The following is a 57671-nucleotide window of genomic DNA, read 5'->3' as shown; positions in this document are numbered from 1 at the left end:
GCCCTCGATCGGCATGGCGTTGTAGATGGAGGCGCGCATGCCGCCCACAGAGCGGTGCCCCTTGAGGTTGGTGAGCCCTGCGGCCTGGGCGCCGGCCAGGAAGTCGGCGTCGCGGGCGGGGTCGGCCAGGGTGAAGGGCACGTTCATCCAGGACCGCGAGCGCTCCTGAACGGGGTTGGCGTAGAAGTCGGAGGAGTCGATGTAGCCGTAGAGGAGCTCGGCCTTGGCGCGGTTGCGCTCGGCCATCGCCTTCAGGCCGCCGCCGTCCTCGATCCAGTGGCCGATGAGCCCCAGCAGGTAGATGGCGAAGGTGGGGGGCGTGTTGAGCATGGAGTCGGCGTCGGCCATCTTCTGGTAGTCCAGGACGGTGGGGGTCACCGGGCGGGCCCGCCCCAGCAGGTCCTCGCGCACGATGACGACGGCCAGGCCCGAGGGGCCCATGTTCTTCTGAGCCCCGGCGTAGATGAGGCCGTAGCGGGAGACGTCGATGGGCCGGGAGAGGATCGTGGAGGAGAAGTCGGCTACCAGCGGGACCTCGCCGGCCTCGGGCACGTAGTCGAACTCGACGCCGCCGATGGTCTCGTTGGGCGTGTAGTGCAGGTAGCGGGCCGCCTCGGGCACCGTGAAAGAGCCGGGCTCGGGAGTGGTCGTGTAGGAGGAGGCGGCCTCGTCGGCGGGCACGACGACGTCGAGCTCGTAAGCGCCGGCGTGCTTGATGGCCTTGGCGGACCACTGGCCGGTGTTGAGGTAGGCGACCGTGTCGCCGGGGGCGGTCAGGTTGAGGGGGATGCCGGCGAACTGGGCGCTGGCCCCGCCCTGGAGGAAGAGCACGCGGTAGTTGTCGGGGACGGACAGGAGGCGGCGCAGGGTGGCCTCGGCGTCGGCCGCGCAGGCCACGAAGTCCGCTCCGCGGTGGGAGACCTCCAGGACGGACATTCCCGATCCGCCCCAGCTGGTGAGCTCGGAGGCGGCCTGTTCGAGGACGGGCAGGGGGAGCTGGGCAGGACCGGCGGAGAAATTGAAAACGCGCACGGAGTCATCATGGCCGCTTATGCGCGCGGCGGCAATGTCGTCCCGCATGGCGTCACCCGCCGACGTCGGAACGCAGCCGGACCGCTGCCGGAACGCAGCCGGAATGCGGCCAGAACGCGGCACAACACGAAATTCTCATGTCCTCCAAAAGTACGGGTGGCACAGGCCCTTCACCCCGTCAACCGAGCACGTTGTCAGCGATAGCACAGGTGGACCGCTCAACTGGCCGGTAGGGTTTACCCACGCCCAAGTCCCTACCTGACAAGTTTTTATGATCGATTCACAGCACGACGAGACCACTTCTGCAGCAGCTTCCGGCTCCACGTCGGCGGCCGCGCAGCAATCGCACGGCCCAGGTTCCGATCGCACTCCCTCCCTGGGACACCAGGTGCTCGACCGGCTCCGCAGGGGGCGCAAGCCGCGCTTGGGCGCCATCCTCATGGCGCTCGTCGCCGTGGTGTCCCTGGCCACCGGGTTCCGGGCCTGCAACTGCAACCGGGCCTGGATCGAGGTCTCCGCGGCGGCCACGCCGGAGGCCAACCCGCTCAAGGGGATGATGCCCTTCGCGCCGGCGGACGCCTCCCACTCGCCGGCGCTGCAGGAGAACGCCCCGCCCCACACGATGGAGTGGCTGACGCTGCCGGTCAGTGACGTCGTCGCCGGGCCCGGCTCGTACTCGTGGGACAGGCTCGATGCGCACCTCAACGCCATCGCCTCGCGCGGACACCAGGCGGTGCTGCGCTTCTACGTCGACTACCCCGGGCGCCCCAGCGGCATCCCGACCTACCTGCTGAGCTCCCACGCGGTGCCGACCCACGACTACACGTTCAACGGCAACGCGCCGGGCCAGTCGCTGGCGCCGGACTACAACGACCCCGAGATGATGTCGATGCTCACCGGCTTCATCTCGGCCCTGGGCCAGCAGTACGACGGCGACCCGCGCCTGGCCTTCATCACCCACGGCCTGGTGGGCTTCTGGGGCGAGGGGCACACCTACCCGATGAACGGCAAGGTCTCCGGCGAGAACCCCTCCGGCGAGAACTGGATGCCGTCGGCAGCGAACCAGAACACCCTCGTTGACACCTGGGGCAGCGCCTTCCAGGTGACGCCGACGCTGGCACGCTACCCGTCCGCGGAGACGGTCAAGCACGGGGTCGGCTACCACGACGACTCCTTCGGCTACGCCACGATGGACACCGCCGACTGGCACTTCCTGCCGAAGCTCAAGCAGGCCAAGGCAGACCAGGCCTGGCAGCAGCACCCCATCGGCGGCGAGATCTACCCGGGCATCCAGGAGTGCTCCGTGCGCAACCCGGGCAGCTGCATGGCCTCGGGCTCCAACGGAGGAACGGTGGACATCAACGCCTCCATCAAGGCCACGCACGCGAGCTGGCTGGTGGACAACTGGGCCTTCACCACGACCCTCAACGGCTCCGAGCGCGAGCGGACCGTGCAGGCCTCCGCCGAGACCGGCTACGACCTGGCGGTGGCGCGCTGGCGGATGCGCAACGGCAAGGTCGAGGTGCAGATCGCCAACAACGGGGTGGCGCCCTTCTACTACAACTGGAACGTGGAGGCGGTGGCCATCAACACCTCCAACGGCATGGAGGTCGGACGCACCACGCTCAGCGGCGACCTGCGCAAGGTCGCGGTCGGCAAGACCCAGACCTTCTCCGGGCAGCTCCCGGCAGACCCGGCCGGACAGAACACGATCCTGGTGCGCGTGGTCAACCCACTGGACTCGGGCCAGCCGCTGCGCTTCTCCAGCGCCGGCCAGGACCAGACGCTTCCCGGCTACCTCACCCTGGGCCGCACCCCCACCAAGTAGGCGGGGCCCGACGGCGGAGTCCTGGCGGGCGCCCGGACCGCCCGGAGCCGGCCGGTCCGGCTCCGAGAAGCCACCCGTGGGCCGTCATTCCCGGTCGTCCTCCGCCCATCCTCTGTACTGTGACCCCATGCATGAGGATCGGATGGTGGGCAGCCTCCTGGGGCTGGCGGTGGGCGACGCCCTGGGTACCACCGTGGAGTTCCAGCCGCGCGGCTCCTTCCCGCCCGTCACCGACATGGTGGGCGGCGGGGTATTCGGTCTGGCGCCAGGGCAGTGGACGGACGACACGTCCATGGCGCTGTGCATCGCAGCGAGCCTGGTGGAGACCGGAACCTACGATCCGGGCGACCAGCTGGGCCGGTTCGTCCGTTGGTACCGCGACGGGTACCTCAGCAGCACGGGCCGGTGCTTCGACATCGGCAACCAGACCCTGACCGCCCTGAGGGAGTTCGAGGCCACCGGCGAGCCCTACCGTGAGACGGCCGGTGGGATGAGCGCGGGCAACGGTTCGCTGATGCGCCTGGCACCGGTCGCGATGGCCTTCTGCGACGACCTCGAGGCAGCGGGACGGTTCTGCGCCGACAGCTCACGCACCACCCATCCGGCCGTCGAGTGCGTCGAGGCGTGCGGGGCCTACGGACGCCTGATCGCAGCCGCCATCCAGGGGGCGTCTCACGCAGAGCTGTACGCGGTGGCCGTGGGCCTGGCCGAGCAGGTGACCAGCCCCGCGCTGGCGTCAATCCTGGGCGGCTCCTACCGGGTTAAGGAGCGCGAGGAGATCTCGTCGTCGGGCTACGTCCTGCACAGTCTGGAGGCGGCGCTGTGGGCTTTGGCCAGGACCGATACCTTCCTCGACGGGGCGCTGCTGGCCGTGAACCTGGGCGACGACGCCGACACCGTCGGGGCCATCTATGGGCAGCTGGCGGGGGCGCTCTACGGGCGCAGCGCAATCCCGGAGGGCTGGCGGACACGCCTCCACGACGCCAGGATGATCGAGGACCTGGCGGCGGGGATCGCGGAGCGGGTCGGAACCTTCGAGGTCGCGGCCGGCTGAGGAGCAGGGCGTTCACGGCAGCCTGGCGGGGCGTCAGTGTCCACAAGGCTGACATTAACGCCACTCCGGTACCACAATCCAAGAAAGAACCGCGGAATTCCAACGATTTCCGCTGGGCGCCTCGACGGCGGGACCGCTAATGTCAGCACCGTGGACACTGAGCTGCCGACGGGCTCGACTCCGCGAGGTCTGCCGAGGTCCTGGCGGCCGGGCCGGGCGCCCTCACCCCAGGGGCCGGCCCCGCTTTCCCCAGCCTGACCTCTGACCGGCCGTCTCTGGTTCCCGCCTGGTTCCCGCCTGGTTCCCGCGCAGCCTCCCGGCGGTGGCTCGACGTCGGCGCTATCCCGCCCCGCCTCCAGCCGGCCCACTCCACGAGGGTGGGGATCTACTGACCGACGGTTGTGCGTACTGCACGAACCCCCGACCCCCGCGGAGTAGCCCCAACCCTCTTCCAGTAGCACCCGCCCCTCATGCAGTAGGCGCCCTGGCTTGGGGGCCGGATCCGGCAGGGGTTAGTTAAGCTACACGGGTGGAATTTAACGTGTAGTGCACATCAGTCTGGGCTAGGAAACAAGACTCGTGAGTACTCCATGAGGGGCGTAATTTCGAGCAGTACACACAACTCTTGGGCAATACACCCCGCCCTCGTGGAGTAAACTCACCCTTCACTCGAAAAGACCGCGGTTCATAACGTATCGCGCGAGTTAGCGGGCAACTCTTAGGAAGACCCTACACCCGCAACAACAACATCACCAACCATCTCTTTAGTTGGCGTTGCAGCAAGATCACTCACCTGTCAACACAAGACAACTTTCTCCGAACGCACCGACTGAACCCACACACAACGCCATAAGAGTTCTGCTTCTAGTGCCATCTTTTTCATCTAGCGGGCATCAGCGTAGTATTTGTTCACCCCTACCATCCCAAAAGGAAGTCATCATGAGTAGACCGAAGACGAAGAAGATCACCCTAGATATTCGCAGGAAGAGCGAGGCCCGCAAACTAACCAAACTGTTGGCCGAGGGCTGGGTGATCGTATCGGAGCACAAGCGTGGCCTGTTTTCTTGGAAGCCTGGTTTCGTGGACTACGTCCTAACAAAACAAGACTGACACCTGCACAGGGGAGGCCTCACCACGGCGGCGGGGCCTCCCTATTCTCTCAACCTCCGCGGGGTCGGCCACCCGATCCTCACCAGCCCTCGGGGCACCCCACGCCGCCCCCGAGTACTCGGCTCACTATTCGAGTCCCTGGTGATTCAGAGTCTTCAGGTCTACGCAGAGGTCCTCAGCGCCCGGGTCTTCCACCTGCGCACCAAAGGCGGGCTCCAGGAGATCGACATCATCCTCGAAGGAGCCGACCGTCGGGTCGTCGCCTTCGAGATCAAGGCGAGGGCCACCCCCAAGCCGGAGGACACCAAGCACCTGCGCTGGCTGCGCAAGAAGATCGGGCCGAGGCTCGCGGACGCAGTCCTGGTGACCACCGGCCGTCTGGCCTACCGGGACGAGGACGGGATCGCCGTCGTACCCGCCGCCCTGCTGGGACCGTAGGACCTCGGCCGGCTCCCGGCCCCGACGTCGCCCCAGCCCCGCCTCACAGAGGGTAGGCCGATGCTTTGCCCTCGATGGCCTCGGTGAGGTCGATCTCGCGCTCGCCCAGGCTGAAGCGGTAGCGGCCCAGGATCTCCAGGGGCTCGTCCTCGGCGGCCAGGAAGGCGCGCACGGCCTCCTTCTCCTCCTCGTCGAGCCAGGTCATCTGGTCCGACAGGCACCGGTAGCGGCTGGCCTCGGCCACGTCGCGCAGCCACTGCATCTGGGTGTCGTCCAGGAGGTTGCGGCGGTGGCGGAAGAAGACGACGTCGGGGTCGACCCCGATGACCCGCCCCAGCCAGAGCCGGTTGATGCCGGCGTGCAGGGCGTTGTAGGCCTTGGCGTCGGATAAGTCGTCGGAGGCGTAGTTCTCCCACATGGGGGCCACGTCCGGCCCCACCCGCACCGCGTCGAGCAGCCCGATGGAGGGCATGATGAGCGCCCCGGAGCCCAGCAGGAAGGTCTCCTCCCCGGCGGTGTCGCGCACGAGCCGCAGCCCAGTGCGGTAGGCCTCCTCCCGGTCGATCTGGCGGTGCCGGTAGCCGGGGATGGCGGCGGCGTTGATGAAGTCGAGCTTGAGGTAGCTGAAGCCCCACCGGTGGACGATCTTGGCGATGAGCTTGCGCACGTAGGTCTGGGCGGTGGGGTGGGTCGTGTCCAGCGCGTAGTAGTCGCCGCCCCAGTTGGAGCCGGCCACGGCCAGTCCGCCGTCGGCGTTGTGGACGAACATCTCCGGGTAGTCGCGCACGGCCCGTGAGCCGGGCAGGGCGATGAAGGGCGCCACCCACAGGCCCGGCTGCATGCCGGCCTCCCGAATCCGGGTCGCGGCGGCCTCCATGCCGTCGCCGAAGCTCTCGCCGGCCTCCCAGTCGCCGACCGCGACCTCCCAGCCGTCGTCAATCTGAAGCGTCTTGAAGCCCAGCTCGGCGACCTGCGGGATCTCCCGCTCGAGGGCCTCCTGCGAGATGCCCTCGTAGTAGGAGTACCAGGAGCACCACACGCTCTGCGGCTCGATCGCCCGGCCCCCCAGGCTCTCGCCGAGCTCGCGTGCGTAGCGGGCCATGACGGCGGTGGCCGGGCCGGGCAGGATCACCCAGCGCGCCGGGTCGCCGGACTCGGTGAAGGCCTCCAGGACCGCGGTGTCGGCGCGCAGCCGCGGCGTGCGCCCGTCCAGGCAGCCCACGAGCAGCGCCCCGGCGGAGTCCTCCAGGACCGCCATCCAGGCCGAGTGGTGGCGGGCCGGGTCGTCCCAGGGGGCGTCGTCGGCGGTCCGACGGCGCTGCTCATCGGCGATACGCATGGGCGCCTCGCTCAGGCGGCGCCAGCCCGACGGCGACCAGGAGTTCTGGCCGGTGCGGTAGAACTCGCCGTCGCGCATGTCGTGCAGGAGGGTCAGGTGGGAGGCCTCGACATAGACCGCGCCGGTGGCGCCGCCGGCCCCGTGCTGGGTGGTCACCGTGCCGTCGCAGGCCAGGGCGATGCTCCGCCCGGTCAGGGTAATGTGGTGAATCATGCGCTCTCCTCGGCTCCGGCCTGTCCTGCCCGCGGCTCGGGTCCCCCGCGAGGCACCGGCACCGCCCGGCTCGCACTGTACGTGCTACCGACCGTACAGACCGACATTTTCTTCAAAGATGACGCGGAGCCGCGTCGTTTATGAAGATTCGGTCGGTGTGTGAGGATTGTGCTGCCCACGGTGGAAGTAGGCCGCCAGCTCCACGTCGAGCTCGGGCACGTCGAAGGGCACGGAGCCCGAGCGCAGGGACCGGGTGGCCAGCACGCCGGCCGCGACGGCGTCGCGCGCACTGACCGGGGAGACCTCGGTGGCCCCGCCGCCGCGCACGAAGCGCAGGAACTCGTCGATGGCGAGCTGGTCGGCGCTGTCGTGCCCGGTGCCCTCCTCGGCGATGACATACTCCTGGGTGGCGCGCTCGGAGTAGTGCTCGGTGCGCTCAGTCCACACCTTGACGACGTCGCCGGCCCCGTCACCGAGGTTCTCGGCCCGGCCGCGGGTACCGATGACCGTGTAGCTGCGCCAGTAGTCGGGGGTGAAGTGGCACTGCTGGTAGGAGGTCATGACCCCGTTGCGCATGGTCATCATGAGCATGGAGTGGTCCTCGACGTCGATGACGGGGTTGAGCCCGTCCACCTCGTCGGCGGGCCAGTGCTCAAGGCTGAACCAGTCCTGCATGACAGTGCCGGCGCTCGTCCCCGCCGGGCGCCGCTCGGCCTCCCCGTAGACCATGAGTCCGCCCATGCCGACGACGCGGGCGGGCGCGGAGTGAGCCAGCCAGCTCATGACGTCGATATCGTGGGCGGCCTTCTGCAGCAGCAGGCCGGTGACGTGGCGGCGCTCGGCGTGCCAGTCGCGGAAGTAGTAGTCGCCGCCGTTGCCCACGAAGTGGCGGCACCAGATGGCCTTGACCTCACCGATCCGCCCGGAGTCGATGATCGACTTCAGCAGCCGCACCACCTCCATGTGGCGCATGTTGTGGCCCACGTAGAGGCGGGTGCCGGTGCGCCGGGCGGTCTCAAGGATGCGGTCGGCGGCCTCGATGGTGATGGCCAGGGGCTTCTCCAGGTAGACCGGGATGCCGGCCTCGAGGAAGAAACAGGCCAGCTCCTCGTGCGTGTCGTCGGGGGTAGTCAGGACGACGGCGTCGATCCCGAACCCCAGCAGGTCGCGGTGGTCGGCCACGACCGCCACGCCCTCGGGCAGGAGCCGCCGAGCGCGCTCGACGGCGTCGGGGGCGGTGTCGGCCGCGACCACGAGCCGGGCCGGGACCGGCGAGGAGTCCGCGAGCGCGGCCAGGTAGCAGCGGGCCCCGATGCCGACGACACCGACCCGCAGCTCCCTTGAGGCTTCAAGCACTCTGTCTCCCTCAGCTCTTCTGGCGGGCCGCCCACCAGGAGCGCAGTGCCTGGCGGGCCAGGTCCTCGCCGATGGGCCCCTTCTCCATGCGCAGGTCCATGAGGAAACGGTAGGCCTCGCCGACGACCGGCCCGGGGGCCACGCCGAGCTCGGCCATGATCTGGCCGCCGTCGAGGTCGGGGCGGATGGCGGCCAGCTCCTCGGCGGCGCGCAGGGCCTCGATGCGCTCCTCGAGGTCGTCGTAGGCGCGGTCCAGCATGGCGGCCTTGCGGCGGTTGCGGGTGGTGACGTCGGCCCGGGTGAGCCGGTGGAGGCGCTCCAGCAGGGGACCGGCGTCGGTGGCGTAACGGCGCACGGCCGAGTCCGACCAGGCGGCGTCGACGTAGCCGTGGAAGCGCAGGTGGAGCTCGACCAGCCGGGAGACGTCCTTGATGGTCTGCTTGTCGAAGCGCAGGGCCCGCAGCCGCTTGGCCGTCATCCGGGCGCCGACGTGGTCGTGGCCGTGGAAGGTGACGGTGCCGTCGGGCAGGAAGCGGCGGGTGGCGGGCTTGCCGATGTCGTGGAGGATGGCGGCCAGGCGCAGCACCAGGTCGGGGCCGGGGACGGGCCCGTCGGGCCCGGTCTCCAGGTCGATGGCCTGGTCCAGGACGGTCAGGGTGTGCTCGTAGACGTCCTTGTGGCGCTTGTGCTCGTCGACGGTCTCGCGCAGGGCGCTCAGCTCGGGCAGGACGACGTCGGCCACGCCGGTGTGGACCATGAGCTCCAGTCCGCGCCGGGGCCAGGGGCTGATGAGCAGGCGCTCGAGCTCGGCGCGCACGCGCTCGGCGGAGACGATCTCCAGGCGGGGGGCCATCTCCTCCATGGCGGTCATGACGTCCATCTCGACGTCGAAGCCGAGCTGGGCGGCGAAGCGGGCGGCCCGCATGATGCGCAGGGGGTCGTCGTCGAAGGACTGCTCGGCGCTGACGGGGGTGCGCAGGATGCCGGCGCTCAGGTCGGCCAGGCCGCCGCAGGGGTCGACGAGCTCGAGGTCGGGCAGGCGCAGCGCCATGGCGTTGACGGTGAAGTCGCGGCGGGTGAGGTCCCCGGTGAGGGTGTCACCGTAGGTCACCTGGGGCTTGCGCGAGCCGACCTCGTAGGCCTCGGTGCGGTAGGTGGTGACCTCCACGATGGTGGAGCCCTTGCGCGCGCCGATGGTGCCGAAGGCCCGGCCCACGTCCCAGGTGGTCTCGCCCCAGGCGGCCAAGATCTTCTCGGTCTGCTCGGGGCGGGCCGAGGTGGTCAGGTCCAGGTCGTGGGGGGCGACGCCGAGGAAGGCGTCCCGCACCGGCCCGCCGACCAGGGCGATCTCGTGCCCGGCGCGTACGAAGGCGTGGCCCAGGGCCGCCAGGGCGGGGGGCAGGCCCTCGAGTGCCTGACGGGCCTTAGGCGTCAGGCCCCGGTTCTCGGCGGCTTCCGGGGAGTCGGCGGGGTCAGCGGGAGCGGGGTGCGCAGTCATCGGCCCAAGCCTGCCATGAACCCTCACCGGTGCGCCGTCGTCCTCGGCCTCCGCCACCCTGTGGTGAGGACCATCCCGCACCGCGGCCACGGCCGCCACCGACCGCCGTCGCCCCCTCACGTCCGTCCGCGGATGGCGCAGTTGTGTGCGACGACGTACTCGGCCAGCGGCGCCCGGCGGCCCGGACGCCCTAGAGTGTCCCCATGCCCTCTCCACGCACTCGCACGCCCCGCGCCGGAAACCCGGCCCACCGGGCGAGTGCACGCGCCCTGCCCATCGTCAACGAGACCAGTGCCGGCGGCCTGGTCGTCGACGTCCAGAACGGGCAGGCCTTCACCGCGGTCATCGCCCGGCGCAACCGGGGCGGGCGCCTGGAGTGGTGCCTGCCCAAGGGGCACCTGGAGGGCGCCGAGACCCCCGAGCAGGCCGCGGTCCGCGAGATCATGGAGGAGACCGGGATCACCGGTCGGGTTCTTCGCCACCTGGCGACCATCGACTACTGGTTCGCCGGCCACGAGCACCGCGTCCACAAGGTGGTGCACCACTTCCTGCTGGAGGCGGTCAGCGGCACGCTGACCACGGAGAATGACCCGGACCATGAGGCCGAGGACGTCGAGTGGGTCGCCCTCGATGACGTCTCCCACCGCCTGGCCTACCCCAACGAGCGCCGTATCGTGGCCGCGGCCTGGGACATCCTGGTGGGGGATGGATGACGGGCACCGCCGCCTCTGTGTACGCGAAGGTGGTCACCACGCTGGGCTCCCGGCTGCGGAGCAGGGCGATGGTGACCATTGCCGCCCTACTGGGAGTGGCCGGCCTGGTGCTGTGGCCGGTGGCCGCCCTGCCCGTGGCCGAGGCGGACCAGGGCTCCGGCACACTCCCGCTCGCGCAGTCCGCCGGGCTCTCCGCTGAGATTGCCCCGGCCGCCCCGGCAGCTTTGGCGAAGCCGTCCGCGACGTCGGCCTCGACGACGGCCACCCCATCCGCCCCGGCGGAGAAGGACAAGACCACCAACCAGGTGACCGTGAGCATCGACGCCATGGCCCCCGAGGTGCTCCACAGCGACCAGGACCTCAACCTGACCGGCACCATCACCAACGGAACCGCTCAGACCATCACCGGGGCGGACCTGGTGACGCGGGTGCAGCGATCCACGGAGGCCACGAGTCGGGGCCTGAGCAAGTGGCTGACCGGGACCGACGAGTCAGGACTGTCCGACCCCTTCACAGTCCCACTGGGTCACGACCTCCAGCCGGGGGGCGTCTCCCAGTTCTCCATCACCATTCCCGCCGACGAGCTGCCGCTGGACAGCACTGACCAGTGGGGGCCGCGCGGCGTCTCCGTCGCCCTGGCGACCCAGGACGTCTCCCTGGCCCAGGACCGCAGCATCCTCGTGTGGGACAGCGGCACCTCCGTCGCGCCGGTGCGCATGACCGTCTTCCTGCCGGTGACCGCCTCCGCTCAGGAGATGGCGGTGCTGTCCGCCCCGCATACCCAGGAGCGCACGGAGGCCCTCAGTCGCATCCACAACCGGGTCCAGGGCCTGGTGAGCATGGCCGGCGACGGCGTCGTGGTCGCCGTCGACCCGGCACTGATCGAGGCCCTCGGTGTCACCACGGCCAGCCTCGAGCAGGCCGCCCGCAACAGCAGCTCCCAGCCCTCCACGCCGGACGCCTCCCCTCAGGCGCCCCAGAGCGCCGACTCCTCCGCATCGTCGGCCCCGACCGCGCCGTCGACGCCGGCCCCCTCGGCGAGCGCCGCCCCGTCCCCGCAGGCGGGGGGCACCGCGACGTCGCCGTCGGACAAGAAGACGTCTCAAGTCTCCAACGAGGTCATCCAGCTCTCCGCGGCTCTCGCGCGGGCCATCCACACCGACAGCCTCGTGGCTCTGCCGTGGGGCGACTCCGACACCGCGGCCCTGGCGCACCTGCAGCAGACGAGCCTCATCGAGACCGCCGCACGGCGCACCCAGGAGTCGGCCATCGTCAAGGTGGGGGCCCCGACGTCGGTGTCCTGGTTGGCCTCCAGCGTCGCGGACGCCACCACCGTCAATGCGCTGGCGCAGCCGGATTCGACCATCATCGCCTCACCGGAGTCCTTGTCGCCGTCCGACGACCTCACCTACACCCCCTCCGGTCTGGGCGCCTCCGGGGACCACGCGGTCCTGATCCCGGAGCAGTCCCTGTCGGGGGCGCTCACCGGTGAGGACGCCAAACCCACTGCCTCCGATCAGGGCACCCCGACCACCCAGAGCGCCCAGGCCACCGCGCTCGACACCCGCCAGCTGCTGCGCAGCGACAGTGCCATCCTGGCCCGCCAGGCCCCGGCGCTGGAGCGGGACATCGTTGTGGCGATGCCCCGCCGGGCCGCCTCCGCCGTGCAGTCATCGGTCGTGCGCGAGCGGGTGGCCGCCCTGCGCTCAGTCCCCTGGACCCAGTCCCAGCCTCTGTCCACCCTCCAGGAGCACGCCCAACAGGAGGTCTCGGCCGTGGCCGAGGGCACCTCGCGGATCGATCGCTCCGAGATGCCGGACACGGTGATCGACGTCAACGAGCTGCCCGCCGACACCCTCGCCGCCGCCGATCGTACCGCCACAACCCTGCAGTCGATCTCCTCAGTGCTTTCCGAGCCGGCCGCCCTCCTGGGCGACTACACCAGCCTGGAGACGGTGGTCTCCTCAGCGTCCTGGCGCTCCGACCCCAAGACCCGCAATGCCCAGATCCCCAATGCCGAGGCGGCCGGCGCCGGCGTCACCTCCTCGCTGGCCGCGGTGCCGTCGTCGACCATCAACGTCATCAGCTCCGAGGCCCAGCTGCCGGTGCGCATCACCTCCTCCCTGAACCAGGACGTGACGGTTCAGGTCTACCTGGTCTCGAACAACAAGCGACTCCGGGTCCCGCGCACCACCACCGTGCGGGTCCCGGCCCACCAACAGGCCAAGGTCACAGTGCCGATCCAGGCCGTCGGCTCCGGCGACGTCGCCCTGACGGTGCAGGTGCTCGCCGCCGACGGCACCACCGTGGGCACCCCCACCACCGTCAACATGCGCGTACGCGCCGACTGGGAGGGACGCGGCACCGGAGTCATCGTCGGGGTCCTGGTCGCCATCGTGGTGACCGGTACGGTGAGGACAGTACGACGAGGCCGCCGCACCGCAGTGGCCCCGGCTGCACAGGAGACGGCATGAGCATCATCAAGCGTGTACGGATCGGGCGATCCTCCTCCCAGGGGCGCAGCCAGGCCTCCCTGGCGCGCTCCTCGGCCATCATGGCCTCGGGGACCCTGGTCTCCCGCATTCTGGGCATGGTGCGCAACGCCCTGATCGTCATGGCGCTGGGCGCCACCGGGTCGGGGGCCGCCGACGCCTTCAACACGGCCAACAACCTGCCCACCTACCTGTACAACATGATGATCGGCGGGATCCTCAACGCGATCCTGGTGCCGCAGATCGTTCAGGCGCTGCGACGGCGCAACGGCGAGGAGGTCGTCAACCGCCTCCTGACCGCCGCGGCCACGCTCATGCTGGCGGTCACGTGCATCGCGACCGCGGCCGCGCCCCTCATCTTCACCCTCAACGCCAACTCCTTGGCCCAGGGGCAGTGGCGAGCGCTGTCCTTCGCCTTCGCGTTCTGGTTCATGCCGCAGGTCTTCTTCTACGGCCTGTACGCCCTGTGGGGGCAGGTGCTCAACGCCCGCTCGAGCTTCGGGCCCTACATGTGGTCGCCGGTGCTCAACAACATCATCTCGATCGCCTCGATCCTGTTCTACCTCCATATCTACGGCCGCTACACCGCCGGTGAAGGCGCAGAGGTCTGGGGCTGGGGCCGGATCACCCTCATCGGGGCGACGACGACCCTGGGCATCGCGGTCCAGGCGCTGATCCTCTACATCCCCCTGGTGCGCTCCGGGTTCCGGCCGCGCATCATCTTCGGGGTGCGGGGCCTGGGGCTGGGCAAGACCGTCAAGGTGGCCCTGTGGGCGCTGGCCGGGGTGGGCGTGGCCAGTCTGAGCAACTGGATCACCTCCAACCTGGGCTCCTACGCGGTGACGGCCTCCGAGCAGCCCGAGTACGCGAACGTCATCGTGCCCTCCACGACCATGTGGCTCAACGCCTACCTGGTGTACATGCTGCCCCAGTCCCTCGTGGTCACCTCCATCATCACGGCCCTGTTCACCCGGATGAGTGAGAAGGCCGCGGCCGGGGACGCGGCCGGCGTGCGCGAGGACCTCTCTCTGGGACTGCGCTCGGCGGGCGTCTTCACGGTGCTGGCCACCGCCGGCATCTGCGTCCTGGCCGTCCCGGCCCTGCAGCTCTTCACCCCCTCGATCTCCCTGCCCGAAGCCCAGGCCAGCGCCCCCATGCTCATCGCTCTGGCACTGGGCATCGTCCCGCAGGGGATCTGGTTCGGGACCCAGCGGGTGATGCTGGCCTACTCCGATACCAAGCGGCTGCTGCTGGCCGACGTCGTCGTCGGCGTCATCCCCGTGATCCTGTGCGTCCTGGCCTACTTCGTCGCCCCGGCCAACCACTGGATGACCTGGGCGGGCGCGGCCAACACGATCAGCCAGATCGGGGGCTGCGTGGTGGTCATCCCCATGATGCGCTCCCACCTGCCCAGCCTCGACGGCCGCAAGATCGTCACCACCCACCTGCGTCTCATCATGGCGGTGGCGCCCGCGGTCGTCGTCGGGATCCTGCTCAACACGATGCTCGGTGACATCGACACCGACTCCTCCCTGGCCAACATGACCGCGGCCCTCGGACACATCGCCGTCGTCGCCACCGTCATGTCGCTCATCTACCTGCTGATGGGGCGCATTGTCCGGATCGAGGAGATCACGGTCGCCTTCCGGCCCTTCTCGCGGATCCTGTCCACGCTCGGCCGGCGTCTGCCCGGCGCCCCCGGGCGAGCGGTCCTGGCGGCGGCGGCCTGGTTGTCGCCGGCGCAGCCACAGACCCAGGCGACCGCTCAGATGGCCGCCGTCCAGACGCCTGCGCCCCCGCCGCCACCGGCTCAGGCGGCCTCAGGCCCCTCCGGTCTTTCAACGGGGACGACGGCGCATGGTGCTGTTGGCTACACCTCCGGGGGTGCTCAAGCGATTCCGCCCGCACCACCGCCACCGGCTCAGGCCCAGACCCGCTCCTGGGGACAGCCGGGTCAAATGGGGTCCCAGCCCGCGGCCGGCCACCCCTCGCAGGCCGCGGCGGGCCACCCTCACCACGGGCAGCCCGTCCAGCGTCTCGCACCGCCGCCACCGGCACCCTCGCAGGCCGCGGCCGCGCCGCCGCCCCCGAGCGCCGATGCCGCAGCCGGCTCCTCCCACCACTGGCCCACCCCGGGGCACCTCCCAGCCAACGCACCCGGGAGTATCCCGCCGTCGCTGCCGGCCAGCATTCCCCCGTCGCGGGGGGCCACAGGGCGCTCCGCCACCCACCCGTCACACAGCTCTGCCCACACCGGCCACATCACCCCGGTCTGGAGCCCGCGGACAGTTACGATGGGGTCAACTGGTTCAGATGGACAACCATCTCAAGGAAGGAGACGCATGTCGGAGGCGACGCCGATCGGCAGTGGTCGCTACGGGCTCCTGGGAACGCTGTCCACCACCCTGCCGCGCATTGTCAGGCACCGTGGCGTCGACACGATCCTGGATCGAGACGTCACGATCCTGGTTCTCACCGACGCGACGCTTCATCGCGACAACGTCCTGGAGTCGGCCAGCAGGGCGGTCCTGGTCGAGGACCAGCGTCTCCAGCAGGTCTATGACGTCGAGCGCGCCGAACCCTCCGTCATCGTCACCGAGCCGCTGACCGGAAGGACCTTCTCCTCCTTGGTCTCCCGGGGCATGCCCCCGGCGCAGGCGCGCGCCATCATCGGTGAGACCGCACAGGCGCTGGACGCCGGTGCTCGCCGGGGACTGCACCACCTCAACCTGTCGCCGGAGTCCATCCGCGTTCTTCCCGACGGTACGGTGAAGGTCAGTGGCCTGGGCATTGAGGCCGCCGCCCTCGATCTGGAGAGCCGGGTCGCCGGCCATGACCCATCGGCCGCGGACCGTGCCGACGCCCGCTCCCTGGTGGAGATCCTCTACTACGGCCTGACCGGCCGGTGGCCGGGCAAGCGGCCGGGTATTCCCTCCGCACCTCGACTGGGCGGTGTCCCGGTCAAGCCCTCCACGCTCGTGCCGGGAATCGACCCGGTCCTGGACGAGCTGTGCGAACGCACCTGGAGCAGCCAGCCCCCCATCTCCGCCGCTGAGGTGGCGCGCTCACTGGGCACCTGGGACCAGGTGGCCGGCTACCACGAGTCCGGACCGGCGCAGCGCCCCTCGTCCCAGCACCCCTCATCGAGCGGCGGCGGCGCCACTGGTGGCGGTGCCGCAGGTGCCTCGGCCGCCGTCAGTGCCGCGGGAGCCGGTGTCGCCAACGTGGCGCGCGGAGTCCTGGACCGGCTGCGGCGCAGCGGTGCGGGCAAGAGCACCACGGTCAGCGCACCGCCGGGGCAGACGGCACCCGCACCGGTTCAGCCGGAGCCGGCACCGTCCGTCGTGCCCACCGCCTCCGACACACCGACCGAGCAGACTGCCGTCGTCGAGGCGGCCTCGGCTGCCGCAGCACCGGCCCCGCAGGCTCCTGATCCGCAGCAGCCGGAGTCGGCGGCTGCGCAGGAGCAGTCCACCGACGACGTCTACGTCCAGGTCACCGGGCCGACGAACCCGATCCCGAACGTCCTGTCGACCGCCTCCGAGACCGTTCCCGGGCCCGCGCCGGTCCCGGCCGAGCCCTTCACCGGCAGCTTCCCGGCCTTCGATGACGACGAGGACGAGGAAGTCGACCCCGAGGCCGCTCGCCGCGAGCAGCGCACGACCAGCTCGGTCCTGGTCACCTTCTTCCTCATGGTCATTGTCTTGCTCGTGGTGGCCAGCTACATCGTGTACCAGACGATCGGCATCCCCTTCGCGGACAAGGACCGCGCGGCCGCTGACACCGTCCCCTCGGCCAGTGCCCAGGAGAACGGCGGCGGGGGCGGACAGCAGCCCGCGCCCCAGCCGGCTGAGGCCAAGCCCGAGATCGCCGGTGTCAACGTGGTCAACAACCTGAGCACGCAACAGGCCAACAACCAGCAGTACCTGGCTGACGGGGACACGAGCCACGCCTGGTTCTCCCACAACAGCAGCAGTCAAGAGCTGCTCCAGCCGATCGACATCGAGATCAAGCTCAAGAGCCGCGCCAAGGTCTCTGAGATCGACTTGCAGGGAACCAACGAGGGCGGACATCTTGAGATCCGCGCCACGGACCTCAGCAACGCAGGCGGCGGTACGGTCCTCGCCGAGGGCGCCTTCACCTCGGGAAGCACCACCCTCAAGGTCGACAACCCCCAGGAGGTCGACACCATCGTTATCAGGGTGACCCAGCTGCCCAAGAACAGCGATCCGACCGAGTTCCCCTACAAGGCAACAGTGACTGAGGTCACAATCAAATAGGACCTTCCCTGGGAACAGGCCGTACTGGTGACCAGTTACCTCAGGTAGCCGCACACTGCGGCCCCCTATCCGCTCGTCAGGAGAGTCATGATTCACGACGTCGTCATCGTCGGCTCCGGTCCCGCCGGCTACACAGCCGCCATCTACGCGGCCCGCGCCCAGCTCAATCCGGTCATCCTGGCCGGTTCGGTGACTGCCGGCGGTGCCCTGATGAACACCACCGAGGTGGAGAACTACCCCGGCTTCGTCGAGGGCATCATGGGCCCTGAGCTCATGACCCAGATGCAGGAGCAGGCCGAGCGCTTCGGTGCCGACATCCGCTACGAGGACGTCACCGCCCTCGAGCTGGAGGGCGACGTCAAGCGCATCACCACCTCTGACGGCGTCTACGAGGCCCGCACCGTCATCATCTCCACCGGCTCGGAGTACCGGCACCTGGGCATCGACGGGGAGGAGCGCCTCTCCGGCCACGGCGTGTCCTACTGCGCCACCTGCGACGGGTTCTTCTTCAAGGACCAGGACATTGTCGTCGTCGGTGGCGGCGACTCGGCCATGGAGGAGGCCACCTTCCTGACCCGCTTCGCCCGCTCCGTGACGGTGGTCCACCGCCGCGACGAACTGCGCGCCTCGGCCGTCATGGCCAAGCGCGCCCAGGAGGACCCGAAGATCTCCTTCGCCTGGAACTCGCGAGTCGTCGAGCTCGACGGCGAGGACTCGCTGACCGGCGTCACCCTGGAGGACACCGTCACCGGGGACCGCCGCCGGCTCGAGGCCACGGGTCTGTTCGTCGCCATTGGACAGGTTCCACGCAGCGAGCTCGTCGCCGACGTCCTCGATCTCGACGAGGCCGGCTACATCAAGGTCGAGGCGCCTTCTCAGCGCACCCGCATCCCCGGGGTCTTCGCCTGCGGTGACGTCGCCGACCCCACCTACCAGCAGGCGATCACGGCGGCCGGTTCCGGCTGCCGCGCGGCCCTGGACGCCGAGCACTACCTGACCACTCTGCAGGCCTAAGGGCCGGCTGCCTCCACTCAGCACAGGGTGGGGTCGGCTCCGCCGACGTCGCATCGCCGGCCCCGTCCCATCCTGACTCACCCACCCACAACGTTCGAGGAGAACAATCATGTCCGAGGCTCTCGCCGTCACCGACGCCACCTTCGAGGAGGAGGTCCTCAAGTCCGAGGTGCCCGTCGTCATCGACTTCTGGGCCCAGTGGTGCGGCCCCTGCCGCCAGATGGCGCCGATCGTGGACGAGGTCGCCGCTGACTTCGGTGACAAGGTCAAGTTCGTCAAGGTCGATGTGGACGCCAACCCGGCCACGGCCCGCTCCTACGGCGTGCGTTCCATCCCGACCTTCGCGGTGGTGCGCGACGGCGAGGTCTTCCACCAGTTCGCCGGCTCGCGCCCCAAGGCCTCCTTCAAGGCCGAGGTGGAGAAGGTCCTGGCCTGAGCCCGAAGCCTCCGCCCTGTCTTCTGACTCTCACGCATCGGTCCCGCCGTGCTGCCCCTCACGGGCGTCTCGGCGGGGCCGATGTCCTGCCCCAACGGTTGTCTGATGTCTGGTTCCGTCGTCAAGCGGGCCGTCACCTCAGCTGGCAGATCATCGGACAGCTCATCTGACACCGCACCTGTCACCCACCGTCACAGCCCCGTAGAATCGCACCGGATTCGCACGCGGCACCAGGTCATGCGACACGGCAAGAAGGCGGCACATGCAGCACACCCAGTACATCTCCACCCGTGGCCAGATGGCGGCAGCGGGGTTCACGGACGTTCTTGTGGCGGGCCTGGCGCCCGACGGTGGCCTGGCGGTTCCCAGCCAACTGCCAGCCCTGAGCCCCGAGCAGATCGAGGCCTGGAGGCCCTTGGGCTACGCCGACCTGGCCACGGAAGTCATCGGCCTGTTCGCCACCGACATCCCCCGGGAGGACCTGGCCGAGCTGACCCAGGCCGCCTATGGCCCGCAGCGATTCCCACAGCCAATCGTCCCTGTCACCGAGCTTGACGAGGTCGCCGACGGCCTGACCCTCGTGGGCCTGTCCGAGGGACCGACAATGGCCTTCAAGGACCTGGCCATGCAGTTCCTGGGGCAGGCGATTCCCTATGTGCTGGCCAAGCACGGACAGGTGCTCAACATTCTGGGCGCCACCTCCGGCGACACCGGTTCGGCGGCCGAGCACGCCTTCAGGGGGCAGGAGGGCGTCAGCGTCTTCATGCTCTCGCCGGCCGGCCGTATGAGTCCGGTGCAGCGCGCCCAGATGTACACCCTCCAGGACGCCAACATCCACAACATCGCGGTGCGCGGTGTCTTCGACGACTGCCAGGCGCTGGTCAAGGCGCTGAGCAACGACGCGGAGTTCAAGGCCGCTCATCACCTGGGCGCCGTCAACTCCATCAACATCGGCCGGATCGCCGCGCAGGCCGTCTACTACGTGTGGTCCTGGCTGCGGGTCACCGACGCGGTGGAGGAGGGGCGCCGCGCCGGCTACCAGATTGATGTGTGCGTGCCCTCGGGCAACTTCGGCAATATCTACGCCGGCTTCCTGGCCCGGTCCATGGGGGTGCCGATCCGTCGCCTCATGCTGGCCACCAATGAGAACAACGTGCTCGAGGAGTTCTTCACCACCGGCATCTACCGGCCCCGTTCCGCGGAGGACACCCTGGCCACCTCCAGCCCGTCGATGGACATCTCCAAGGCCTCCAACCTGGAACGCTTCATCTGGGCGCTGCTGGGCCCCGAGATCTTCGTGCAGCGCTGGGCGGAACTGGAGACCACCGGCACACTCGACCTGCGCGATCAGCTCCCACGCCTGCACGAGGAGTTCGGCTTCGTGGCCGGCACGTCCTCACACGCTGACCGACTGGAGGCCATCCGCACCGTCAAGGAGCGTTCCGGCCGGCTCATCGACCCGCACACGGCCGACGGCGTCACGGTCGCTCTGCGCATCATGGAGACCGGTTTCCCCACGCTCGTCATGGAGACCGCCAAGGCCGCGAAGTTCCCGCAGACGGTGGCCGAGGCGCTCGGGAGCGAGCCGGAGACCCCCGACGTCGTCGCCGATCTGCTTGCCCGGCCCCAGAAGGTCGAGACGATCGACAACGAGGAGGCTCCTCTGCGCGCCCTCATCGAGGAGCGGGCCCTGACCCGCTGACCGAGGTCGGCCCGTAGGGCTACTGACACTCACCGCGCCGCGCATCGCACCCACGATGCGCGGCGCGTCCTTGTCCGGCGCGCGCGCCGTCCCAGCGATGAGGTGAGGAGCGTGTTTCACGTGAAACACCGCGGAATACTCCTGCCCCCGCCGACTGCTGAGCGCGGCTGGGTCCGTGGCAGACTTAGGGCCACGGACGCATCCGTGGCGACCAAGGAAGGACCGCAGGTGAGTGAGAGCAGTAACCAGGTGAAGGGCAACCGACTCGACCCGTGGCTGGACAGCTACGCGGCACGAGCCCACGGACTGCGTGCCTCGGAGACGCGGTCCCTGTTCGCCGTCGCCTCCCGACCCGAGGTCGTCTCCCTGGCCGGCGGCATGCCCAACCTCAAGGACCTCCCGCTGGAGCGTCTGGCCGAGGCCACTGCACGGATGATCCGCGAAGACGGCGGCCGGGCGCTGCAGTACGGGAACGGGCAGGGACTGCCGCGGCTGCGAGAGCAGATCACCGAGGTCATGGCCCTGGAGGGGATCAGGGCCGATCCCGAGGACGTCATCGTCACCACCGGCTCTCAGCAGGCCGTCGACATCATCACCGAGCTCTTCGTCGACCCCGGCGACGTCGTGCTGACCGAGGCGCCCACCTACGTCGGCTCACTGTCGATCTTCGCGACCTACCAGGCCGATGTGCAGCAGGTGCCCATTGATGCCGGGGGCGTCGTCCCGGAGGCGCTGGAGGAGACGATCGTCCGCCTCGAACGCGAAGGACGCCGTATCAAGTTCTTCTACTGCCTCCCCAACTTCCATAACCCCGCCGGAGTGACCCTCGCCGAGGAGCGCCGTGGACAGGTCGTTGAGATCTGCCGACGCCACCACATCCTCATCGTGGAGGACAATCCCTACGGTCTTCTGGGCTTCGAGGGGCAGACCTACACCGCGCTCAAGACCCTCGCGCCCGACGACGTCGTTTACCTGGGTTCCTTCTCCAAGATCTTCGCCCCGGGTTACCGAGTGGGCTGGGCGGTGGCCCCGCCGGCCGTGCGGGAGAAGATGAAGCTGGCCTCCGAGGCGGCGATCCTGTGCCCGTCGTCAGTGGGTCAGTTCTCGATCTCCATGTACCTGGAGCAGTTCGACTGGAAGCAGCAGATTGTGGACTTCCGGGCCATGTACCAGGAGCGGCGCGACGCCATGGTCTCGGCGCTGGAGGAGTTCCTGCCCATGTGCCACTGGAACGTGCCCGACGGCGGCTTCTACGTGTGGGTACGGCTTCCCGAGGGACTCGACGCCAAGGACATGCTGCCGCGCGCGGTCACGAGCCTGGTCGCCTACGTCTCCGGGACGGCCTTCTACGCCGGCGGCAGGGCAGGGCAGGACCACCTGCGACTGTCGTTCTGCTACCCCGAGCCCACCGAGATCCGTGAAGGGGTGCGCCGGCTCTCCGGCGTCGTGACCCGTGATCTCGAGCTGCTGAGCCTGTTCGGGCCCACCCACAGTCCCCATCCGTCCGAGGGCGTCCACGCGCCCGCACCCGACCAGATCTGAGGTTGACGATGAACCAGTCTCCACTCCGTATCGCTGTCCTCGCCGGCGGATTGAGCCATGAGCGCGACATCTCCCTGCGCTCGGGGCATCGCGTCGCCCAGGTACTCAAGCACCTCGGGCACACCGTCCTCGTCCTGGACATCGACGCACGCACCATTGGATCGCTCAAGACCTTCGGGCCCGACGTCGTGTGGCCCTTGGTTCACGGCGGCCCCGGGGAGGACGGGGGGCTTCAGAATGTGCTCATCTCCCTCGGACTGCCGTATGTCGGCACGCACTCCGACGGCTGCCAGCGGGCCTCATTCAAACCGACCGCCAAGGCGAGTGTTCGCACCGGCGGAGTGATTACTCCTGATTCATTGACGCTCCCACAGTCCTATTTCAGTCAGCTGGGGGCCCAGGAGGTTCTCACCGTCGTGGCGGGTCATCTGGGACTTCCTGTCGTAGTGAAGCCGCATCAGGGGGGCTCCGGACTTGGTGTCTCCTACGCATCGACGGCGGACGAGCTGCGCTCCGCGATGGTGGCGTGCTTCGCCTACGACGAGCGCGCCCTCATCGAGCGCTACATCGCCGGGACGGAGCTGGCGGTCTCCGTCGTCGACACAGGAGAGGGGCCACGCGCACTTCCCCCTGTTGAGGTCGTCACCGACGGGCAGTATGACTTCGATGCACGGTACAACCCGGGCCGTTCGGAGTACTTCGTGCCGGCTCGGCTGGATGAGGCGGTCGTCGAGAAGGTGAAGAAGACGGCTATCACGGTTCACACCACTCTCGGGCTGGGCAATCTCTCGCGCACCGACCTCATTCTCGATGACAAGGGGACTCCGTGGTTCATCGACGTCAACGTCATTCCGGGAATGACGGAGACCTCCCTGCTGCCCATTGCCGCAGAGGCCGAGGGCTCCTTGGACGACCTGTATGACGCGTTGGCGAGGAATCCGCTGGTTCATCCGTAACACCGGCTCGGTTTCACGTGAAACGGTGGCTCCACTCCCATCGAGTGGAGCCACCGCTGTTTTCATGTGACGTTCCGCAGGGCGTTGAGCGGGTATCACCATCGGCCCCTCCTTCTCAACGACGCTCCATCACGAGTATCCGGAGGGCCTGCAGTTTCACGTGAAACCGGATGCGGTGTGCGTGTGTTATCGCCTGGTGAGACACGTCTGCCGTACGGTCATCGAGACACGCTGCTCTCGGAACAAGGCAGGGGCTGGCGTTGCTCGGACCGGCCTCAATGTCCCGTCAGAACGATCAGTGCTGGCATCGTAACGGCAGGACAGAGCATCGGGACAAGCGGGATCCCCAGCGTTTCACGTGAAACCTGCTTGTGAGTTGCCCGCTTCCCATACCGATGGAGGGGTTCTACGGTTCCTTCGTTCGGGGAACGGCGTGCTTTGAACGCAAGGCGCTGGCGCCCTCGTTGATGTGCTTCAAGTGCAACGCACGGCAAACAATACTGCCCGGCGCGTCATAGGCATGGACGGTCATTGCCCATACCCAAGCGCTAGTCGAACAGGAGATGGAGCATGCACGCTCAACACAGCGCATTCATGTTTCACGTGAAACCAGACATCGACGGTGCCACTAACCAAATCAGCAAGTCTCAGCTACGTCCGCTGACACACACCCTTCTCCCATTCACTATATCGCTGTGTGCCGCCAAGAGACACGCGGAGACGTGTCCGGTCTACCCAGCGTTGTCATGACGCGGGCCGCACGGCTGCTACGAGGAGACGCGGGAAAGAGTGGCGTCAGACGAGCAGGGCACGAATCGGCTCTCGTCGTCAACATGGGGCAATGCCACCGGTAGGGTCGACGCAGCGACACAGGGTATTTACTCTGCCACCCACAACCGACTACCAATACCGCGTCCATTTGTTTCACGTGAAACCTGCTGTTGGCTGCGGCCTAATTCGATTCCTGCGCAGACGGGCGTCAGCTTCATGGCAGGAGAGGGGCCCGGTGCCAACTGAGACGGTGGCCCCTATGCGGGTACGGCCCGCCTCAGTCTGACACCCGACGGTTCTCATCAAGGGCAGTCATCCCCGGAGTAGGGGTTACTCCCCGCCAGCAAGCGGCGTCCCCATAGATCGGTTTCGGATGGAACACGCTCATGTATGACAGCCCCGGCTCCATCCCCTGGAGCTAGATGCCGTACCGAGTGGCGCGTTACTGGTGGTCGATGACGACCGCCGTTCTCTGCCCCTTCTGCCCTGATAGTGGGTGGCCGAACCAGCGAGGACTCCCTGCCGGGTAGGTGGGGAGGGGTGTCGAAGGCCCCGGAGGTTCCTGTATCTGCCAATGAAGCCTGACGAACGAGCTCAACACCGATGGCCTCCGGTATCTGGAGCGGCCACTCCACCTCTCCCGCGCGTCCGGTCGATCAGCAGGCCCGCGATACCCTTCATGCCGTCTCATCGATCAGCACGTATTCCAGACTGCCGTTCTGAAACGGAGCGCTCCGCGTACCCTGTTGATCTCGCGGTTTCACGTGAAACATGCTCCGCATTGCGTTGGTATAGCGTCAGCACAGTCAGGACTCCGCTGCACCGTCTCCTCCGTCATCCTCATGCGCCGATGCGGAGGCGGATGCATTCACAATCCAAGTGAAGGAGTCAAGCCACCTGCTGCATGGCTCCGCGCCGAACACCGACGCTCGGCGCATGCGATCAGGTGCACGACAGACTTCTGTTCTTCGCGTCGGAACGTGCGCGGGACCCTCGCGTCGTATTCATCGCTCAGGGACGAGCGGTACCTCCCCCGGGGGAGGCCTGAGCATCCCGTTCCCGCACACCAGGATGAACCCTGCGAGCATTGATGTGACGCCGCCGGCCGAATCAGAACGAGAGCGCTCTTCAGCGACTTACGGCGGTTTCACGTGAAACCGGCTCACAGCCCCCAGGACGTGCACACCATACCTGCCCCTTCAGTCCGGCGGTGCACGTCGTGACTATCGGATTCGCTGTGCTTCCCAATGCACGGCACTCGATCAGCACCTGCCAAAGCAGCCGTATCTTCCACACTCTTCCATCTCAGCACAAAGCCTTCCATCCCATCGGACGCGACGTACTCGACGGCCGACCTCCAGTATCCACATAGCAGCGGAGTCCGGCTCGTCCTCACGTGCTACGGCACATGAAGGGTCTACCTCCGGGAAGGAGAGTCCATCAGTCCATCAACACCATCCGGCAACGTGAAGTCACGGACTCAGTGCTCAGTTCCGTCTGCCGAGTCTTATGGAGCACTCCCGGCGGGGGCTTTGCCAGTGGTTTCACGTGAAACCAGCCCCAGCCCCCGAGAAACGGCTGCCATGCTGCCCACGCCAGTCGGGCGGCGCACGTTGTCACGATCGGATTTGCCGTGCTTCTCTAACAGACGGCACTCGATCTGCCCGCCCAAAGCAGATGTATCTGCCACGTTCTTTCGCGGCAGCCGTAGGTCGCATCCCGTCGGGCACGACGTACTCACGGGAGGCCGCTACCGGGCACTGGGAGGCGGCATCAAGTTGCTCCTCAAGGGCTACGGCATACGCCCTACCTGCCTCCGAGGAGGGAGAGGGCATCACGTCTCATCAGCAGCTTGGAATCACGGCTTCTGCGCTCGGTGACGTCTGCCGAGTCTCACGGAGCATTGCCGTCGGACGCTTCACCATTGGTTTCACGTGAAACCGACTCACAAACACGGCGCGGGCGTCATGGCAGCGCCGACGTCATTCCGCGGTCAGCTCTCCCAGGGTAGGTAAAAGCACAGCGCTCCTCTTGGCCGTGCCTGGCAGGCCCATGACGCCTGCGAGTAGTGGCCTCACCCATGCCTCGGCACTGCGCCACGATGCAGAATTCCATCCTTGACGCTGCGCTTGGTGCGCCAACCGACGCTCTACAGAAAACGTGAGCAACACGAGCAGTCCTCACTGTTGGAATGCGAACCGATGCCTCCCCCGGGGAAGGGGCTGAGACGGCATCACCGACCACTCATCGGCTAGGTACGCACGCACCACGTCCGCTAGAAGACCCTCAACGAAAGTCACCCTCCATCGACCCTCTTCTGGTTTCACGTGAAACCAGCGTTCACAAGGATTCGATATGAGTTCCCCTGTGTACTTTCCTCCGCTGTTCGTGGCCGACACACTGAGGTCAGCCTGGCCCCGCGGTCGTGCGTCCCACCAGGAGGCGGCATTCTCCGGCCGCCGATCTACCTGGCCACGACGAAACACTGATACCCCGCAGAGCGCCACCCCCTACCCCACGGGGAGGGGAAGAGCTCGCCGTTTGGTTTCACGTGAAACCACGTGGATCCCCACGTCTCCCCGCTACCGTCGGGACCGACGTGCCGGAGCAATCGACGACTCATAGGCTCATGACGACGAGCTCAGCACTTCAGAACCCACCGCCCCGATTCTTGAAGCGCTGACGCCGCGAACATTGACCGTGTCTGCGTATCCATGCAAGAGACTCACGTCAGTTTCGAGCCGACCTAGCAACGACTCTGAAGAGGGCGTACGCGTACAGCCTCATCCGGCGTCGTTGCCCATACAACACCACGCGGGAGGCGTCGTGACTCTGCTCTTTGCCATACGCACTCCTCTATCGCCGCCTGAGAACCACATCGACCAGTACCGCTACGCCTCGATATGGTCGCGCGACACACTTTCGCCGGCGCGACATCTGCTTCCCGTGTTTCACGTGAAACCTTGGGAGTACCAGGACCTGTCTGTATCTGGTCTCCTCACGTCCAACACTCTGCTCGAGTAGGAGCGTGGGGTGGTTGTTCATCATCTGGGGCTGAACCAACAACAGCTTCTGGCGAAGCATTGACGTTCACGGAGCTCACATCAACACCGCTTCCACGCCGCGAACCAGTGGCCAACGCTGGTTTCACGTGAAACCGAGGTCGTATTCCAGCGACGCTCCCTTCTCACTATGACGGCAGGACCGTTGTGGTCAGCGCTGCAGACGCCGAGCCGCGTACTTGATCGACGTTGCCGGTTCATGGAGGCGAGGCCCTGCGTTCTCAACCCGAGTCGACAGCGCTCATCTACTTGGCCTCTTCGGCATCCCCGCAGCGGCCCAAGGAGATAGGCCAACACCGGCGCCGCCCCCTCTCCAGGTCGACCCACTCTGCGAGTGGCAGGACGCATTAGTCATGGCTCATGCAAGCTTCACGAAAGCGGCAAGCACCATTCTCAGCAACGTCTCAGATGCGATGACCTCCCAAGCTCTCAGACGTCATGAGAGGACGCATCACTCCCACCTCGGCCAGTCAACCGTTCGCGGGTGTCCATGTGTCTCAGCAATGACGTATCACTCGGTGTCCACATGTTTCACGTGAAACCCTGGGCTGACACATTCAACGTTCAGCACCGTGAGTGACACCCTAAGTTCGCCCCGAGTCATGGGATCACCGGTGAGTGCCGCCGTGTTTCACGTGAAACACGACCGTCGACCATCCACAAGCCCCCATCAATGGCCATTCAGTGAAGACGACGGTGGGGCCGAGACACTGAGTGTCTCGGCCCCACCACGCTTAAAGGATCAGCGCAGGCTATTCCTCGTCAAGAGACGTTCCCGGCGCCAGCGCGTCGACCAGGCGAGCGAGGTCCTCATCGCCCGCGAACTCAATGGTGATACGCCCCTTCTTCGCTCCACGTGTCACCTTCACACGAGTGTCGAAAGCATCGGACAGCCGGGTTGAAAGCGCCGGGAGAGGGGTGCTCCGAGCGCGCAAGACCCTCGGCTGGTCCGGTCCCGGCTCAGGCTCTTCATGCAGCGCAACCAGCTCCTCCGTGGCACGCACCGACAGCCCCTCCGCCACCACGCGCTGAGCAAGTCGCTCCATCTCCGCCGCATTGGGAAGACCCAGAAGCGCGCGAGCATGTCCAGCGGAAATGACATTCGCGGCAAGCCGACGCTGCACCAGCGGCGGCAGCTTCATGAGGCGCAAGGTGTTGGAAATCTGGGACCGAGACCGGGCAATCCGCTCGGAAAGCTCCGCATGAGTGCACTGGAAGTCCTCCAGCAGCTGCTGGTAGGCCGCAGCCTCCTCCAGCGGATTGAGCTGAACACGGTGCAAGTTCTCCAGCAACGCGTCACGCAGCAGGTCGACGTCGTCCGTATCCCGAACGACCGCCGGAATCGTCTCCAGCCCGGCTTCCTTGGAAGCGCGAAGACGCCGCTCACCCATAATGAGCTCGTACCTAAGCTCCTCTCCCGGAGCAGTCGGCACCTGGCGCACCACAATCGGCTGCAGCAGACCCACTTCTGCAATCGAGGCTGCCAGTTCCGCGATGTCCTCTTCATCGAAGACCTGACGGGGTTGACGAGGGTTCGGGTGGATCAGCCCCACCGGAATCTCAGCGAAGCGGGCACCCGGAACGGGAACAAGCTCATCAGCACCTGTATCCGCCTTCTCCTCCTCGGCATCGGTCGCGTCGGACGCCTCAGTTCCAGCATCAGATGAGACGGCCGCCAGGTCTTCCTCGGTCGTATCCTTCTGGGCATCGGAGTTCCCGTGATCGGCAGCCTCAGGCTGCTCCTCCTCCGTTTCACGTGAAACCTCGGGGACCACAGGCGTAGATTCCGGTTGAGAAACCGACGTCGAAGCGCTCTCCTCCTGGACATCTTCAACCGTCGAGGCCTCATGCGAAGGCTCCTCCACCACAGCGGGGACTGCCTTCGTTGCCTTCTTGGTTACTCGCTTCGGCGCGGCCGATGCACTCCGCTTCGCTGAGCCGGCGGATGACGACTTCTTCGCGGTCTTCTCCTCCGTCACCTCCGCAACAGTCGTCGAATCCGGCGTGGTTTCACGTGAAACCGGCTTCTTCTGCTTGTTCTGAGCACCGGTCTTGGATGCGGTCGTGGATCGAGTCGAGCGACTCTTGGATCCACGCTTCCGCTGAGACGGAGCCAGGAGAGTAGCGGCCAGATCGCGAGTACTGCGCGCCTCGGCGGCCGGCTCAGGCTCCGGAGCGTCATGCGTGGCCTGGGAAGCCACATCCTCATCACGCGACTCGTCCTTCCGGGAGTCGGGGAAGAACACATCGGAAGGACGAGACGCAGCAGGTACCTTCTCCTTCTGCGCCTCGGGAATCAGCGCCTGCAGACCTCGTCCCAGTCCGCGCCGTTTCTGAGCCATCAGGCTTCCTCGCCTTCAATTCGGGGAGCGCCCCGCAGAGCGACCTCACGAGCCATTTTCTTATACGCAATTGCGCCGGTGGACCGGGGATCCCAGAACACCACAGGAGCACCGAAGGAGGGGGCCTCGGCAACACGGATGGAACGCGGCACCTTGGTGTCCAGCGTCGCATCAGGGAAATAGGAACGAACTTCGGACTCCACCTCACGGGCCAGGGTGGTGCGTCCGTCAAACATGGTGAGCACAATCATGGAGACTCCCAGTCCCGGATTGTGAATACGCGCGATCCTGTCAATGGAGCGCGTCAGCAGGGCGAGGCCTTCGAGAGCGTAGTACTCGGCCTGCATCGGAATAAGCACCTCGTCAGCAGCGACGAAGGCGTTGATCGTCATAATGCCGAGGCTCGGCGGGCAGTCGATGATGACGTAGTCGAGGGGCTCCAGACCATCCGTTTCACGTGAAACCAGGTAGTCCACCAGCGCACGCCGCAGTCGTGACTCACGCTCAGCAGTGGAGATGAGCTCTATCTCAACCGCAGCCACGTCAATAGTCGCAGGCACACACCACAGGGACTCGCAGAATCGCGTCTTGGCGACGACATCCTTGATCGGCATGGCGTCAACGAGGACGTCGTAGATGGAGGCGCTGTCCTCATCATGCTCCACCCCCAGTGCAGTGGAGGCATTACCTTGAGAGTCGGCATCGATGAGCAGAACGTGCAGCCCACCTTCAGCTAAAGCCGCCGCAAGATTCACCGCGGTCGACGTCTTTCCGACGCCGCCTTTCTGATTGGCGACTGCGATGACACGAGTCCGCTCGGGATGTGGGAACTCTCCACCTGCTACCTCGTCTAACGCGAGGTGCTCGGCCTGGAGCTGATCGAAGATAGACGATCCGGACAAACCTGCTTCTCCTCCGACGGCGACCCAACAGCCCGAGCCAGTCGGGCAGTTACGAGTCTACGCGAGCAGGTCGATCCTTACGCGTTACACCGAACGCGCGCCGTATCTCAACGGCTCTTCGAGCGGCGAATCTCAACCACAGCCGTTGTTTCGTCACCGGCGGTGACAACCTCATGAACGACAGCGACTGATAACTTAGCCTTCTTAATAACATACTTGGCGTCGTCGACCTCATCCTGCGCCCGCATCCCCTTGAGGGCAAGCAGAGCACCCCCCGGTCGAAGCAAGGGCGCCGTCAGCCGCACAAGCTTGGACAGGTTCGCCACCGCGCGAGCCGTCACCACGTCATAACGGTCCTTGACCTCCTCAGCCCGGGCCCGCCGGATGGTCACATTGTCCAGATCCAGCTCCTCGACGACGTCGGAGAGCCACTGAGTGCGCCGCTCCATCGTCTCAATGAGCGTGACGTCGAGGTCGGGGCGCAGCAGCGCGACGACAATGCCGGGGAAGCCGGCCCCGGATCCCACGTCGGCCACGCTTCCCCGGGCCGGCAGGAAGGGGACCACGGCCGCCGAGTTGACGATGTGCCGGGTCCACAGGCGGGGAAGCTCGCGCGGCCCCACGAGACCGCGCAGCTCACCCTCCTCAGCGAGCATCTGCGCGAAGTGCTCCGCCGCGGAGAAGGAGACCCCGAAGATCTCCCGCATCTCCGCCGTCGGCTCCTCCACCTGGGCCCGCTGCTCCTCACTCATGCTCAGGCCTGCTCCGAAGCGGAGTCGTCAGCCGCGTCCTCGGCGTCCTCGTCCACGCCCTCCTCATCGGCGGGCAGGACCACGACGTAACGGTGCGGCTCGGCGCCCTCGGACTCGGAGACCAGTCCGGCGGCAGCGACGACGTCGTGGCACACCTTGCGCTCGAAGGGGTTCATCGGCTCGAGGCTGACGGCCTCTCCCGAGGTGAGGACCTTGGTGACCGCCTCCTGGGCGACCTTGGTCAGCTCGGTACGTCGATCGGCGCGGTAGCCGTTGATGTCGAGCATGAGCCGGGAGCGGTTGCCGGTACGCGCCTGGACCGCGAGGCGAGTCAGCTCCTGAACGGCCTCAAGAACCTCCCCGTCGCGTCCAACGAGGTCAGCGAGCTCGCGCTCGTCACCCTCCTCGGAGGCCACCACGGCAATCGAGGCGCGCCCGTGATCGATGTCGATGTCGATGTCACCGCCCAGGTCGGCGATGTCGAGAAGCTCCTCGAGGTAGTCGGCACCGATCTCGCCCTCCTCCTCGAGGCGCGAGACGGTGTTGCTCACGGGGCTGCTCACGGCCTCATCCGCCGCCTGGTGGGAGGAGTCGTTACTGTGCTGCTCACTCATCATGTCATCCGTATCTGTGATGGGAACCGGGTTATCTGGCCGCTGAACACGTATCAGCGGTTGCGCTTCTTCTTGGCCTGGGCCTTGCGTCGGGCCGCCGCCTCACGCCGCTGACGGGCACGGCGCTCATAACGACGTCGAGCGATCTCCTCATCGCTGAGGCCACCACTCTTGGACGAGGTCGAGTCCTTGTCCTCATCAGCGTCCTCGAGCTGCTCGACATCGGAGTCGTCGGCGAAGGCCTCACTGCGGGACTCGCCCTGACCGCCGGACTTCTTCTGCCGGTTCTTACGCACCGGCTGCACCCGCTGACCTCCGGTGCGTCCCTCGGCCTCGGCCTTGGCGATCGCCTCGGCTCGCTCCTCCTCCTCCAGGGAGGGCAGTCCCTTGCGGGCCCGCTTGGCGTTGATGCGGGCGCGGTACTTCTTCTCGGCCTCGCTGCCGGGGGCGGGCATGTTGCGGATGGTGAAGAACTGCTGACCCATGGTCCACAGGTTGGAGACCACCCAGTAGACGAGCACACCGATCTGGAAGTTGACGCCGGAGACGGCGAAGATCACCGGCATCACGTACAGCATCATCCGCTGGGAACGGATCATGGGGTTGTCGGAGTTGAGGGAGTCCGTCGACATGTTCTTCATCGACAGCTGCGCCATGGTGTACCACTGCGTCACCGACATGATGACGATCATGGCGACCGTGACGATCTTGACCTGCGTGTCGGAGCTGCCCAGGAAGGAGGAGGACAGGCTGGCGCCGAAGACGCTGGAGGCCTGAACCTGCTCGGCCAGCTGCTGCGTGAGCGGACCGATCGAGGGGCGGCCGTACTTCCCGGCAGCAACGGCACCCAGGGAGGCCAGCACCCGGAACAGGGCGAAGAAGATGGGCATCTGCACCAGGATCGGCAGGCAGGAGGCCATGGGGTTGGTCCCGTGCTTGCGATAGAGCGCCATCATCTCTTCGTTCATGCGCTGGCGCGACTCGGGATCCTTCTTGCCCTTGTACTTGGCCTGAAGGGCCTGCATCTCGGGCTGGAGGAGCTGCATCCCGCGGGAGGCTCGGATCTGCTTGACGAACAGCGGCATGATGAGCAGCCGCACCACGATCGTCAGACCGATGATGGACAGCACCCAGGCAACACCCGGTCCGTCGGGGAAGCCGATGAGGACCAGGGCCTTGTGGATCGTGACCATGACCCAGGCCACGGCCACCTTGAGCGGCCACAGCAACGTGTCCATCCGTACTCCTTGTATGAGGGTTCTCGTGCGAGAGGTATCAGTGTGGGCTCAGGGCTTGAGCCGGCGTCGTGTCCGCCGGTTCAGCGGCTTCGGTCAGGGGTCCTCGACCGTGAACCTCGGAACGTCACGGGGATGGTGGTATCGCCACTGCCCCTTGTCCGGGACGTGGTCGACTCCACCGCGGGTCAACGGGTTGCATCGCAGCAGACGCCACAGGGCCAGCAGCAGGCCCTTGATCGGACCATGCACCTTGAGCGCCGTGACGGCGTAGGCCGAGCACGTGGGGTAGTAGCGACAGGAGGCCGGCAGGGCGGGCGAGATGAAGCGCTGGTAGAAACGCACCGGAGCCACGAGGACTCGCGTCAGCCATCCGCTCATCGCTACGCCCGCAACCGGCCCCGGCTCACCGCCGGTGCCCTTCAGCTTGACGCTCCCGGCACCGGCTCAGAAGCCGATCCAGGTCACGTCCCAGGGTGCTGCTGTCGGCGCCGTCGGCACCCGCCAATCCGCGCACGACGACACGAGCTCCCGGTTCCAGGGAACCGACCCGCTGCGCCATGAGGGCTCTGACCCGGCGCTTGACACGGTTACGGCGAGTGGCCAGCGGGACCTGCTTCTTGGGCACGACGACGCCGACGAGAGCCGGGGAGTCATCCCCTCTCCCGCCGGCGTGGTAGTGCACGACCAGCCTGCGGTTCCCGCAGCGCGTACCCCGACGAATCGCGGTAGTGAAGTCCTCACCCCGCGCTAATCGGTGCGCCGCGCCGAGCACCTCAGGCGGCGAGGCGAACGCGGCCCTTGCGGCGCCGCGAAGCGAGGACGGCGCGGCCTGCGCGGGTGGACATGCGCTTACGGAAGCCGTGCACCTTGGCACGACGACGGTTGTTCGGCTGGTAGGTCCGCTTGCTCACGGGCTTAACTCCTGCTTGAGGTGAGGTGATCGGAACAGTGCATCGCGAGGTTCGCGGCACTGTCGCTCGTGCGGCTGCCCCATGGATCGGGACCTGACTCCGCGCGAACGTCTGCAACAGCCTACGTTTGGCCCTCTTGCCGGTCAAACGAATGTGGCCGACTGTGACCACTGTGACCGGTGGCGTCATCCACATCCTCTCCACACTCCGTCCACAAGCGGGGTCGTCCGTGTCCACGGCTGTGGGAAGGACTCCGTCCACACCCTTGCGGATATGTGGATAACTCCTGAACCTGTGCGTACCGACTCGAAAGCCCCGTCAATGACGACACTTCTGTCATTCCGCGGGCTCGCAGCAGATCATCCGGGCCATCCATACCTACTGTTTTCAGAGTTTATTCTGAACGTTATCTGTGAGCCGTCGCTCGGTGTGTCCCCAGGTGTGGACAAGGCTGTGGAGAACCAGCATGATGGGACGCCTGGCCGAGACCTTCCGGTTCGCCAGTTCCACACAACCCTGTCATCATCGACGCAGGGCCCCGGCCGGCGTCGGTCGGGTTGCAGTCACCGGGTTCACCAACCATGCCGATCAGGAGTCCGTCGTGCCCGACGCCGCCAATACCAAATGGCTCTCAGCCCTCGAGGTGCTCTCCAGCTCCGGAGAGCTGGGGCAGGGCAAGATGTCCATGATCCGCATGACCCACCTCATCGACGTCGACGGCACGCTCGTCCTCGTCGTCGGATCGGCCTTCGCCAAGGACATCGTCGAGCAGGCACGTGCCCCCATCAGCGCCGCCATCACCCAGGTCTGGGGCCGCCCCATGCCCATGGAGGTCACGGTCGACACCTCCTCGGAGGCCTCGCGCGCACCCATGCCCCCGGTGGCTCCCGAACCGGTCAACCTGACGACCGTCGCCCCCGCACCGGCATCCTCCCCGTCCCCCTCCGTCCCACCCCAGCCGTCGGGACCCTCCACCGCATCGGCTATGTCCGCCGCGCCCGCCGCACCAACGATGCCTGCTTACGGCGAGCACCTCGCCGAGCCCTCGCCTTACTCGGCGAGCGCCCCCTCACCGATGCCTCACTCCCAGGCCTCCGCCGCCTCGGCGCCGTCGACGATGTCGGGTTCCCTTCCCATGAGGTCAGCACATCCCGGCACCTACAGCCCCGGGGGCACCGGCCCCCAGAACCCCACCGGGCTGCTGACACCCACCGCGGCCCACGACGTCTCCCAGCTCAATCCGAGATACACCTTCGACACCTACGTCACCGGCTCCTCCAACCGGTTCGCCCACGCCACCGCGCTGGCCGTGGCCGAGGCCCCGGCCCGTGCCTACAACCCCCTGTTCATCTACGGCGGCTCCGGCCTGGGCAAGACGCACCTCCTGCACGCCATCGGCCACTACGCCCAGACCCTCAACCCGGGAATCCGCGTCAAGTACGTCAACTCCGAGGTCTTCGTCTCCGACTTCATCGCCTGCGTGCGCGACGGCAACCAGGACGACGGCCGTATGGAGGGCTTCAAGCGCCGCTACCGCGAGGTCGATATCCTCCTGGTCGACGACATCCAGTTCCTCCAGGGCAAGGAGTCGACCCTCGAGGAGTTCTTCCACACCTTCAACTCCCTGCACTCCTCGGGCAAGCAGGTGGTCCTCACCTCCGACCAGCCCCCCAAGGCCCTCGGTGGGCTCGACGAGCGCCTGCGCTCCCGCTTCGAGTGGGGCCTGCTGGCCGACGTCCAGCCCCCGGACCTGGAGACCCGCATCGCGATCCTCTCCCGCAAGGGCACCGCCGAGGGCCTCGACCTGCCCTTCGACGTCCTGGAGTACATCGCCTCACGCATCACCACCAACATCCGTGAGCTCGAGGGCGCCCTCATCCGGGTGACGGCCTTCGCCTCCCTCAACAAGCAGCCCGTCGACCAGACCCTGGCCGAGATGGTCCTCAAGGACATCATCTCCGACCCCGAGGGCCAGGAGATCACGACCTCCCTCATCATGGCGCAGACCGCCGACTACTTCGGCATCACCATCGATGACCTGTGCTCGGCCAACCGCTCACGCACCATGGTCTCGGCCCGCCACATCGCCATGTACCTGTGCCGCGAGCTCACCGACCTCTCCCTGCCCAAGATCGGGCGGGAGTTCGGCGGGCGCGACCACACCACCGTCATGAGCGCGGACAAGAAGATTCGCACCCTCATGGCCGAGCGCCGCTCCACCTTCAACCAGGTCACCGAGCTGACCAGCCGCATCAAGCAGGCCGCCCAGTCTCCCGCCTGAGCCGACCGGCCACCGACACAGACCGCAGCACCCGCGACGTCGTCATCGCCAAAGCGTTCTGTTTATCTCCTCGTTTCTGAGGCCTTCACGTGTCAGGACTGATGAAGCGCTCGCTCAGGTCGGAGTCCGTGATGGGTCTGGTCGTCCTGGGGGCGACGGTGGGTCGAGGGACGAGGCCTGGCACGTCTTGGCGGGTCGCTGGTGTCCATGGTGCTGACATCAACGCCGCTTCGGTGCTGAGCGCCGAAGACGAACCGCGGCATTCCAACGATCCCTGTCGGGTGCTCCGACGTCGGGCTCGGTAATGTCAGCGCTGTGGACACTTGACGCCAGCGGAAGCGAAGTCTGCAGGGTCTCGCAGCGAGGCCTGGCTCTGTCTGGACCCTTGTTGAGCCCACGCGGGACCCGCAGGCCATAGGGACGACGTCGGCTCCGAGGCTTCCGCCCTGAGCCGACCTACTCCACGAGGGCCGGGATCCACTGGCCAAGGGTCGTGCCTACTGCACGAAGGCCCCACCTACCCGCAGCACACCCCACCCTCCTCCAGCAGCACCCCACCCTCGTGCATTACGTGCCGGCGAGACTGGGCACCGGCGGCCGGGCCGGCCCGCTGTGGACGGTGCTGAGGAGGGCACGTGGAGGAGCGAGCGTGTCGCTGTGGAGGTAGCGCACCCCCACTGTGGAATGACATGGATGTCATTCGCTCTCTCCACCGATACCCCTGTCCGCTCACCAGAACCACCCACGTGTCATTCCCCAGCACCATTGGCGTCATGACGGCGAAAAATCCTGTTATCCCCAGCATCCACACGTGCTACTACCCCTACAGATCTAGATGACAAGAAATCGCGAAGCACGATCGGCCAACGAGACCGGACCGGGCCCCGGGCGCTTGTCATTCGGAAAGGCGCATGGGATGAGCATGGGTGATCGCTGGTGACAGGGTGACTCCCACGGACTACCGTCTACACTCTCGACCCAGGACTGCGTTCCCAGCGACGCCGTTCCCATGACGACTGTCCGCCGGCGACCTGCCGGCACCACGTTTTTTCTCGGCTCAGTAGTGCCACGACGCCTACCGGCCGACCGACCACGATTGACGGAGGCACCTACCGTGAAGCTCAGGGTTGACCGAGACATCCTCGCTGAAGCCGTCACCTGGACTGCACGATCCGTGCCCGCCCGCCCGCCGGTACCCGTGCTCGCCGGCGTCAGGCTGGAGGCCAAGGGTTCCAGCCTCGTCCTGGCCTCCTTCGACTACGAGGTCTCCGCCCACTGCGAGGTGGCCGCCGACGTCGAGGAGGACGGCGTCGTCCTCGTCTCCGGACGCCTCCTGGCCGATATCGCCAAGGCATTGCCGAACAAGCCCGTCGACCTGGAGGTCGAAGGCAACAAGGTCGCCGTCTCCTGCGGGTCGGCCCGCTTCTCCCTGGCGGCCATGGCCGCCGACGACTACCCGGCGCTGCCGGTCATGCCCGCCGTCGCCGGCACGATCGACGCCCACGACCTGGCCCGCGCCGTCGGACAGGTCTCCATCGCCGCCTCCCGCGATGACACCCTGCCGCTGCTCACCAGCGTCCAGATCGAGGTCGAGGGCAGTTCGCTGGTCCTCATGGCCACCGACCGCTACCGCCTGGCCATGCGGGAGCTGACCTGGTCGCCGTCCAACACCGACCTGTCCACCACGGCCCTGCTCAAGGCCCGCACCCTCTCCGACGTCGCCAAGTCCCTGACCTCTTCCGGAGACGTGACCGTGGCCCTCAGCAGCGAGTCGGCCGCCTCCAGCCTCATCGGCTTCGAGGCCGGCGGCCGGCGCACCACCTCCCTGCTCACCGACGGCGACTACCCGCCGGTGCGCCGGCTCTTCCCGGAGTCCACCTCGATCCACGCCACCGTGGGCACCGACGAGCTCATGGCCGCCGTGCGCCGTGTCAGCCTTGTCGCGGACCGCTCCACCCCGATCCATATGTCCTTCACCCAGGGCAACCTGGAGCTCGACGCCGGACAGGGTGACGACGCCCAGGCCACCGAGCAGCTCGTCGCCCACCTCGAGGGCGACGACATCTCCACCGCCTTCAACCCCGGCTACCTCCTCGACGGCCTGGGCGCCCTCAACCAGCCCTACGTCCGCCTCGACTTCACCCACGCCTCGAAGCCCGCGGTGCTCACCGGCATGGACTCCATCGGGGGCACCGAGGACTCCTCCTTCCGCTACCTGCTCATGCCGATCCGCTTCGGGGCCTGAGACCCGACGGGGCATGTACGTCTCTGACCTCTCCCTGGACGACTTCCGCTCCTACCGCAGCCTGGTGCTGTCCCTGGAGCCGGGCCCCAGTGCCTTCGTCGGCTCCAACGGACAGGGCAAGACCAACCTGGTCGAGGCCATCGTCTACCTGGCGACCCTCTCCTCCCACCGGATCGGCGCGGACACCGCCCTCGTCCGGAGGGCGGCACCGAGCCAGGCCCAGCCGGCCGGCGCCGTCGTGCGCGCCCGGGCCGTCCACGGGGAAAGACCCAGCGTCCTGGAGATCGAGATCATCGCCGGCAAGGCGAACCGGGCCCGCCTCAACCGGGGCGGCTGCCGACCCCGCGACCTGCTCGGGGTGCTGCGCGCGGTCGTCTTCGCCCCCGAGGACCTCTCCCTGGTGCGCGCCGAGCCCGGGGTCCGCCGGGGCTTCCTCGACGACCTGGTCGTCACGCTGCGCCCGGGTTTGGCCGGGGTGCGCGCCGAGCACGACAAGATCCTCGCCCAGCGCGCCAGCCTCCTGAAGTCCGCGCGCGCGGCCCGCTCCTCGACCTCCTCCATGCTCTCCACCCTGGAGGTCTGGGACGCCCAGCTCGCCGCGGCGGCCGCCCGGCTCGTCGCCGCCCGGGTCGACGTCGTGCGGCGCCTGCGCCCTTGGGTGGCCTCCGCCTACGAGACCGTCTCCGGGACCTCCGGGCAGCGCTCCCGAGCCCAGATCGCCTACCGCTCGAGCCTGCTGACCCATGAGGGAGTCCCGGAGCCCGACCCCCACGACGAGTCGGCCTGGCTCGCCGGCGAGGAGACGCTCCTCGATGAGGCCGCCCTGGCCGCGCGCCTGGAGAGCGCCATGGGTGAGCTCCACGCCCGCGAGATCGACCGCGGCGCCAACCTCGTCGGGGCGCACCGCGACGACCTGAGCCTGTTCCTCACCGGTCTGCCCGCCCGCGGATTCGCCTCCCACGGCGAGCAGTGGTCCTTGGCCCTGGCACTGCGCCTGGCCTCCTACGACATGCTGCGCACCGACATCGACGCCTACGGCGGGGACGGCGAGCCGGTCCTCATCCTCGACGACGTCTTCGCCTCCCTCGACGAGCAGCGCCGCCGCGCCCTGGCCCAGATGGTCGCCGGCGCCCAGCAGGTCCTGCTGACCGCCGCCGTCGACGACGACGTCCCCGCCGAGCTCGCCGGCGCCCGGTATCGCGTGGCCGACGGTGAGGTCACCCGTGGCTGAGCCGTCCGCGTCCACCGGCGATGGCCCACTGCCCGACGTCCTGGCGCAGCGGGCCCTGACCCGCCAGCGCGCCCAGGCCTGGGAGAAGGGCGACACCCGCGTGCCGGCCCGCCGGCTGCGCGAGCCGGCCGGCGGTTCCGGGGGCAAGGACGTGCAGCCGGCGGCGCCCTGGGACCAGCGCCGCGAGCTGGCCCGGGCCCTGGGACAGAACCCCGACGACCCGGCCGACCGCGGCCCCGGACTGGCGCGGGGACGCGACCGGCCCGGCCCCACCCCCTTCGACCCCAGCACCGGACAGCGCGAGCTGCGCCGCATGGTGGCCGACAACGGCTGGGCGGGAAAGCTCGCGGTGGCCGGCGTCGTCGCCCGGTGGCGGGCCATCGTAGGCGATCAGGTCGCCGAGCACTGCACCATCGAGTCCTTCGACGCCGGTCGCATCACCCTGCGCGCCTCGTCCTCGAGCTGGGCCCAGCAGCTGCGGCTCCTCCAACCCACCATCGAGGCCAGGATCGTCGAGGCCCTGCGCTCGGGTCCCGGCGGCCGCCAGGCCGGAGGGATCAGCACTGGCGACGCGGTGGAGCTGCGGATCCTGGGGCCGGCAGGCCCGACCTGGAAGCGCCGCGGAGTCGGCCTGCGCGGCACCCGCGGTCCGCGCGATACCTACGGATAGTGGGAGTGCGGGTATCATTGGCAACGCACCGGCCGCGGCCGTCGTCGCCGCAAAGACACGGTTCGGGCGCCAGGAATCGGGCGGCGCGCCGATCCACGCGGGACAGAGGTGACCACGGGCACGCCCCCAGCTGCTCACGGTGCCGCGGTTCACGGGCCCATCTACGCTAGAATGCGGTGAAACCGCCCAAGGTGCGCCCAGGACCGTCCTGATGTACCCACCTACGTGTGCGCACGATCCTCCTCAGGATCGTCGTGTGAAGGGCCCGGACGGAGACATCGGACCACTGAGGTCCCGATGCGCACAGATTGAGGAGCAACTGACACGTGTCTGACCAGGACGCCACTGTGAATCACGATTACGGAGCCTCGGACATCACCGTCCTCGAAGGGCTCGAAGCGGTCCGGAAGCGCCCCGGCATGTACATCGGTTCCACCGGTGAGCGGGGTCTGCACCACCTCGTCTACGAGGTCGTCGACAACTCCGTCGACGAGGCCCTGGCCGGCTACTGCGACCACATCGAGGTCACCATCCTGGCCGACGGCGGCGTGCGCGTCAGCGACAACGGCCGCGGCATCCCGGTCGATGAGCACCCCACCGAGCACAAGCCCACCGTCGAGGTCGTCATGACGATCCTGCACGCCGGCGGCAAGTTCGGGGGCGGCGGCTACGCCGTCTCCGGCGGCCTGCACGGCGTGGGCATCTCCGTGGTCAACGCCCTGTCCACCCGGGTGGACACCGAGGTCCGCCGACAGGGCTTCGTGTGGCGCATGTCCTTCGCCGACGGCGGGCGCCCCATCACCGAGCTCGTCAAGGGCGAGGCCACCGACTCCACCGGCACCACCCAGACCTTCTACCCGGACCCGACCATCTTCGAGACGGTCGACTTCGACTACGAGACGCTGCGCCGTCGCTTCCAGCAGATGGCCTTCCTCAACAAGGGCCTGCGCATCACCCTGACCGACGAGCGCCTCGGCGTCCAGGACGCCGGCGACGAGATCGCCGGGGACGACTCCGCCCCCGACGCCCCCGAGGTCGGCTTCCGCACCGACTCCTACTGCTACGAGCACGGCCTGCGCGACTACGTCGCCTTCCTCAACAAGTCCAAGAAGGCCGAGCTCATCCACCCCGAGATCATCGACTTCGAGGCCGAGCAGTCCCTGGGCGAGAACCACTCCATCAGCCTGGAGATCGCCATGCAGTGGACCAGCGCCTACTCCGAGTCGGTCCACACCTACGCCAACACGATCAACACCACCGAGGGCGGCACCCACGAGGAGGGCTTCCGCACGGCCCTGACCACCCTGGTCAACAAGTACGCCCGGGACAAGGGCCTGCTCAAGGAGCGCGACGACAACCTCACCGGTGACGACATCCGTGAGGGGCTGACCGCCGTCATCTCCGTCAAGCTCTCCGAGCCGCAGTTCGAGGGCCAGACCAAGACCAAGCTCGGCAACACCGAGGCGCGCACCTTCGTCCAGCAGACGGTCTACGCCCAGCTCGGCGACTGGCTGGACTCCCACCCCGGTGACGCCCGCGCCATCATCACCAAGGCCTCCCAGGCCGCCGCCGCGCGCCTGGCCGCCCGCAAGGCCCGCGAGGCCACCCGCCGCAAGGGCGTCCTGGAGTCCGCCTCCATGCCCGGCAAGCTACGCGACTGCTCCTCGAAGAACGCCGCGGACTCCGAGATCTTCATCGTTGAGGGAGACTCCGCCGGTGGCTCCGCCGTCGGCGGCCGCGACCCCGAGCACCAGGCGATCATGCCGATCCGCGGCAAGATCCTCAACGTGGAGAAGGCGCGCCTGGACCGGGCCCTGTCCTCCGACACGATCCGCAGCCTCATCACCGCCTTCGGCACCGGAATCGGCGAGGACTTCGACATCGCCAAGCTGCGCTACGGCAAGATCGTCATCATGGCCGACGCCGACGTCGACGGCCAGCACATCGCCACCCTCCTGCTGACCCTCCTGTTCCGCTACATGCGCCCGCTCATCGAGCACGGCCACACCTACATCGCCATGCCGCCGCTCTACCGGCTCAAGTGGTCCAACGCCGAGCACGAGTTCGCCTACTCCGACGCCGAGCGCGACAAGCTCCTGGCCGCCGGACAGGAGAAGGGCCGCCGCCTCCCCAAGGACGGCGGGATCCAGCGCTACAAGGGTCTGGGCGAGATGAACGACCACGAGCTGTGGGAGACGACCATGGACCCCACCACCCGGATCCTCAAGCAGGTCACGCTCGATGAGGCGGCCGACGCCGACGAGACCTTCGCGATCCTCATGGGCGACGACGTCGAGCAGCGGCGCTCCTTCATCCAGCGCAACGCCTCCGACGTCCGCTTCCTGGACATCTGAGCGGTACCGAGCCACACGTGAAGCGCCGGCCCGCTGCCGGCGACCTCCTCTGAACACGAAGGAATCCTGTGAGCGACGAAGTTGAAGAGATCATCGGCGACGAGGGAGCGACGAACGCACCCGCCCCCGAGCGCATCCAGCCGGTCGACCTCCAGATGGAGATGCAGCGCTCCTACCTCGACTACGCGATGAGCGTCATCGTGGGCCGGGCCCTGCCCGACGTGCGCGACGGACTCAAGCCGGTCCACCGCCGCGTCCTGTACGCCATGTACGACGGCGGCTACCGCCCCACCGCCTCCTTCTCCAAGTCCTCGCGCATCGTCGGCGACGTCATGGGGACCTACCACCCCCACGGCGACAGCGCCATCTACGACGCCCTGGCCCGCCTGGTCCAGTGGTGGTCGCTGCGCTACCCGCTGGTGGCCGGCCAGGGGAACTTCGGCACCCCCGGCAACCTGGGGCCCGCCGCCCCCCGGTACACCGAGTGCAAGATGGCGCCCCTGGCCATGGAGATGCTCCGGGACATCGACGAGGACAGCGTCGACTTCCAGGACAACTACGACGGACGCAACCAGGAGCCGGTCATCCTGCCGTCGAGGTTCCCCAACCTCCTGGTCAACGGCTCCGAGGGCATCGCCGTCGGCATGGCCACCCGCATCCCGCCGCACAACCTGCGCGAGGTCGCCCGCGGAGCCCAGTGGTACCTCGAGCACCCCGACGCCTCGCGCGAGGAGCTGCTCGACGCCCTCATCGAGCGGATCCCCGGACCCGACTTCCCCACCGGCGCCACGATCCTGGGCCGGCGGGGCATCGAGGACGCCTACCGCACCGGCCGCGGCTCCATCACCCAGCGGGCCGTGGTCAACGTCGAGGAGATCCAGGGCCGCCAGTGCCTGGTGGTCACTGAGCTGCCCTACCAGGTCAACCCCGACAACCTGGCCGACAAGATCGCCCAGCTCGTGCGCGACGGCCAGGTCACCGGCATCGCCGACATCCGTGACGAGACCTCCGGGCGCACCGGTCAGCGACTGGTTATCGTCCTCAAGCGCGACGCCGTCGCCAAGGTGGTCCTCAACAACCTCTACAAGCGCACCCAGCTCCAGGACAACTTCCCGGCCAACATGCTCGCCCTGGTCGACGGGGTGCCGCGCACCCTGAGCCTGGACGGCTTCGTGCGCCACTGGGTCGCCCACCAGATCGACGTCATCGTGCGCCGCTCCCGCTTCCGCCTGCGCAAGGCCGAGGAGCGCCTCCACATCCTCGAGGGCCTGCTCAAGGCCATTGACGCCCTCGACGCCGTCATCGCCCTCATCCGGCGCTCGCCCACCACCGAGGAGGCCCGCACCGGCCTCATGGGGCTGCTGGACGTCGACGAGGCCCAGGCCGAGGCCATCCTCTCCCTCCAGCTGCGCCGTCTGGCCGCCCTGGAGCGGCTCAAGATCCAGGAGGAGTCCGAGGAGCTGCGCGCCCGGGTCAAGGACCTGCGCGAGATCATCGCTTCCCCGGAGCGCCAGCGGGGCATCGTCTCCGACGAGCTGGCCGAGATCGTCGAGAAGTACGGCGACGAGCGCCGCACCCGGATCGTGCCCTTCGACGGCGAGATGAGCATGGAGGACCTCATCCCCGAGGAGGACGTGGTCGTCACCATCACCCGCTCCGGCTATGCCAAGCGCACCCGCACCGACTCCTACCGCTCCCAGCACCGCGGCGGCAAGGGCATCCGCGGAGCCACGCTGCGCGAGGACGACGTCGTCGACCACTTCTTCGTCACCACGACGCACCGCTGGCTGCTGTTCTTCACCAACTACGGCCGTGTCTACCGCGCCAAGGGCTACGAGCTGCCCGAGGGCGGGCGCGACTCCAAGGGTCAGCACGTGGCCAACCTCCTGGCCTTCCAACCCGGCGAGGAGATCGCCCAGGTCATGGAGCTCCAGGACTACGACCAGGCCGACTACCTGGTCCTGGCCACCCGCCGCGGCCTGGTGAAGAAGACCCGCCTGAGCGAGTACAACTCCAACCGCTCCGGCGGCGTCATCGCCATCAACCTGCGCCAGGACGAGGAGGGCAACTACGACGAGCTCGTCTCCGCCCGGCTCCTGAGCACCGGGCAGGACCTCCTGCTGGTCTCCCGCGCTGGCCAGTCGCTGCGCTTCCACGCCGATGACGACACCCTGCGCCCCACGGGCCGGGCCACCAGCGGCGTCACCGGCATGCGCTTCCGTGAGGACGACTACCTGCTGGCCATGGACGTCGTCGACCCCTCCTGGCAGGACGCGGACCTGTTCGTCGTCACCGAGGGCGGCTACGCCAAGCGCACCAACGTCGTCGACTACCCCGTCAAGGGCCGTGGCGGCCTCGGCGTCAAGGTCGCCAACCTCGTCGAGGCCCGAGGTAACCTCGTGGGCGCCCTGGTGACCGACTCCGGTGACGAGGTCCTGTGCATCATGGCCTCGGGCAAGGTGGTCCGCTCCGCCGTCGTCGAGGTCTCGCGGACCGGTCGGACCACGCAGGGCGTGACTTTCGCCAAGCCCGACGCCGGAGACCGCATCATCGCGGTGGCCCGCAACACTGAACGGGACATGGAGGAGGCGGTCGATGCCGCCGATAGCGCCTCGAGTGCCGACTCTGCGGACTCCACCGACCAGGCCCAGGCTCTCCAGGCCCCGGAAGGTGACACTGGCGACTCTCCTGCGGACTCAGCGGCGGACACGGTAGCGTTGGAAGACAACGAGAGTGAGGTCGAAGCATGAGCCAGCCGGTTTCCATGTCCCCTGACGGTGGGCAGTCCGCAGGTGCCGCATCCATTGTGGGTGGCGCGGATGCCTCCGGCAGCGCGTCGGGCGGCAAGAGCAAGAAGAGCAAGAAGACCATCGCCGGGCCGCGCCGCGTGCGTCTGGCCCTGACCCGGGTCGACCCCTGGTCAGTGATGAAGGCGAGCTTCCTGCTCAGCTTCGCCGCGGGCATCATGCTCATCGTCGCCACGGCGGTCGTGTGGTTCATGCTCGACGCCATGCACGTCTTCTCCACCATCGAGGAGCTCGTCAAGACGGTCGCCGGTGAGCGCTCCAACACCTTCTCCGCGATCGTCGCCTACCTCGAGCTGCCGCGGGCCCTGGCTGTCTCCACGATTGTCGCCGTGGTGGATATCGTGCTGGTGACCGCCCTGACCACGCTGGGCGCCTTTCTCTACAACATCACCGCCACCCTCGTCGGTGGGATCCATCTCACGCTTGCGGACGAGTGATCGGATTTGGTCTGCGATAGCCGGACAGGTTAATCTTCTCCGGTCGCAAGGGCCTATAGCTCAGTTGGTTAGAGCGCATCCCTGATAAGGATGAGGTCGCTGGTTCGAGTCCAGCTAGGCCCACCGTCCGCGGTGAGACGATGAGGAGGTTTCATGAGGAACCGTGCAGTCGTATCAGCCGCGGTCTTTTCGTTCCTGGCCGCTGCGGGTTATGCCGCGTGGCTCAGGTTCGAGGCGGCCCGCATGGAGCGGGCCGCGTGGGCCGAGGTCACCGACCCCGTCGACTAGCAGCTGACGGAACTGGTGACCACCCTCCCTAAGGGGCCATGGCGCAATTGGTAGCGCACCTGCTTTGCAAGCAGGGGGTTACGGGTTCGAGTCCCGTTGGCTCCACCACTGCTTTCTCATACTCCCCGCTCCCCGAGATGGGCCATGATGGTGGTCCACCTCGGGGATTCTCTCGTCGGTACAATGTGTGCCGGAGGTGACCGTGATGGATCCGGTGTCACTGGCGACCGGAGGGCTGTTCTTCTCATGGCTGGCGCATGACCTCGAGGAGCTGGCCACGATGCCCGGCTGGACGCACCCGCTTTTCGACAAGGTTCCCTTCCTGCCCGAGGACATCCGACGTCACGGCTGCTCGCGTGAGCACGTCTACCTGGGGATCGGTCTCATGGGTGTCCTCATGGCTGTTGCCTCCATTGACGGCTACCGCACCCGTGGACGCTCGCCCGTCTACCAGGCCGCGCTCTACGGCTATGGCATGCACACCTTCAGCCACCTGGGCTCAGCGGCCCTGGCCCGGCGCTACACCCCGGGGGTGGCGACGGCGCTGCCGGTCGTCCTGCCCTTCTGGATCTTCGCGAAGCGGACGCTGCGAGCTCATGGGGTCGAGGTGCGCCCCCACCGATGGGTGATCCCCGCCTTCCCGGTCATCGCCGGCACGGCCCTGGGCAGTGCGTACCTGATGACGACAGGGCGGTCGAGGGAACGTCGTCGAGATGGAAAGTAACCTTGACTGGATGACAAGGTCGCTTTATATTTGAGGCATGATTTCCTCGCCTGACGTCATAAGAACCGGGCGCAGCGTGGTGGTGCTTCTCCTGATGCGAACCGTCCTGCTCTTCGCTGGCACCGGTATCGTTCTGCCCTTCGTCGACTGGAGCTATAACCGGGCCCTGCTGTGGGCCAATGTGACGGTGGTGATTGTCGACGTCATCACTCTGCTCGTCCTCTCGCGGCTACTGGCTCGCCAGGATCGTCGCCTGCGCGATCTGCTGGCCCCCAGCTGGTCGGGTACCGCCTGGGGACTGCTGGCCTTCATCATTCTGCAAATCGGATTCTCCGCCTCAACCTTCATCGGCATTCTGGTTGCCTATCAGGGGGATCCGCCCGCCTCAGGAGTGTTGCATGGCGTTCCCGTGTGGATGGGATGGTGGGCCCTGCTCGTCATGCCGGTGACGATTGCCCTGGCGGAAGAAGGCTTGTACCGCGGGTATGCCGCTGAGGCCCTCGAATCTCGTTTCCATAAGGCTGCGGCACTGGTCGTTATCGCGTTCTTCTTCGCACTCCAGCACGCGGCGTTGACGCCATTGAGTCCTCGGGCGCAGCTCGCCAGGTTCATCACCACGTTCTTGGGAGGACTGCTCCTCGGAGGTATGCGTTGGCGCTGCCGCCGCGGCCTGTGGCCGCTGGTGGTCGCTCACTGGGGTCTTGATGTGCTTGGTCTTGGGCTTCCGATTCTGTTAGCATCACAGGCATCATGAGTAGTGACCGTAAAGCACACGTCGCCTACCTCGTTCGGTTCACCATAGGCATGGTGCTTTATTCTCTGGCTATTTTCGCCAAAAGATTCTGGCTCCATTCCGTGGAGGGGACGCTATGGCGATTCATTGTTGTGCTGCTTCCCATGATCGGAGCCTGCGTGTGCGCGTGGGCGATGAGGAAGATGTTCCAAGAGATTGATGAGATGCAGCAGAAGAAAATGCTGGATGCTCTGGTCATCTCATCGGCGGGAACGATTCTCACTTGTATTGCTTACAGTTTTATGGAGGAAGTTGGCCTGCCTCTTCTCAACGCCTCATGGGTCGTGATGGTGTGGGGAGTGTTCTTCATCATCGGAACATTGTGGACGGCCTGGCGGTACCGGTGAGGAACGCACTTAAGGTCCTGCGCGCCGAGCGCAGCTGGACCCAGGCCCGGCTCGCCGAGGAGCTGGGTGTCTCCCGCCAGACGGTCAACGCCCTGGAGGCCGGTCGCTACGACCCCTCCCTGCCCCTGGCCTTCACCATTGCTCGCGTCTTCGGCCTGACCATCGAGGAGATCTTCTTCCCCGATGACGACGCCTCCTAGGATGAGCACCGTGAGCCACACCGTTGACATTCCGCCCCCGAGGCGAGGACGTCGCGAGCTCATCGAGGACACCGGGGTCCGGCTCGGCCTGCACATCAAGTCGGCCGAGCAGGCCATGATGGCCGCCAAGACCCAGGCTCTGAGGAGCTTCGGCCTCACCGTGGCCCAGTACGCGGCCATGCTCTCCCTGTACTACGTGCCCGAGCAGTCCTCGGCCCAGCTGGCCAGGGCTGCCGCGGTCACTCCGCAGACGATGGCCACCGTCATCGCCAAACTGGAGCAGAAACGACTCGTCACCCGTCACCCCTCCTCCGACCACGCCAAGGTCCTCATCGCCTCGCTCACGACCGAGGGTGAGGCCCTGCTACTGCGCGCCGACAAGGTTGCACGCCGCATCGAGCAGCGTATGGCCGAGTCCTTCACCGTCAAGGAGCGCCAGCAGCTCACCGAGATGCTCGGGCGCGTCACCTCCCTCCTGCGCGACGACCTCAGTGCCGAGTAGCGGCCGAGACATCGACGATCACTGCTGTCTCGGGCCCACGATCACCACTGGCTCAGCGAATCGCAACGGGGCTGCTCCGTGTCATGTATCAGGTATCTGATACTGTGTTGGTGACTGATACAGGAAGGTGTTGCTCATGAAGGCCATGCAGATCGTCAACTTCGATGGCCCGGCGTCCGGGTTGCGGTACCAGGAGGCTCCCACTCCTGAGCCCGGACCGGGTCAGATCGCCGTGGATGTGGACCATGCCGGCGTCGGCTACGTTGAGGCGCTCTTCACCGAGGGCCTCGTGGCCATCGACCTGCCCTGGACTCCCGGGCTGGAGGTGAGTGGTCGAGTCCGTGCTCTTGGGGACGGTGTGGATGGCTATCGGGTTGGGGACGCCGTGGTCGCTCTGACCATCACCGGAGGTGGCGGCTACGGGCAGGTTGCCGTGGCCCCCGCGGAGCTCGTGACGCCTCTGCCCGCGGGCCTGGACCCGGTCCTGGCCGCCGCAGTTCCGGCGAACTCGACGACGGCGCTCGTCGCCCTGGAGGAGATCGCCCACCTGCGTCGCGGCGAGAGCGTGCTGGTCCACGCCGCCGCCGGTGGCCTCGGCTCGCAGATGGGCCAGGTGGCCCGACTGCTCGGGGCGGGCCGCGTCGTCGGCGTCACCCGCAGCGAGGCCAAGCGCCAGGAGATCCTGGACCTGGGTTATGACGAGGCCTGGTTGACCGAGGATCTCGCGGAGGCCGACCCCGCCCAGTTCGACGTCGTCGCCGACCCGGTGGCCGGCCCGGCCCGGCTGCTCAGCCTCGACCTGCTGCGTACGGGAGGACGGCTCCTCGCGCTGGGGGACGCCTCCCAGGAGCAGGACCAGCAGGTGAGCACCACGTCGCTGTGGCTGCGGGGCATTGGCGTCATCGGCTTCAACCTCGGGGCCTTCAGTCGGGCGAACCCAGGACTCGTCGGAAGCCACCTGAGGCGTGCGGTGGAGCTTGTGGCCTCCGGAGAGCTCCGTGTCCACGTCACCGACCGCCTCCCGATCCAGGAGGCCGCTCAGGCCGTCTCCGCGGTGCGCACGGGAACCACCACCGGCAAGATTGTCTTGACCCACTCGCAGGACTGACGACCCGTCCAGGTCCGCAAGATTCGTCAGTGAGCTCTGGGTGCCATACGGGCATCATGGAACGCATGAGAGAAACGATCGGCTCCTTCGACGTCGTTGGCCTGCCTCTTCGGACATCGAACCGAGAGGCGGCCCGTACCATTCCCCCTCACTGGCGGGCCGCTGCCGACGCCGGGCTCCTCGCACCCGAGAAGCCCGGCGTCGGCCCCGGCATCTATGCGGTCTATACCCACTACGAGGCTCCCGGCGACGATGTCGACGGTGTCTACACCCTCGTCATCGGCAGGCGCATCGAGGCCGGAGGTTCGGTTCCCCCTGGCCAGGTGACTGTGACGATCCCGAACTCCACTCGCGACATCCTCATGCTGGCCGATGCTCGGCCGGAGAGTGTCTATGACGCGTGGGCGGATGTCTGGGCCCGCAAGGACCTGACCCGTGACTATCGTGCCGACTACGAGTACTACGCTCCGGACGGCTCGATTCACCTGTCCATCGGGGTCCTTTCGGACACATGAGGGCCGAGCAGTACCAACGCCAACTCGACGTCGTCACCGACTACATCTACACGCATCTTGACGACGACCTCAGCCTGGAGACTCTCGCTCACGTCTCCGGGTTCTCCCGCTATCACTGGCACCGCATCTACCGGGCGGTGCGCGGGGAGACGGCCGCTCAGACCGTACGCCGTCTCCGTCTGGAGCGGGCTGCCGCCATGCTCACAGAGACCTCGTGGCCGGTGGAACGGATCGCCTGGAAAGCCGGGTTCACCGGCACCGAAGTGTTCAGTCGAGCCTTTCTCCGCGCATATAGGACGACTCCCAGCCGATTCCGCATCGGTGGACGCCCGGCATCGATCGACTCACCAGTGACGAGTTGTGGTTCGGGATCGATGTCGTCGGTGAGTCAGGACCCGGCGTGGGAGGTGCGCGTGGAGACTCGCCGCGGCTATCGACTTGCCGTATCCGAGCACCGTGGTTCCTATATGGATATCGGCCGGGCGTTCAGCCGAGTCAGAGACCGTGTGGGATCCGGGAGTCGGATGGTTGCCATCTATGAGGACGATCCCGACGCCGTTCCCCCGGCTGATCTGCGCTCGGCGGCTGGAACCGTCGTCGACCCCGGTATGAGGATTCCCCACGGTCTTGCAGAAAGGGTGGTGCCGGCCGGCCGGTACGCGGTCCTGCGTTACATCGGCCCCTACTCCTCGATGCATGCCGCCTACCGGTGGCTCTACGGTCAGTGGCTGCCGAGCTCGGGCGAGGAGCCGCGAGACCATCCGATCATCGAGGAGTACCTCACCGACCCGGCAACCACCCCGCCCGTCGACGCCGTTACCGACATCCTCCTGCCGCTCCTGTGAGGCATCCGGCCTGATGCGGTTGACGCCGATGGGCCGCAGACACCGTGGTGTCTGCGGCCCATCACGTGCGTCCCGATGGTTCGCTCAGGTCATGAGTCCAGTCATGAGTCCAGGGCCCGCCGGCGTCGGTAGGCCTGGACCATCATGGCCGGCACCGTGATCCCCAGCACCGCCCCTCCGGCGATGAGGAAGGTGTCGGCCGCGCTCCCTCCGGTGAAGGGGATGGCGGGCACCGACGACTTGCGGTTGGCGATCTTGCCCAGCGCCACGACCTGCCCCTGGGAGGAGATGGTGATGGTGCGGGGGGTGGCGTCCAGGACGTAGCCGACCGGCGGCTTGGTCTCGACGAGCCGGTAGGAGCCGTAGCCCAGCTCCGCCAGCTTGAAGGCGCCGGGGTTCGCATCGGTGTCCAGGCCGCCCTGGGCGCAGGTGCCCACGCAGTCGGTGATGGTGCGGGCCTGGTCCGGCTGAGGCCGACCGTTGGAGTCAAGGGGAATCAGCGACCACTGGGCGCCCTTGATGGGGTTGCCGCGCTCATCGGTCTTGGTCCAGGTGGCCGACCCCTTGATCCGGCTGTTGGTGACCTGACCCAGGTCGAGGGTGGGGGTGTCGTCGTCCGTGCCGGCGGCCGGCGCCGATCCGTCCAGGGTCTTGGTCAGGGTGGTGGAGGACAGGTGGTAGCCGGCCGGAGCCTGGGTCTCGGTGATGGAGTACTCGCCCCAGGTGAGTCCGGAGACCTTGAAGAACCCAGCTCGAGGGTCTTGGTCCACCGAGCCGTTGGGACACGTGGCCTTGCCGCCGGTGGCGACGCAGTCGGTCACCTCCTTCTGACCGCCGTTGAGCGCCGGGGAGGCCAGCGTGAACACGGTCCCCGCCAGCGGGTTGCCGGCGTCGTCGACCTTGCTCCAGACGACCTGACCGGGCTGAGCCGTGTTGACCATCGTGCACTGCATCCACTCACCGGTGGCCAGATCCAGGGTCTTGGAGGCGGAGTTGACCGTCGACGACGGAGTCCTGATATCCGAGTTCGGGTGTGGCACGCAGGAGACCGTGGCCTTGTACCCGGCCGACTTGGGCGACGACGAGGACTCCGACAGCACCGTCTGGCCCTGGGGCAGGTAGGCGGAGTCGAAGCCGCCGGCGCCTGAGGCGGTCTTACCGCGCTTGGGAGTTGCCGTGAGCGTCCAGTCCTTGGCGGACAGGCCCAGAGAGCCGGCCGCGGTGTTGTCCACCTGCTTGACCAGGGACAGGTTGGGCAGCTGGACCTGCACCTGGTGGTCCTCGACCTCACCGTTGACCGCGATGCCAGTGGGCTGAGGGTCCTCTGCTTCCCGCCCGTTGGGCGGGGCGCCGGTGATGCGCAGACGCATGAAGGTGGCCGCACCGTTGCCATTGATGGTGCTCCGCTTGGCGTCCTGGGGGACGGTCCAGGTCACAGTGGCCTTACCGGCGCTGGAGCAGGAGGTCACCGCGGAGCGTTCACCGGCGGAGAACACGCCGTCCCGGTTCCAGTCCACCCAGCCGGCGATCTTGGTGTTGCTGCCCGAGCAGGTGATCTCCTGACTCCACTTCTGGCCGATATCGGTCCAGATGACGCGGTCCCAGTTGGCGGGGAGGGCGTCCTCGTCATCAATATCCGTGGTGTTGTCCCTCGAAGCGTCAGCGGTGTGGGTGATGCTGTCATCGTGGTCCGTCAGGGCACCCAGACGCACGACGGCGGAGTTCGTGGTGGCCACGTTGCCCTGGTCCGTTGCCGCACTCAGGTTGTACCAGTCTCCGGCGTCGCCCTCATACGGTGCCTTGCCGCGGGCGATGTTGCGCTCTCCGCTGTCAGACAGCTCCCCACCGCTCCAGGCCGGCTGGAACGCGCTGCCGGCAACACCGTAGCTCTCAGGCGCGTCGCCGTAGTCCATGTAGGAGACGACACCGAAGGCGACGGCGCCTCGACCGCCTCCGTGGATCTCGACGTAGCCGGTGCGCATGTTGCTCAGCAGCATGACCGAGGAGGGGCCGTAGCCGTTGCGAACCTTGGCGCTGCACTCGGCGTCGTCCGGGCGCAGCTTGATGCCGGGCCGGTTACCAACAGGGGTGGACACGGAGACCTTGCCCACGACGGAGTTCGTGATGCATCCCGGTGTCCGGGCGCTCTCCAACAGGCGGTAGGTGACGTTCTGGGAGGCGACGTAGGGGATCGGGGAAACGGAGATGTACTCCTTCTGGCCGTTGGGGATGTGCCAGCTCGAGGCCTCAGCATCGGCGACGACCATGCCCTCCATCGGAACCTCCACCTTGTTGGGGAAACGCTCCAGCTGGCTCTTCGCAGGCTGGGAGGCGGAGGTCACCAGGTAGGCGCTGCACTCGATCTGGAACTGCTGTGTGGAGGAGTCCCTCAGGTTGGCAATGCCCAGAGGCAGGTTTGACGAGGTCGCATAGGGCTTCTTGGCGACCCCGGCGGTGTAGTTGGTGCCGTCGTTGTAAAGGCGAGCCAGGCCGTCGCCCATCCAGTTACCCGGATAGTATCCGACACTTAAGCCCCGGTCGGTGGGCAGCCCCGTCTCGTTCTTTCCCACGGCGGTGGTGCGCACATTGGACAGGGTGCATCGACTGGTTCGCCACTTATCGCCGGAGATCCGTGAGGGAGTCGACCAGACCACGCCGGTGCTTCCGTCGGGAAGGATTCTCGTGCCTTTCCCGGGCAAGGTATTGGTCATCTCGTTCCAGTCGATCCAGTCGATCACCTGGGTATATTTTCCCGATCCTCCGGCAGGATTACCATAAATGGCCTCGGCCGGAGGGAGTGGAAGCGTTGCCGTGCCCAGTGCACCGGCAATCAGGGCAAACGTCGAGATGGCGGCGCCGCTCCTCAGTCTCCGACGAGACTGGCGTGAGGGCTGACGTGACGACGTCAGTTCCCGCCGGTGCGAGCGGACAAAGAATCGGCGAAGCATGAAGCGCTACCTCAGTTTTAGGGTCATGGGCCTTGACACGGTAGCATTAAGGAATTCCACAGAGAAACACAGTGAGTTTCCTGCAACTCAACAGCAATCAACGTCACGGTTGAGTCTCACCAATGAATTGCGTCATCGGTCGGAAAGTGACGCATTAGTATTCTTCCGGTGCGCTCATTGTACGTGCGCTCATTGTGCGGGCAGCGGTGCTCGGGCAGCGGCGCCCGGTTCTGTCTGCGCTGAGGCGATGCCGCGAGGGGTCGCTGAGGCACTGGGGTGAAGGGCTGCGCCGTCGGACGGGACTGCTTAGGATAGGTAAGGCTCAGTCACCGCCCGGTTGCAGAAGGATGAGGTCATGTCACAACCATGGGAGATCTACGACGCGCTTCTTGACGGACTGCCCGACGACGTCGTCGTGCGCACAGCGGGACAGGGGCCCCGCTGGAGCCGCGTCCTCAACTCCGCCGGCGGCGTCGGCACGGCCTGGACCATGGATGTGCGCAGCCGCCCGGCCCTCAACGACGGGCCGCTCGAGGGACGGCCACTGCGCGACGTCGGCGCCCTGGCGAAGTCCTGGAACCTGGCTGAGGCCAGCATCGGCCAGGCCGCCATCAACTCCTGGTACTCGCGCGAGCAGACGGCTGCGGACAACGGTTTCGAACCCACCGGGGAGGGACTGACCTGGCGCCAAGTCTTCGACCCCTACCGGGAGATGATCGTCGGCAAGAGAGTCGCAGTCATCGGGCACTTCCCCTTCGCCGAGGCCGCACTGGCCGGCGCCGGCGAGTACATCTGCCTCGAGCGCAACCTTCAGCCCGGCGACTGGCCGGACAGCGCCTGCGAGTACGTCCTGCCCGAGTGCGACCTCGTCTTCATCTCCTCATCGAGCTTCGTCAACAAGACCGCGCCGCGTCTCATCGAGCTCTCCCGCCAGGCGCACACCGTCCTGGTGGGGCCATCGACGCCACTCAACCCGGTGCTCCTCGACTACGGCGTGGACACCATCACCGGTTTCATCGCGGCGAGTTCACTGAGCGACCCCGCCTCCCTGGCCGAGATGGTCCCGGCCGGCGACATCGGCCCCGGATTCCGCGTCCACCGTCACCGGGCCTGATCGGCTGGCCCTCGCCACGGCGGCCGGCAGGCGTCGGTCGCTGCGGCAGCGCCATGGAAAGTGCCATGGAAACTGCCATGGGATGAGAACTGGAACAACGACGGCGCCGCGCTGGGTCATGTCCAGAGCGGCGCCGTCGTGAATTCTGAGGGGGCGGTCAGGCCTGAGCGTCCTCGGGGCTGATGCCGTAGCCGGCCTCATCCTCGGTGGAGTCGGCCCAGTACTCCTCGGCCCACGGGTCCTCAACGGGCTGGCTACGACGCCACACGACATAGGCGCCGGCAGCGGCCGCGCCGGCGACGGCGAGCCAACCCAGGGTCTTGAGCACGCGGTGCTTCTTCTGCTTCTTCACGGGAACCTCCAATGCGGCGGACTTTGCGGCAACAGCCACGCGCTGGGCGCGCTCTGTCAGGGTACCGTCCGTACCTGCAGCAGCCTGGGCAGCCACGGCGGCGCGCTGCGCACGCGGGATGTAGTCCTCGACAACCCGGTAGCGGGCCTCGTGGACCACCGGCTCCAGACGCTCCTGTGCGTCCTTGGCGGCGCGGGCCACGCCCCCGGCGGCCTTGCTGACGTGCGGAGCAGCCCACAGGGCGGCCTTCTCAGCCTGGCCGACGACGGATCCGGCAAGGGTTGCTGCCTCCTTGCGCAGATGAGTGGTGTCGAGCTTCTTGTCGCAGCATGTCTTCGTCAGGCAGGACATGGTTGCCTCCCAGGTAGGAAACGGATACAGACGGTCGTTGTGCAACGTGCACCAATGGTCGCACCCCGGCGCGGCCTGGCCCACACGATGTCCAGCCGTTTTGCCTGGGGTGAACAGCACCGCGCACCACTGAGGGGTTCATGCCGATGGGCCCGCGACCGTGCCACCATGTCACTCATGGAAGCGACTCTTCACACCAACCTCGGTGATATCCGCCTGGAGCTCTACCCCGAGCAGGCTCCTGAGACCGTCTCCAACTTCGTGGGGCTGGCTACCGGCCAGAAGGCGTGGACGGATCCACGCACCGGCGCGGAGTCCCACGCCCCGCTGTACGACAACGTCATCTTCCACCGTGTCATCCCCGGTTTCATGATCCAGGGCGGTGACCCGCTGGGTGACGGTACCGGAGGACCCGGCTACGTCTTCGACGACGAGATCGACGCCTACCTGACCTTCGCCGCCCCCTACGTCCTGGCCATGGCCAACGCCGGCCGCCGCCTGGGCAAGGGCACCAACGGCTCGCAGTTCTTCATCACCACCGCCCCCACCGAGTGGCTCCAGGGCAAGCACACGATCTTCGGTGCCGTCACCGACGAGGCCTCCCGCGCCGTCGTCGACGCGATCTCCGCTGTGGAGACCGACCCGCGCGACCGCCCGGTGCAGGACGTCATCATCACCTCGGTGGACATCACCGAGTAGTTTCCACGAGGGCATGGGGTGGCCGCTCAGCAACGAGGGGTCACCCACCGCACCGCTACCGAAGCACCGGAATCAGGTGTGATTCGCCTCTGTGACGCCGCTGGGACCCGCGTCCCGGCGGCGTCGTCGTATCCGGTTCACCCGTCCCAACCCGCTCAAGCCCCGATCATCCGCACAGGAGCATCCGATGACCTCGACGAACTCGTTTCCGCAGCAGGCACCGCCGGTGTGCCCGCGGCACCCGGACACGGTGGCCTACGTGCGCTGCCAGCGCTGCGACCGACCCACCTGTCCCGCCTGCCAGGTGCCCAGCTCGGTGGGGGTGCACTGTGTGGACTGTGCTCGTCAGTCTCAGGTCGGCCGACGTCAGGCGCGCACGCTGCTGGGCGGGACCGTCACCTCCGGGGCCCTGGTCACCAAGATCCTCGTCGGCCTGTGCGTCGTCGTCTACGCGCTTCAGGTCTTCATTCCCGAGGTGACGATGCAGTCGCTGGAGCTCCGCCTGGGCTTCGTGCCGGCACTGGCCGCCTCCGAGCCCTGGCGGTTCCTGACCACCGCCTTCCTGCATGCGAACTACATGCACCTCGGCTTCAACATGTGGGCTCTGTGGGTACTGGGCGGTGCTCTTGAACCTGTGCTCGGGCGGTGGCGCTTCACCTGCGTCTACCTGCTCAGCGCCCTGGGCGGCTCGACGATGATCTACTGGCTCTCCTGGCCGAACACGGAGTCCTGGCTCACGCTGACGGTGGGCGCCTCGGGAGCGGTCTTCGGCCTGTTCTCGGCCATGTTCATCGTGCAACGGCGCTTCGGGCGAGACACCTCGGGGATCGTGGCGCTGGTGGCGATCAATGCCGTCATCTCCTTCCTGGGGGCCAACATCTCCTGGCAGGGGCACCTCGGTGGGCTTGTCGTCGGAGGGATCGTCTCGGCGATCTACGCCTGGGCGCCACGGGGGAAGCGGCAGGCTGTGGGGATCGCTGGAACCGTTGCGGTCGCGGTGGCCCTGGTAGGGCTCGATCTGCTTCGGGCCCTCCTCTCCTGAGACGCACCGGCCCTGTGTTGCGTCATGACTTCTGAGAGTTTCGGATGTCATGACATCTCAAGACACCGGTCGGGGGTGGGTCTGCCGGATGGGAGAGCTGCTGCATCGGCCTGCCGGAGGGGGCTGCCCCGGTCACTGTGGTGGCTTACGGCGTCGTCCGGGCGAACTGCACGAGGGTGGGGTGCTACTGGATGAGGGTCGGGTGCACTTCGGGTAGGTGGGG

At 67.2% G+C, this 57671-nt stretch carries 45 protein-coding genes and 2 tRNA genes (1 of these 47 cut by a window edge); 33 read left to right on the top strand and 14 right to left on the bottom strand.

The features are described 5' to 3' along the window. On the bottom strand, nt 1–1032 hold the 5' portion of the coding sequence (gene serC, locus HMPREF3165_RS01390) for a 3-phosphoserine/phosphohydroxythreonine transaminase (protein ID WP_070510313.1). The gene continues 48 nt to the left of window position 1, outside the view; only the first 1032 of its 1080 coding nucleotides appear in the window; the start codon lies at nt 1030–1032; the stop codon falls past the left edge of the window. Nucleotides 1033–1303: 271 nt separating this feature from the next. On the opposite strand from serC, the gene HMPREF3165_RS01385 reads away from it, so the two are divergent. The 4 genes from HMPREF3165_RS01385 (at nt 1304) to HMPREF3165_RS01375 (ending at nt 5462) form a co-directional block, all read left to right on the top strand. Then, nucleotides 1304–2860, top strand: a complete 1557-nt coding sequence (locus HMPREF3165_RS01385) for a DUF4832 domain-containing protein (protein WP_070510310.1) — start codon at nt 1304–1306, stop codon at nt 2858–2860. A gap of 127 nt (nt 2861–2987) precedes the next feature. Beyond that, nucleotides 2988–3914: an ADP-ribosylglycohydrolase family protein gene (locus tag HMPREF3165_RS01380; RefSeq protein WP_070510307.1), complete on the top strand. Its 927-nt coding sequence runs from the start codon at nt 2988–2990 to the stop codon at nt 3912–3914. Between the two features lie 939 nt (nt 3915–4853). Next, nucleotides 4854–5024 carry a hypothetical protein gene (locus HMPREF3165_RS13375; protein WP_176746983.1) on the top strand — a complete coding sequence of 57 codons (171 nt, stop codon included), beginning with the start codon at nt 4854–4856 and terminating at the stop codon, nt 5022–5024. A 3-nt stretch (nt 5025–5027) separates the two neighbouring features. Then, nucleotides 5028–5462 carry a DUF4143 domain-containing protein gene (locus tag HMPREF3165_RS01375; protein WP_370991886.1) on the top strand — a complete coding sequence of 145 codons (435 nt, stop codon included), beginning with the start codon at nt 5028–5030 and terminating at the stop codon, nt 5460–5462. A gap of 43 nt (nt 5463–5505) precedes the next feature. Here the strand turns inward: HMPREF3165_RS01375 and HMPREF3165_RS01370 are convergent, their stop codons facing one another. The 3 genes from HMPREF3165_RS01370 to HMPREF3165_RS01360 all read right to left on the bottom strand — a co-directional run bounded on the left by HMPREF3165_RS01370 (nt 5506) and on the right by HMPREF3165_RS01360 (nt 9868). Further along, nucleotides 5506–7014: a glycoside hydrolase family 36 protein gene (locus HMPREF3165_RS01370; protein ID WP_070510301.1), complete on the bottom strand. Its 1509-nt coding sequence runs from the start codon at nt 7012–7014 to the stop codon at nt 5506–5508. Nucleotides 7015–7152: 138 nt separating this feature from the next. Beyond that, entirely contained in the window at nt 7153–8370 is a 1218-nt protein-coding gene (locus HMPREF3165_RS01365; RefSeq protein ID WP_083303136.1) for a Gfo/Idh/MocA family protein, read from the bottom strand. Nucleotides 8371–8380: 10 nt separating this feature from the next. Then, complete coding sequence (locus HMPREF3165_RS01360) at nt 8381–9868, bottom strand: CCA tRNA nucleotidyltransferase (RefSeq protein WP_043538005.1); 1488 nt, start codon at nt 9866–9868, stop codon at nt 8381–8383. Nucleotides 9869–10071: 203 nt separating this feature from the next. On the opposite strand from HMPREF3165_RS01360, the gene HMPREF3165_RS01355 reads away from it, so the two are divergent. The 8 genes from HMPREF3165_RS01355 (at nt 10072) to HMPREF3165_RS01320 (ending at nt 23003) form a co-directional block, all read left to right on the top strand. Further along, the gene (locus HMPREF3165_RS01355) at nt 10072–10581 is read left to right on the top strand and encodes an NUDIX hydrolase (protein ID WP_003788538.1); all 510 of its coding nucleotides are present in this window, start codon (nt 10072–10074) and stop codon (nt 10579–10581) included. Then, nucleotides 10578–13055 carry a DUF6049 family protein gene (locus tag HMPREF3165_RS01350; protein WP_070510298.1) on the top strand — a complete coding sequence of 826 codons (2478 nt, stop codon included), beginning with the start codon at nt 10578–10580 and terminating at the stop codon, nt 13053–13055. Before HMPREF3165_RS01355 ends, HMPREF3165_RS01350 begins: the two co-directional genes overlap by 4 nt. Next, on the top strand, nt 13052–17353 hold the full coding sequence (locus HMPREF3165_RS01345; protein WP_070510295.1) for a murein biosynthesis integral membrane protein MurJ: 4302 nt from the start codon (nt 13052–13054) through the stop codon (nt 17351–17353). Before HMPREF3165_RS01350 ends, HMPREF3165_RS01345 begins: the two co-directional genes overlap by 4 nt. Before the next feature lie 87 nt (nt 17354–17440). Further along, complete coding sequence (trxB, locus tag HMPREF3165_RS01340) at nt 17441–18367, top strand: thioredoxin-disulfide reductase (protein WP_070510293.1); 927 nt, start codon at nt 17441–17443, stop codon at nt 18365–18367. Nucleotides 18368–18476: 109 nt separating this feature from the next. Beyond that, complete coding sequence (trxA, locus tag HMPREF3165_RS01335) at nt 18477–18803, top strand: thioredoxin (protein WP_003788529.1); 327 nt, start codon at nt 18477–18479, stop codon at nt 18801–18803. A gap of 262 nt (nt 18804–19065) precedes the next feature. Further along, nucleotides 19066–20505, top strand: coding sequence for a threonine synthase (gene thrC, locus HMPREF3165_RS01330; RefSeq protein WP_070510290.1), 1440 nt, complete (start codon nt 19066–19068; stop codon nt 20503–20505). A gap of 228 nt (nt 20506–20733) precedes the next feature. After that, a complete protein-coding gene (locus HMPREF3165_RS01325; RefSeq protein ID WP_070510287.1) occupies nt 20734–22047 on the top strand; it encodes an aminotransferase-like domain-containing protein in 1314 nt (437 codons plus the stop codon). An 8-nt stretch (nt 22048–22055) separates the two neighbouring features. Continuing rightward, a complete protein-coding gene (locus HMPREF3165_RS01320; protein WP_070510284.1) occupies nt 22056–23003 on the top strand; it encodes a D-alanine--D-alanine ligase family protein in 948 nt (315 codons plus the stop codon). 4585 nt (nt 23004–27588) lie between these two features. Here HMPREF3165_RS01320 and HMPREF3165_RS01315 read toward each other — a convergent pair. The 8 genes from HMPREF3165_RS01315 to rpmH all read right to left on the bottom strand — a co-directional run bounded on the left by HMPREF3165_RS01315 (nt 27589) and on the right by rpmH (nt 33595). Continuing rightward, nucleotides 27589–29178, bottom strand: coding sequence for a ParB/RepB/Spo0J family partition protein (locus HMPREF3165_RS01315; RefSeq protein ID WP_070510282.1), 1590 nt, complete (start codon nt 29176–29178; stop codon nt 27589–27591). Beyond that, entirely contained in the window at nt 29178–30080 is a 903-nt protein-coding gene (locus HMPREF3165_RS01310) for a ParA family protein (RefSeq protein WP_003788519.1), read from the bottom strand. The genes HMPREF3165_RS01315 and HMPREF3165_RS01310 overlap by 1 nt, the downstream gene beginning before the upstream one ends. A 107-nt stretch (nt 30081–30187) precedes the next feature. Next, the gene (gene rsmG, locus HMPREF3165_RS01305) at nt 30188–30832 is read right to left on the bottom strand and encodes a 16S rRNA (guanine(527)-N(7))-methyltransferase RsmG (protein ID WP_070510279.1); all 645 of its coding nucleotides are present in this window, start codon (nt 30830–30832) and stop codon (nt 30188–30190) included. A gap of 2 nt (nt 30833–30834) precedes the next feature. Beyond that, a complete protein-coding gene (locus HMPREF3165_RS01300) occupies nt 30835–31449 on the bottom strand; it encodes a Jag family protein (protein ID WP_070510276.1) in 615 nt (204 codons plus the stop codon). A gap of 50 nt (nt 31450–31499) precedes the next feature. After that, nucleotides 31500–32684 carry a membrane protein insertase YidC gene (gene yidC / locus HMPREF3165_RS01295; RefSeq protein WP_070510273.1) on the bottom strand — a complete coding sequence of 395 codons (1185 nt, stop codon included), beginning with the start codon at nt 32682–32684 and terminating at the stop codon, nt 31500–31502. A 93-nt stretch (nt 32685–32777) separates the two neighbouring features. Further along, on the bottom strand, nt 32778–33062 hold the full coding sequence (yidD, locus tag HMPREF3165_RS01290; protein ID WP_070510270.1) for a membrane protein insertion efficiency factor YidD: 285 nt from the start codon (nt 33060–33062) through the stop codon (nt 32778–32780). A 25-nt stretch (nt 33063–33087) separates the two neighbouring features. After that, nucleotides 33088–33456: a ribonuclease P protein component gene (gene rnpA, locus HMPREF3165_RS12575; RefSeq protein ID WP_003788509.1), complete on the bottom strand. Its 369-nt coding sequence runs from the start codon at nt 33454–33456 to the stop codon at nt 33088–33090. A gap of 1 nt (nt 33457) precedes the next feature. Beyond that, nucleotides 33458–33595, bottom strand: a complete 138-nt coding sequence (rpmH, locus tag HMPREF3165_RS01280; RefSeq protein ID WP_003788507.1) for a 50S ribosomal protein L34 — start codon at nt 33593–33595, stop codon at nt 33458–33460. A gap of 601 nt (nt 33596–34196) precedes the next feature. Here rpmH and dnaA point away from each other — a divergent pair. The 18 genes from dnaA to HMPREF3165_RS01195 all read left to right on the top strand — a co-directional run bounded on the left by dnaA (nt 34197) and on the right by HMPREF3165_RS01195 (nt 50942). Further along, complete coding sequence (gene dnaA / locus HMPREF3165_RS01275) at nt 34197–35876, top strand: chromosomal replication initiator protein DnaA (protein ID WP_070510346.1); 1680 nt, start codon at nt 34197–34199, stop codon at nt 35874–35876. A 1114-nt stretch (nt 35877–36990) separates the two neighbouring features. After that, nucleotides 36991–38121 carry a DNA polymerase III subunit beta gene (gene dnaN, locus HMPREF3165_RS01270; protein WP_070510264.1) on the top strand — a complete coding sequence of 377 codons (1131 nt, stop codon included), beginning with the start codon at nt 36991–36993 and terminating at the stop codon, nt 38119–38121. A gap of 13 nt (nt 38122–38134) precedes the next feature. Beyond that, entirely contained in the window at nt 38135–39352 is a 1218-nt protein-coding gene (recF, locus tag HMPREF3165_RS01265) for a DNA replication/repair protein RecF (RefSeq protein WP_070510261.1), read from the top strand. Further along, nucleotides 39345–40022 (top strand): DciA family protein, encoded by a 678-nt coding sequence (locus tag HMPREF3165_RS01260; RefSeq protein ID WP_176746982.1) that lies wholly within the window; start codon nt 39345–39347, stop codon nt 40020–40022. Before recF ends, HMPREF3165_RS01260 begins: the two co-directional genes overlap by 8 nt. Before the next feature lie 326 nt (nt 40023–40348). After that, nucleotides 40349–42376, top strand: coding sequence for a DNA topoisomerase (ATP-hydrolyzing) subunit B (gyrB, locus tag HMPREF3165_RS01255; RefSeq protein ID WP_009406855.1), 2028 nt, complete (start codon nt 40349–40351; stop codon nt 42374–42376). Between the two features lie 68 nt (nt 42377–42444). After that, on the top strand, nt 42445–45126 hold the full coding sequence (gyrA, locus tag HMPREF3165_RS01250; RefSeq protein WP_070510258.1) for a DNA gyrase subunit A: 2682 nt from the start codon (nt 42445–42447) through the stop codon (nt 45124–45126). Then, nucleotides 45123–45620 carry a DUF3566 domain-containing protein gene (locus HMPREF3165_RS01245; RefSeq protein ID WP_029316099.1) on the top strand — a complete coding sequence of 166 codons (498 nt, stop codon included), beginning with the start codon at nt 45123–45125 and terminating at the stop codon, nt 45618–45620. The genes gyrA and HMPREF3165_RS01245 overlap by 4 nt, the downstream gene beginning before the upstream one ends. A gap of 49 nt (nt 45621–45669) precedes the next feature. Then, a tRNA-Ile gene (locus HMPREF3165_RS01240) sits at nt 45670–45743 on the top strand. Nucleotides 45744–45773: 30 nt separating this feature from the next. Next, nucleotides 45774–45908, top strand: a complete 135-nt coding sequence (locus tag HMPREF3165_RS13475) for a DLW-39 family protein (protein WP_009396342.1) — start codon at nt 45774–45776, stop codon at nt 45906–45908. Between the two features lie 32 nt (nt 45909–45940). After that, nucleotides 45941–46016 (top strand) — tRNA-Ala (locus HMPREF3165_RS01235). A gap of 97 nt (nt 46017–46113) precedes the next feature. Then, nucleotides 46114–46632: an HXXEE domain-containing protein gene (locus HMPREF3165_RS01230; protein WP_070510342.1), complete on the top strand. Its 519-nt coding sequence runs from the start codon at nt 46114–46116 to the stop codon at nt 46630–46632. Between the two features lie 37 nt (nt 46633–46669). Continuing rightward, on the top strand, nt 46670–47386 hold the full coding sequence (locus tag HMPREF3165_RS01225) for a CPBP family intramembrane glutamic endopeptidase (RefSeq protein WP_070510253.1): 717 nt from the start codon (nt 46670–46672) through the stop codon (nt 47384–47386). Next, nucleotides 47383–47772 (top strand): hypothetical protein, encoded by a 390-nt coding sequence (locus HMPREF3165_RS01220; RefSeq protein WP_003788490.1) that lies wholly within the window; start codon nt 47383–47385, stop codon nt 47770–47772. The genes HMPREF3165_RS01225 and HMPREF3165_RS01220 overlap by 4 nt, the downstream gene beginning before the upstream one ends. Continuing rightward, nucleotides 47769–47972 (top strand): helix-turn-helix transcriptional regulator, encoded by a 204-nt coding sequence (locus HMPREF3165_RS01215; RefSeq protein WP_070510341.1) that lies wholly within the window; start codon nt 47769–47771, stop codon nt 47970–47972. The genes HMPREF3165_RS01220 and HMPREF3165_RS01215 overlap by 4 nt, the downstream gene beginning before the upstream one ends. 1 nt (nt 47973) lies before the next feature. Beyond that, nucleotides 47974–48474: a MarR family winged helix-turn-helix transcriptional regulator gene (locus HMPREF3165_RS01210; protein ID WP_070510250.1), complete on the top strand. Its 501-nt coding sequence runs from the start codon at nt 47974–47976 to the stop codon at nt 48472–48474. A 136-nt stretch (nt 48475–48610) separates the two neighbouring features. Continuing rightward, nucleotides 48611–49582: a quinone oxidoreductase family protein gene (locus HMPREF3165_RS01205; RefSeq protein ID WP_070510247.1), complete on the top strand. Its 972-nt coding sequence runs from the start codon at nt 48611–48613 to the stop codon at nt 49580–49582. 65 nt (nt 49583–49647) lie between these two features. Then, nucleotides 49648–50097: a GyrI-like domain-containing protein gene (locus HMPREF3165_RS01200; protein WP_070510244.1), complete on the top strand. Its 450-nt coding sequence runs from the start codon at nt 49648–49650 to the stop codon at nt 50095–50097. Next, the gene (locus HMPREF3165_RS01195) at nt 50094–50942 is read left to right on the top strand and encodes an AraC family transcriptional regulator (RefSeq protein WP_070510241.1); all 849 of its coding nucleotides are present in this window, start codon (nt 50094–50096) and stop codon (nt 50940–50942) included. The genes HMPREF3165_RS01200 and HMPREF3165_RS01195 overlap by 4 nt, the downstream gene beginning before the upstream one ends. Nucleotides 50943–51043: 101 nt before the next feature. On the opposite strand, the gene HMPREF3165_RS01190 is transcribed toward HMPREF3165_RS01195, so the two are convergent. Next, nucleotides 51044–53680, bottom strand: coding sequence for a CshA/CshB family fibrillar adhesin-related protein (locus HMPREF3165_RS01190; RefSeq protein ID WP_070510238.1), 2637 nt, complete (start codon nt 53678–53680; stop codon nt 51044–51046). A 565-nt stretch (nt 53681–54245) separates the two neighbouring features. On the opposite strand from HMPREF3165_RS01190, the gene HMPREF3165_RS01185 reads away from it, so the two are divergent. Further along, on the top strand, nt 54246–55004 hold the full coding sequence (locus HMPREF3165_RS01185; protein ID WP_070510235.1) for a Rossmann-like domain-containing protein: 759 nt from the start codon (nt 54246–54248) through the stop codon (nt 55002–55004). A gap of 157 nt (nt 55005–55161) precedes the next feature. Here HMPREF3165_RS01185 and HMPREF3165_RS01180 read toward each other — a convergent pair whose 3' ends face one another. Then, on the bottom strand, nt 55162–55707 hold the full coding sequence (locus HMPREF3165_RS01180; RefSeq protein ID WP_070510232.1) for a hypothetical protein: 546 nt from the start codon (nt 55705–55707) through the stop codon (nt 55162–55164). A 177-nt stretch (nt 55708–55884) separates the two neighbouring features. On the opposite strand from HMPREF3165_RS01180, the gene HMPREF3165_RS01175 reads away from it, so the two are divergent. Both HMPREF3165_RS01175 and HMPREF3165_RS01170 read left to right on the top strand, forming a co-directional pair. Continuing rightward, on the top strand, nt 55885–56406 hold the full coding sequence (locus tag HMPREF3165_RS01175; RefSeq protein ID WP_070510339.1) for a peptidylprolyl isomerase: 522 nt from the start codon (nt 55885–55887) through the stop codon (nt 56404–56406). Between the two features lie 187 nt (nt 56407–56593). Next, a complete protein-coding gene (locus HMPREF3165_RS01170; protein ID WP_070510230.1) occupies nt 56594–57448 on the top strand; it encodes a rhomboid family intramembrane serine protease in 855 nt (284 codons plus the stop codon). Nucleotides 57449–57671 lie beyond the last annotated feature (223 nt).

Source organism: Actinomyces sp. HMSC08A09 (genome assembly GCF_001807465.1).
Lineage (GTDB): Bacteria > Actinomycetota > Actinomycetes > Actinomycetales > Actinomycetaceae > Actinomyces > Actinomyces oris.
This window is presented reverse-complemented; position numbering and strand designations above follow the sequence as displayed.

What these genes read in the sequence shown, in the direction of transcription:
- trxB (WP_070510293.1), top strand. Translation starts at nt 17,441, where the DNA reads ATGATTCACGACGTCGTCATCGTCGGCTCCGGTCCCGCCGGCTACACA.
- HMPREF3165_RS13375 (WP_176746983.1), top strand. Translation starts at nt 4,854, where the DNA reads ATGAGTAGACCGAAGACGAAGAAGATCACCCTAGATATTCGCAGGAAG.
- HMPREF3165_RS01185 (WP_070510235.1), top strand. Translation starts at nt 54,246, where the DNA reads ATGTCACAACCATGGGAGATCTACGACGCGCTTCTTGACGGACTGCCC.
- trxA (WP_003788529.1), top strand. Translation starts at nt 18,477, where the DNA reads ATGTCCGAGGCTCTCGCCGTCACCGACGCCACCTTCGAGGAGGAGGTC.
- HMPREF3165_RS01385 (WP_070510310.1), top strand. Translation starts at nt 1,304, where the DNA reads ATGATCGATTCACAGCACGACGAGACCACTTCTGCAGCAGCTTCCGGC.
- HMPREF3165_RS01230 (WP_070510342.1), top strand. Translation starts at nt 46,114, where the DNA reads ATGGATCCGGTGTCACTGGCGACCGGAGGGCTGTTCTTCTCATGGCTG.
- HMPREF3165_RS01170 (WP_070510230.1), top strand. Translation starts at nt 56,594, where the DNA reads ATGACCTCGACGAACTCGTTTCCGCAGCAGGCACCGCCGGTGTGCCCG.
- HMPREF3165_RS01210 (WP_070510250.1), top strand. Translation starts at nt 47,974, where the DNA reads ATGAGCACCGTGAGCCACACCGTTGACATTCCGCCCCCGAGGCGAGGA.
- HMPREF3165_RS01200 (WP_070510244.1), top strand. Translation starts at nt 49,648, where the DNA reads ATGAGAGAAACGATCGGCTCCTTCGACGTCGTTGGCCTGCCTCTTCGG.
- HMPREF3165_RS01225 (WP_070510253.1), top strand. Translation starts at nt 46,670, where the DNA reads ATGATTTCCTCGCCTGACGTCATAAGAACCGGGCGCAGCGTGGTGGTG.
- HMPREF3165_RS01370 (WP_070510301.1), bottom strand. Translation starts at nt 7,014, where the DNA reads ATGATTCACCACATTACCCTGACCGGGCGGAGCATCGCCCTGGCCTGC.
- HMPREF3165_RS01320 (WP_070510284.1), top strand. Translation starts at nt 22,056, where the DNA reads ATGAACCAGTCTCCACTCCGTATCGCTGTCCTCGCCGGCGGATTGAGC.
- HMPREF3165_RS01355 (WP_003788538.1), top strand. Translation starts at nt 10,072, where the DNA reads ATGCCCTCTCCACGCACTCGCACGCCCCGCGCCGGAAACCCGGCCCAC.
- HMPREF3165_RS13475 (WP_009396342.1), top strand. Translation starts at nt 45,774, where the DNA reads ATGAGGAACCGTGCAGTCGTATCAGCCGCGGTCTTTTCGTTCCTGGCC.
- thrC (WP_070510290.1), top strand. Translation starts at nt 19,066, where the DNA reads ATGCAGCACACCCAGTACATCTCCACCCGTGGCCAGATGGCGGCAGCG.
- yidD (WP_070510270.1), bottom strand. Translation starts at nt 33,062, where the DNA reads ATGAGCGGATGGCTGACGCGAGTCCTCGTGGCTCCGGTGCGTTTCTAC.
- HMPREF3165_RS01350 (WP_070510298.1), top strand. Translation starts at nt 10,578, where the DNA reads ATGACGGGCACCGCCGCCTCTGTGTACGCGAAGGTGGTCACCACGCTG.
- HMPREF3165_RS01380 (WP_070510307.1), top strand. Translation starts at nt 2,988, where the DNA reads ATGCATGAGGATCGGATGGTGGGCAGCCTCCTGGGGCTGGCGGTGGGC.
- HMPREF3165_RS01300 (WP_070510276.1), bottom strand. Translation starts at nt 31,449, where the DNA reads ATGATGAGTGAGCAGCACAGTAACGACTCCTCCCACCAGGCGGCGGAT.
- HMPREF3165_RS01245 (WP_029316099.1), top strand. Translation starts at nt 45,123, where the DNA reads ATGAGCCAGCCGGTTTCCATGTCCCCTGACGGTGGGCAGTCCGCAGGT.
- HMPREF3165_RS01205 (WP_070510247.1), top strand. Translation starts at nt 48,611, where the DNA reads ATGAAGGCCATGCAGATCGTCAACTTCGATGGCCCGGCGTCCGGGTTG.
- HMPREF3165_RS01175 (WP_070510339.1), top strand. Translation starts at nt 55,885, where the DNA reads ATGGAAGCGACTCTTCACACCAACCTCGGTGATATCCGCCTGGAGCTC.
- recF (WP_070510261.1), top strand. Translation starts at nt 38,135, where the DNA reads ATGTACGTCTCTGACCTCTCCCTGGACGACTTCCGCTCCTACCGCAGC.
- HMPREF3165_RS01345 (WP_070510295.1), top strand. Translation starts at nt 13,052, where the DNA reads ATGAGCATCATCAAGCGTGTACGGATCGGGCGATCCTCCTCCCAGGGG.
- HMPREF3165_RS01360 (WP_043538005.1), bottom strand. Translation starts at nt 9,868, where the DNA reads ATGACTGCGCACCCCGCTCCCGCTGACCCCGCCGACTCCCCGGAAGCC.
- HMPREF3165_RS01315 (WP_070510282.1), bottom strand. Translation starts at nt 29,178, where the DNA reads ATGGCTCAGAAACGGCGCGGACTGGGACGAGGTCTGCAGGCGCTGATT.
- yidC (WP_070510273.1), bottom strand. Translation starts at nt 32,684, where the DNA reads ATGGACACGTTGCTGTGGCCGCTCAAGGTGGCCGTGGCCTGGGTCATG.
- HMPREF3165_RS01195 (WP_070510241.1), top strand. Translation starts at nt 50,094, where the DNA reads ATGAGGGCCGAGCAGTACCAACGCCAACTCGACGTCGTCACCGACTAC.
- HMPREF3165_RS01220 (WP_003788490.1), top strand. Translation starts at nt 47,383, where the DNA reads ATGAGTAGTGACCGTAAAGCACACGTCGCCTACCTCGTTCGGTTCACC.
- HMPREF3165_RS01180 (WP_070510232.1), bottom strand. Translation starts at nt 55,707, where the DNA reads ATGTCCTGCCTGACGAAGACATGCTGCGACAAGAAGCTCGACACCACT.
- rsmG (WP_070510279.1), bottom strand. Translation starts at nt 30,832, where the DNA reads ATGAGTGAGGAGCAGCGGGCCCAGGTGGAGGAGCCGACGGCGGAGATG.